This is a genomic window from Pseudonocardia nigra, assembly GCF_019396355.1.
Classification (GTDB): Bacteria; Actinomycetota; Actinomycetes; order Mycobacteriales; family Pseudonocardiaceae; genus Pseudonocardia; species Pseudonocardia nigra.
The window spans coordinates 1-55,718 of record NZ_JAHKRK010000011.1 but is presented as its reverse complement, the minus strand read 5'-3'; the positions used below and the strand labels follow the sequence as shown (position 1 = coordinate 55,718).

The following is a 55,718-nucleotide window of genomic DNA, read 5'->3' as shown; positions in this document are numbered from 1 at the left end:
AACATCCGCCATCGTGCCGTGTTCTCCGGCCGCTATTGCCGTACTTCCGGCGGTCGCGCGGGGAGATCGATCAGACCGAGCTCGGCTGCGCGCCGAGCGCCCACCACCCGTGACGAGCAGCCGAGCTTCCCGAGGAGGTTACGCACGTGCATGTCGACGGTGCGGGTGCTGAGGAACAGTTCCTGGGCGATCTGGCGGTTGGTCCGCCCGCCTGCCAGCAGGCGCAGCACCTCCCGCTCCCGGCGGGTGAGGCCGGCGGGGTCGAGCGACCGGGCGGCGAGACGTCCCAGCCGCCGGTCGACCTGCTCGCCCATCTGTGCGAGTGCGGTCGCGCAGCTGCGCATGAGCGGCTTGGCCCCGAGGTGCCGCGCCGTCCGGTACGCGCTGGTGATGGTCTCGATCGCCGCGCTCCGGTCCCCCTGCACGGCCAACGCCGTGCCCCGGCGCAGTTGGGAGAGCCCCCGCTCGAACGGTGCAGTGATGCCGTGCAGCAGGTCCACCGCCCGGCCGAACTGGGTCGACGCCTGCGCGGGGTCGCCGTACGCCGCGCCCAGCTCGCCGCTCGCGTGGGCGAGGGCCGACAGCACCTTGGCGGTGCTGTTCTGCGTGGCCGCGCCCGCGAGCAGGCGGTGGCAGCGCGCCACGCCTTCGCGGTCGCCGCGCTCGGCGAGATACGTCGCAGCCCAGCGAAGGGCGGGCAGCGCGTAGTGCCATTCCTCCTTCGCGAGGCAGCGCTCCACCATCGTCGAAACAGCGTGCCGCGCCCCCGCCTCGTCACCGTCGAGGACGGCGGCCATCGCCATGCCCCATGTCGCGCCCACCTCGAGGCCGAAGATCTCGTTGCTGCGGCCGAACGCGGCGGCATGTCGCAGCGGCGCCCGAGCGCGCCGCCGGTCGCCGCGAAGTGCGCCTATCAACCCCGACTCCTCATGCGCGACCATCCGGTGCAGGGGCGAGGACCGATCGTCGTCGAGGACCTCGCTGCAGATCGCGAGCGCCCGGTCCCAGTCCCCCATCAGTCGCACCACCGGAGACGTGCACACGAAACACGCCTGCGCCAGCTCGGTGAAACCGTGCGTACGGCACAGCTCGACGGCCGAGCCGTACGCGTCGGCCGCCGCCGCGTAGTCGGCCGCGTACTCCAGGGCTTCGCCCAGCTCGTAGTAGGCCTCCCCGGCGACTTCGGTGAGCTGCCGTGCCAGGGCGAGCTCGAGTCCGGACCGGGCGAGTTCCACCCCACGGCGCCCGTCTCCGAGCGCGGCGCGAATGGCGCCTGCAGGGCAAGGGCGTGTGCCTGGACGTCGGTACGGCCCGCCGCCGCGGCATCGTCGGTCGCGGCCACGGCCTGTTCCAATGCCTTCGACAGGTGCGCCGCGGCTTTCAGCTGCTCGGCCAGCGTGAGGCGTTCGGCCGCTGCGTCACCGCGCAGTCCCGCCGCCGCGAACGCCTCGGCCGCCGCCTCCCGCGCCGTGACCGCTTCCGGCAGATCACCGAGCAGCTCGGCGGCATTGGCGAGTCGTCGCTGCGCCCGACCGGCACGCTCCATGTCGCCACCGGACCGGCGGATCCGGGCGACCGTGGTCCAGGTCTCCACGGCCGACTCGAGTTCCCCGCCCAGCTCGGCGCAGTCCGCGAGACACTCGAGCACCGTCGTTCGCTCGTCCGGCTCGGCGTCGTCGGGCCAGATGGCGAGCGCCCGCTGGGCCAGGACGGCGGCGTCCCGGTAGGCGTGCACGGCGCAGCAGCGTTCGGCGGCCGCGAGCAGCAGCGGTCGCGCCCGCTCGGGTTCGCGTGCGGCCAACCAGTGCTCCGCGATCACTTCGGGCGGCGCGCCGCGCGCGGTGAGGTGCTCGGCGACCAGCCGGTGATGACCGCGCCGCCGCGCCCAGGGGACGGTGCGGTACAGCGCGTCCCGGACGAGCGCGTGCCGAAACACCGCCGAGCAGGCCGTCCGTTCGCTGAGCAATCCGGCGTCGAGCAGCTCGTCGACATCCGACGGCGGGACGAGATCGGCGAGCACGGGGAGATCGACCCGCACACCCAGCACGGCGGCGAGCTCCACCGCCGAGCCGTGCCGGCGTCGAAGGGCTGCCGTGCGGACCAGCACCGCGTCCAGCACGCTGTCGGGCAGCGGCAGTACGGCGGCGTCGTCGAGGTCGAGCGTGCCGTCGCGCTCACGCAGGGCGCCCGCCTCGACCAGGGCGGCAACGAGCTCCTCGACGAAGAACGGCAGCCCCGCCGCCCTGTCGTGCACCGCCGCGACGAAGCCTGCGGAGGGAGTTCCATCGACGAGCCCGGCGAGCAGCGCACCCGTCTCCTCGGCGGTGAGCGGGGCGAGCGCGAACTCATGGAAACCGCCGTTGCGCCGCAGCTCGGTCCGCATCCGGCGGACGGGGTGCGCGCGCGGCAGCTCCTCACTGCGGTAAGTGGCCAGCAGCAGCACCGGCTCGTCCGCCAGCGAGGACGCGAGTACGGGCACCAGCTCGGCGGTGGCGGCACTGGCCCAGTGGAGGTCCTCCAGCACGACCACCGCCGGCTGCTGCCGCGCGATGTCGCGCAGGGTGCGTCGGACGGCCGCGACCAGGGCCGGGCGATCGACGCTGCTTCCCGCTGTCGCCAGCTCGGGCAGCAGCGCCCTGGCGTGGTCGGCGAGCGCGGCATCGCCGAACTGGTCGGACACGGCGCGGAGGACCTCTGCGACCGGGGCGTAGGCGCCCGCACCGGCCGAGGCGGCGCCGCGGAGGACACATCCGGCCCAGTCGGCGAGTGTCTCGGCGACGAGCCGGCTCTTGCCCACACCGGCGTCCCCGCTGACCAGGACCAGGCCACCGCAGCCGCGCCGGCAGTCCGCGAGTGCGGCTTCCAGCCCCGCCCGCTCGAGCGTCCGGCCGACCAGCGGCGACCGCGTGAGCACGGGTGAAGTCTAGGCCTGGGCGGGCCGGGCGCCACCCTGATCGACGCCTGTACTACCGCGGCAGCTCGTCGATCGCCCGCTGGATCCGCTTGATCGACACCGGGTACCGGGTGCGCATCGGGTGCGCGTACAGGCCCACCCGCAGCTCCTCGATCATCCAGCGGATCTCCTGCAGAGCGGGCGACGGTTCCACGCCCGGAGGGAGCGCGGCCAGCTCGGCCGCGTACTCGTCGGCCACCACGCCCACCTCGGCCGTCCAGGCCGCGTCGCGGGCCGGGTCGACGCGCAGCTTCTCGATCCGCCGCTCCACGGCCTCCAGGTACCGCGCCACGTCGGCCAGCCGCTTCGCACCCGCCGCCGCCGCGAACCCGGGGCCGACGAGCGCGTCCACCTGCGCGGTGATGTCGGCGACGCCCGCGCGGAACGCCGGTGCCCGCGTATCGCTGAGCAGGGCCTGCACGCGGTGCCACACGGTGAGCACACCGCGCACGGCCTGCAGCACCTGCAGCGTGGTGGACGCCAGCCGCTCGGCGAAGAGCCTGCGCAGCCGGGCGTAGGACCGCTCGTCCCAGGCCGGCCCGCCGGCCGCGGCAATCAGGGCGTCGGCCGCCGAGGTGACGCAGTCGTCGAGCAGCGCGGCCACCGAGCCGTGCGGGTTGCGCGACAGCGCCAGCTTGGCGGCGTTGTCCAGGCCGCGCTGCACCTGCTTCTGTGGGGACGGCGTGCCGAGCAGCAGGAGCCGCCGGACCCCGCGGTGGTGCGCCGGGTCGCGCTCGGTGGCCGTCGGAAACACGCGGACGTCCGCGCTCGATCCGCGGTCGATCAACCCGGGGTAGCCGGTGACGACGTGGCTGCCGCGCCGCACGTTGTGCTCGCGGGGGAGCGTGTCGATCGACCAGGTGGCGAGCCCGGTGCGTTCGATGTCGACGCCCGCGGCGGCCAGCTCCTCGCGCACCTTCGGGGCGAGCCTGCGGCGCAGCACCTCCAGGTCGGTGCCGGTGGCGACCTCGCGGCCGGCCTCGTCCACCACCCGGAACGTGACGGTGAGGTGCTCGGGCAGCCGGTCGAGCTCCCACGCCTCGCGCGGGATGTCGACGCCGCGCATCCGGCCCAGCTCGCGCTCCAGCCCGTCGAGCAGCGGCTCGTCCCCGGCCCGCATACGGGTGAGCACGGCGCGGGCGTGGTCGGGGGCGGGGGAGAACAACCGGCGCAGCTGCTTGGGCAGCGTGCGGATCAGCGCGGTGACGAGCTCCTCGCGCAGCCCCGGCACCTGCCACGTGAACGGGGTGGGGTCGATCTGGTGCAGCGCGGCGACCGGGACGTCCACCGTGACGCCGTCGGTGCGCGCGCCCGGCTCGAACGCGTACGACAGCGGCAGCGTCAGTCCGCCCGCCTCGACGTGGTCGGGGTAGGACTCCCGGCTCACCTCGGCGGCCTGCGCGGTGCGGACCATCTCCTCGGTGAAGTCGAGCAGGTCCGGGTGCTTGCGGGAGGTCTTCTTCCACCACGAGTCGAAGTGCCGCCCGGAGACGACGTCGGCCGGGATCCGTTCCTCGTAGAACGCGACCAGCGTCTCCTCGTCGACCACCAGGTCGCGGCGCCGGGCGCGGTGCTCCAGCTCCTCGACGTCCTCCAGCAGCTCGCGGTTGGCGTGGAAGAACCGGTGGCGGGTCTCCCAGTCGCCCTCGACGAGCGCGTGCCGGATGAACAGCTCACGGGAGGTCTCCGGGTCGATCCGCCCGTAGTCGACGTTGCGGCCCACGACGATCGGGATCCCGTGCAGCGTCACGCGCTCGACCGCGACGGCGGCGGCGCGCTTGCGCGACCAGTGCGGCTCGGAGTACGTCCGCTTGACCAGGTGCCCGGCCAGTGGCTCGATCCACTCCGGCTTGATCCGGGCGACGGTGCGGGCGAACAGCCGCGAGGTCTCCACCAGCTCGCCGGCCATCACCCAGCGCGGCTGCTTCTTCGCGAGCGCCGAGCCGGGGAAGATCATGAACTTCGCGCCCCGCGCGCCGAGGTACTCGCGCGTCTCGGCCTCACGCAGCCCGACCTGGGACAGCAGACCCGACAGCACCGCCTGGTGGACCCGGTCGGCTTGCGGGGGATGGAAGCCGGCGGAGCCTGCGGAGCCGGCGGGGCGGGTGGAAGGAGCATCGGAATCGTTGGGCGTCATTCCGGCGTTGCGGGCAGCCTGGCGCAGCTGGGCGTGCAGGTCCTGCCACTCGCGGATGCGCAGGTAGTGCAGGAACTCCTCGCGCAGCAGCCGGCGGAACCTGTTGCCGGTGAGCGCCTCGCGCTGCTCGCCGACGTAGCGCCATAGGTTGAGGAACGCGAGGAAGTCGGAACCGTCCTCGGCGAACCGCGCGTGCTTCTCGTCCGCGGCCTGGCGTTGCTCCGTGGGCCGCTCCCGCGGGTCCTGGACGCTCAGCGCGGCCGTGATCACGAGCACCTCGCGCAGGCAGCCGGTGCGGTCGGCCTCCACGAGCATGCGGCCCAGCCGCGGGTCGACGGGCAGCGACGCGAGCGCGCGGCCGACGGCCGTGAGCCGGTGCTTGCCCTCGAGCGCTCCCAGCTCCTGCAGCAGCGCGAGGCCGTCGCCGACGGCGCGGGCGTCCGGCCGCTCGACGAACGGGAACTCGGTGAGCTCGCCGAGGTCGAGGGAGATCATCTGCAGGATGACCGACGCCAGGTTGGTGCGCAGGATCTCGGGGTCGGTGAACTCCGGGCGCGCGTCGAAGTCGTCCTCGCTGTAGAGGCGGATGCAGATGCCGTCGGCGACGCGGCCGCACCGGCCCGCCCGCTGGTTGGCACTGGCCTGCGAGACCTTCTCGATCGGCAGCCGCTGCACCTTCAGCCGCCGCGAGTAGCGGGAGATGCGCGCGGTGCCCGGGTCGACGACGTAGCGGATGCCGGGCACGGTCAGCGACGTTTCGGCGACGTTGGTGGCCAGCACCACCCGGCGACCCGGATGTGGGGCGAACACCCGCTGCTGCTCGGCCGTGGACAGCCGCGCGTAGAGCGGCAGTACCTCCGTGCGGGGGAAATTCCGTTTGGTCAATGCGTCGGCGGTGTCGCGGATCTCGCGCTCGCCGGGGAGGAACACGAGGATGTCGCCGTCGCCCTCGCGCTGCAGCTCGGCCACGGCGTCGCCGATGGCGTCGAGCTGGTCGCGGTCGGGGTCGTGGTCCGGGTCGTCGAGATCGACAATCGGCCGGTAGCGGATCTCCACCGGGTAGCTGCGCCCGGAGACCTCGACGATCGGCACCGGGGTGCCCAGGGCGTGCGCGAAGTGGTCGGCGAACCGCTCGGGGTCGATCGTCGCCGAGGTGATGACGACCTTGAGATCGGGGCGCTTCGGCAGCAGCCGGGTGAGGTAACCAAGGATGAAGTCGATGTTGAGGCTGCGCTCGTGGGCCTCGTCGATGATCAGCGTGTCGTACTGGCGCAGCATCCGGTCGCCGGTGAGCTCGGCGAGCAGGATGCCGTCGGTCATCAGCTTGACCAGTGTGTTGTCGCCGACCTGGTCGGTGAATCGGACCTTCCAGCCCACGACGTCGCCCAGCTCCGTGCCGAGCTCGTCGGCGATGCGGGACGCCACGGTGCGGGCGGCGAGCCGCCGCGGCTGGGTGTGCCCGATGGTGCCGCGGACGCCACGGCCCAGCTCGAGGCAGATCTTGGGGATCTGCGTGGTCTTACCGGAGCCGGTCTCGCCGGCGACGATCACGACCTGGTGGTCGCGGATCGCGGCGGCGATGTCCTCGCGCCTGGCGCTGACGGGCAGCGCCTCGGGGTAGGAGATCGCGGGGACGGCGGCGCGCCGCGCGGCGACGCGCCGCTCGCCGGTGTCGGCGGCGGCGGCGATGCTCGCGAGGGCCTTGCCGCGCGCGGCGCCGTCGCGGGTGCGGCGGGCGGTGTCGAGGCGGCGGGCGAGCCGGTGCTCGTCGCGCAGCGGCAGGTGCGGAAGGCGCTGTGCCAGCTCGGCGACGTCGGCGTCGGCACCGGCGAACGACGGGAGCGGGGCCTCGTCCTCGCGGGCGCCCGGCACCTCCGCCTGGCGCGATCGCGGCCTGCGGCGCCGCGGCTTGCGGGAGCCTCGCTGTCCGCCGGGGTCGCCGCGGCCGTCCCGGGCAGGGACGGTGGACGGGTCGGCCGGCGCGGGGCGCGTGTCAGTGGCTCGGGCCGCGGGAGAGGACATCGTCCGACCAGTCTGCCTGGGAACGGCGGTCAGACCGACCGCAGGGTGGGTGTGATCTCGTCGGCGACCGCGTCGTCGGCCGCCGGGTGCTCGACGAGGGCCAGCACCCGGTTGGCGAGGAAGCGGGCCGTCCGCACGGTGCTGCCGCCACGGGTGGTCTCGCTGACCTCGACGACGCCGCGCGAGTGCGTGATGCCCACGCGCCGCCCGGCGCGGGTGGCGGTGATCTCGTAGGTGCGGGTGGTGCCGCTGCCGGCGTCGATGACGATCTCGACTCGGTCGCCCTTCATGGCTGTGGCCGTCCTCGTGCCTCGGGTGCTCTGTGGAAGTGATGGGGGTGGTGGGGGCGGCGCTGTCGGGAACAGCGCCGCCCGGGCGGCCACGTCGGACGGCGGTGGGAAGGCGCCGGACGCAGCAGGTCGGTGAGGGTATCCGAGCCGGGCGCTGGTCGCCTCGCGGCGAGTGGCACACCGCAGCTCCAGCCGAACGGTATTCCGCGGCGGCTCTTGTAATTGAGACCCGGGGACACAGGTCGCCCGGCTCGGACAGTCCTTCCAACCCCCCGGCCCCGCGGATTGTTCCCGGGACCGAGAGGCAGTTGTCCGAACCGGGCGCTGGTCGCCTCGCGGCGAGTGGCACACCGCGGTTTCAGCCGAACGATCGTCCGCGGCGGCGCTTGTCATGTGAGACCCGGGGACACAGGTCGCCCGGCTCGGACAGCCGCTTCAACGGGGGAAGCGACGGGTTCATTCCCGGGCGCGGCCCAGGGCGTGTCTGGTGGATCTGGGTCGATGGGCTCGGTGATCTGGGCGCCGAGAGCGCGATCCACGGTCCGCCAGACACGCCCTAGGGTCGAGCCGTGATCGACGACCTTGCGGAGCGGCTGCGGGCCGCCCAGACCGACGGCACCCGGCTCGACAGGACCGAGGCCGCGGAGTTCGACATCGAGACCGGGCACGGCGTCCAGGACGCCGGGCGCGCGCTGCGGATCGCCGCGGGCGACCGGCTCGCCGGTCGGAAGGTGGGGGTGACGTCGGCGGCGGCGCAGCAGGCGATCGGGGCGGAGGAGCCGGTCGCCGGCTACCTGATGGCGTCGACGGTCGTGCCGGCCGGTGCCCCGTTCGACTGCGCGGGGCTCGTGGCGCCACGGGTGGAGGTGGAGGTCGCGTTCGTGCTGGCCGCGCCGCTGCAGGGCGCAGACCTGACGCCGTCGGACGTGCTGGCGGCCACGAAGCACCTCGCCCTCGCGCTCGAGGTCGTCGACAGCAGGTGGGAGGGCGGGCCGGCGAGCGTCGGCGCGCTGGTCGCCGACGACGTGAGCGCGGCGGGCGTGATCCTCGGCGCCGAGGCCGACCCGGCCGCCCCCGACCTGCCCGGGCTGCGGGTCACCGCGCGGATCGGGGACGCGACGGTCACCGGCGACGCGGGCAACGTGCTCGGGGACCCGGCCCGGGCCGTCGCCTTGCTGTGCGCCGACCTGCACCGGCGGGGCGAGCGGCTCGAGGCGGGCGACCTGGTGCTGAGCGGCGCACTCGTCGGCCCGACACCGTTCGCCCCGGGCGACACGGTGGTCGCGGACTTCGGCGCGCTGGGCACGTTGGAGGCGCGCTTCACCGCGGGGGACACCGCCGCCAGGTGAGCCGCCGCTGTGGCCCCGGCCCGGTGCGAGCAAGGTGGCGATGCTGTCGCCCAGTGGCAGTATCGCCACCTTGCTGCCACTCCGGACCGCGCCGCATCGGGGCTACAGCGCCGCCAGTACCCCGTCGGTGAACGCCGGCCACGCCTCTATCGCCCAGGGACCGAAATCGCGGTCCGTCAGCACCACGCAGGCCGCGCCGGCGTCGGGGTCGACCCACAGGAACGTCCCGGACTGGCCGAAGTGCCCGAACGTCCGCAGTGAGCTGTGCTCGCCGGTCCAGTGCGGGGACTTGCCGTCGCGGATCTCGAACCCGAGGCCCCAATCGTTCGGCTTCTGCCGCCCGTAGCCGGGGAGGATGCCGTCGACGCCCGGGAAGGCGACCGTGGTGGCCTCGTCGAGGGTGTTCCGGTGCACGAGGGTGGGCGCCTGCAGCTCGGCGGCGAACCGGGCCAGGTCGGCGCAGGTGGAGACGGCGGCGGCGGCGGGGGAGCCCTCGAGGCGGGTGGCCTCCATCCCCAGCGGGACGAGCACGGCCTCGTGGAGGTACTGCGCGAAGGGCATGCCGGCCGCGGCGGCGACCGTCTCGCCGAGCACCTCGAACCCGACGTTGGAGTAGATCCGCTTCGCGCCGGGCTGGGCCTGCACGACCCCGTCGGAGAACGACAGGCCCGAGGTATGCGCCGCGAGGTGGCGGACGGTGGATCCCTCCGGGCCCGCCGGGGTGTCCCATTCGACGGCGCCCTCCTCCACCGCGACGAGCAGCGCGTAGGCCGCGAGCGGCTTGGTCACCGACGCCAGCCGGAACACCCGGTCCGGCTCGCCCGCGGTGGCGAGTACGGTGCCGTCGGCCGCCACGACGGCGGATGCGGCGTGCCCGACCGGCCAGTCCAGTACCGCTCCTGCGGCGGCTCGCAGGTCAAGCATCGCCGTACACCGGGATCGTCGCGCCGCTGATCGGGGCGGCGTCCGGGCCGCAGAGAAACGCGATCACCTTGGCGATCGCCGCCGGGGCGACGGCGCGGGCGGCCTGCTCCGGTGACATCCAGCTGCGGTTCGCCGGCGTGTCGATCGTGGACGGCAGCACAGCGTTGACCCGGATCCTCTCCGCGCGCAGCTCGTCGGCCAGCAGCGCGGTGAGCCGGACGACAGCGGCCTTGCTCGTGGCGTGTGCGACCGGGGCCGGGCCCGTTACCGCCGTCTTCGACCCGACGGTGACGATCGCGCCGCCGCCTGCCGCGGCCAGCCGCGGGGCGGCCGCCTGCGCCGTCCACAGGGCGGAGCCGAAGTTGGAGCGCCAGAGCGCGTCGAGCTGCTCCTCGTCGACGTCGGCGAGCTTCCCGGGCGTGAAGCCGCCGGCCAGCCCGACGAGTGCGGTCGGGGTCACCGGCAGGGCGTCGATCTCGGCGAACGCCGCGTGCACCGCAGCCCGGCGGGCGAGGTCGACGGGCACGGCGTGCACCCCGTCCTGGTCGGCGAGCGCGGAGAGCCGGTCACCGGGCAGGTCCAACGCCACCACGGGCCGGCCCGCCTCCCGGAAGTCCGCCACCACGGCGTGGCCGAGGGCGCCGGCCGCGCCCGTCACGATCACTGCGTCCACCCGGCCATCCTGCCTCTCCGGTGCGATGCTCGCGCAGTGGCACGGGCGTGGGTCGGGACATCGGGCTGGCGCTACCCGCCGTGGCGCGGCACGTTCTACCCGCCCGGGCTGGCGCAGCGGCGGGAGCTGGAACACCTGTCGCGGCAGGTCACCAGCATCGAGATCAACGGTTCCTTCTACTCGCTCCAGCGGCCGGAGAGCTACCGGGCGTGGGCCGCGGAGACGCCCGACGACTTCCTGTTCGCCGTCAAGGGCGGCCGCTTCATCACCCATCTCAAGCAGCTGCGCGACGTGGGGACACCGCTGGCCAACTTCCTCGCCTCCGGGGTCCTCGCGCTCGGGCCGAAGCTCGGTCCGCTGCTGTGGCAGCTCCCGCCGCGCCTGCGGTTCGACCCGGCGCGGATCGGGGGGTTCCTCGCGATGCTGCCGCGCAGCACCGGCGCTGCCGCCGAGCTCGCGACCGGCCACGACGAACGTCTCGACGGTCGGGCGTACACCGCCACCGACGCGGACCGCCCGCTGCGGCACGCCCTCGAGGTGCGCCACCCCAGCTTCTGCACCGCGGCGTTCGTCGAGCTGTTGCGGGAGCACGACGTGGCGCTGGTCGTCGCGGACACCGCCGGCACCTGGCCGCACCTGGAGGACGTGACCAGCGACTTCGTCTACGTCCGCCTGCACGGCGACGCCGAGCTCTACACCAGCGGCTACACGCCCGAGGGGCTCGACGCGTGGGCGGCGAAGGTGCGGGCATGGCGGGCCGAGGAGGCGCCCACCGGCGAGCACACCGTCGCCGCCGCCGCGCCGCCGCGGCCGGAGGGGCGCGACGTGTACGTCTACTTCGACAATGACGCCAAGGTGCACGCCCCGTTCGACGCGATCGGCCTCGCGCGGCGGCTGCACGGTTGATCGCCGCCCGGTCGGGGGTACAGCCCAGCGTGGACCAGGACGAGCAGACGGCCCCGCGCGACCGCCTCGCGGCGCAGGTGGCCGAGTTGGCCAGGGACCGGGGCATCACGATCGGGGCGGCGGAGTCGCTCACCGGCGGGATGGTCGCGAGTCCGCTGGCGGCCGCCGAGGCGTCGAGCGAGTGGTTCCGCGGCTCGCTCGTGGCCTACGCCAGCGAGGTCAAGCACGCGGTGCTCGGGGTGCCCGAGGGCCCGGTGGTCAGCGCCGATGCGGCGCGGGCGATGGCCGCGGGCGCGCGCAAGCTGCTGGGCGCGGACGTCGCCGTCGCCGCGACCGGCGCCGGCGGGCCGTCGTCCCAGGACGGGCAGGAACCCGGAACCGTCTTCATCGCCGTCGACGACGGCGCGGAGCAGCGCGTGCGGCACCTGCAGCTCGACGGCGACGACCCGGCCGCGATCTGCGAGGCGGCGGCGGAGGCTGCGCTGGAGATGCTGGTGACGGAGCTGCGCGGGGAGCGCGGCGACTGAGCGGGCCCCGGGGACCACCGGCCGACCCAGGGGTGTGTCCGGAGCACCCTTTCGGTCACTCGGGGCGCGGCTCAGGCGGGCGCCGAGGCCGTCCTGGCCGTCCGGTGCGCCACGAGCATCCGCCTGCCCACCACCATCAGCGCCGCCGCCGCGAGCATCGTGACGGCGCCGACCAGCCATGCCGTCGCGAACGAGCCGTGGGTGGCGACGAACCCGAACCCGACCGGCCCGACGAAACCGCCCGCGTACACGCCCATCTGCGCGATCGACGACGCCGCAGCGGGCGCCGACGGGTTCAGCCGGACCACCGCGAACTGCAGCAGCCCCGGCCACGACCACCCGAGCCCGAAGCCCAGGATCGTGCCGATCACCAGCGCCGGCGTGCCGGGCACGGCGAGCAGGGCCAGCCCGCCCGCTCCGAGCAGCAGGCTGCCGGCCACGACCGCCACGTGCCGGCCGCTGCGCCGGTCCGCGAGCCAGCCGCTGACCAGCCGCACCGTCAGCCCGACCACGCTGCCCATCGTCAGGACCAGGCCGGCGAGCCCCGGGGCGATGCCCCGTTCCACGGCCGAGACGACGAGGAAGATGCCCAGCGCGTTCGCCGCGGCCGCGCCGAGCCCGGCGGCGACCGCGATCACGGCCAGCGCCGCGGTGGCGCGTTCCCCGGGCGCCGCCGCGGCCCGGCGCCTGCCCGGTGCGTTCGGCGGGGCGACGAGCAGCGCGCACAGCGCGAGTACTGCACCGATGCCGTATGCCCAGCGCCACCCGACGGTCAGGGCGACGGCGGGCACCGCGATCCCGGCCAGCAGTGTGGCCAGCGGGATCGCGGCCTGCTTGATGCCGAACGACAGGCCGAGGCGCTCCGCCGGGACGTACCGCGCGAGCGTCAGGTTCGACGACAGCTGCCCGAGGACGTTGCACCACGCGCTGCACAGCAGGATCGCCACGAGGACGGCGGCGGAGTCGGCGAACAGCGCGATCGCGGCCATCGTGGCGGCCACCCCGACGATCGCGGCCCGGCTGGTGGGACCCGAGCCGAACCGCTCGACGAGCCGGCCGCACGGCAACGACGCGAGCGCGCTGATCCCGAAGTAGAGCGCGACCACGAGCCCGATGCCGGCCGTGTCGAAGCCCAGCTCGGCGGAGATCTGCACCGTCAGCGCGCCGGTGAGGAAGACCGGGAGCACCGCGGCCGTGGTGGTCGTGACCGCCCCGACCGCCGCCCGCACCGCACCTGCCATTTGAGCAATGCTAAGCGCCTCCGACGACGGGGAGGCGGATATCGGGCGACGCGCACAGTGGCGATGGCGACACTGCGATCATGTCCTCCCCGTTCGCCGAGGTGATCGACGCCGCTGATGTTCTCCGGTCCGTGCGCCCCGTGTCGGCCGGTGCCCCTCGTCGACGGGGGGCATGGGCGGAGTAGGGGCGCGTCGACGCGGGTGGGTGCGTGCGCGCGCTGGTCCAGCGCCACGTGCCGGCTCGCCGCGATGGCGCGTCGGGTCAGTCCTCCAGCCGGATCGCCGCACGGGGGCAGCCCCGCACGGCCTCCTCCAGCTTCGGGCGCATCGACTCCGGCGGGTTCTCGTCGAGGATGTAGAGGAAGTCGTCCTCCCGCACCTCGAAGACCTCCGGCGCGATGCCCATGCAAACGGCGTTGGACTCACACAAATCGAAGTCGACCACGACCTTCATGCCCCCATCGTGCACCCCGACGCGCGCCGGCGGCAGTCAGGACGCCCTTACTCCCGAGGTGCTCAGGCGGCGACCAGGCGTGCGTAGGCCACGACGTTGTCCGCGTACTGCCCCGTGCCGCGGTCGAACGCGCCGCCGCAGGTGATCAGCCGCAGTTCGGGGCCGTCGGTGTCGCCGTACACCCGCTCGGTCGGGAAGTCGGCCTTGGCGTAGCGGTCCACCCGGTAGGTGGCGAAGACCGCCTCGGTGCCGTCGGCGCGGCGCACCCGCACCTCGTCGCCGGGGGCGAGCTCGTGGAGCCGGGAGAACACGCCCGGCACGCCCGCGTAGTCGACGTGTGCCGCGATCACGGCCGGGCCCGTCGCCCCGGGGGTCGGGCCGAGCGTGAACCAGCCGGCCGTCAGTGCGTCCGGCGGCACCTCGAGGGCGCCCTCCGGGTCGATGCCGAGGGCGAGCAGCGGGCCGGTGTCCACCCCGATGGCGGACACGGCGAGGTTCACGGGCTCCGCCGGGGCGAGCGCCGCCACCGGGGCGGCGGCCTGCTCCGAGGGCGCGGGCGTGTGGGCGACGGGGGCGGCGGGAGCCGCGGCCGGGGCGACTGCGGGTGCCTGCTGCGGGGAACCGCAGCCCGCGAGCACCGCCGTCACCGCCGCCAGCAGGAGACCCTGCCGGATGCGGGCGTGCGTCACCGGACGGGCGTCCCTCCGGTCGCCACACCGCCCAGCGGGAACACCGCGACCTGGCGGTCCTCGGTGCCGAAGTGCTGCTCGCAGGCGACGCCGTCGTCGTCGGCGTCCAGCCGCTCGGGGTCGCCGATCCGGCTCGTGAGGGCGGCCTGCGCGTCGGCCTGGGTGGCGAAGTCGGCGCAGTCCCGGTCGACGTCGTCGTCGGCAGGGGCCGCCGCGGTGGTGGGGGTGGCTGTCGTCGTGGGTGCCGCGGGCGGGGTCGTCGTCGGCGTCTCGGGGGTGCTCTCCGACTCGGGTTCGGCGGTGGGTGTCACCGTGGTGGCCGGCGTGCCGCGGCGGGGCAGGGACTCGCAGGGGACGCCGTCGTCGTTGTCGTCGAGCTCGTGCGGGTCACCCGGCAGGTTGTCGAAGAAGGCCTGGGCGTCCTCCTGGAACTCGAAAGCACTGCAGTTGACGTCCTGCGCGGCGGCGGTGGCGGTGAGCCCCGCGCACAGTGCGGTGGTCAGCGCGGCGACGAGCGCCGCCACGCGGGCGCGACGGGAGACGAGCATGGGGGAGCGTCCTTCCGGGGTGGTTCCGGGGAGCGGGCCGTCGTGGGGAGCGCCGGCCTGCACCCCGTCCTTTCTCCCCGGTCGCACGGTGCGTTACCGCCCGAGCACAAGTTGCTCCGTCCGGCCGCATCCCGGACCGACGAACGGCGCGTCCGTCGGGAGGGATCCGACGGCCGCGCCGTTCGTACGGGTTCGGTCAGCTCCGGCGCAGCACCGGGCGCAGCGCGTCGAGCACCGCCGGATCGTCGATCGTGGAGGGCACCGGCTCGTCCGCCCCGTCGGCGATCCCACGCATCGTCTTGCGCAGGATCTTCCCGGAGCGGGTCTTCGGCAGCCCCGCGACGACCGCCACGTCCTTGAGGCTCGCGACGGCCCCGACCTGGTCGCGCACCAACTGCACGAGCTCGGCCCGCAGCTCGTCCTCGTCGCGCTGCACCCCGGCCTTGAGCACGACGAACCCGCGCGGGACCTGCCCCTTCAGCACGTCGGCCACCCCGATCACCGCGCATTCGGCGACGTCCGCGTGGGAAGCGAGCACCTCCTCCATGCCGCCGGTGGAGAGCCGGTGCCCGGCCACATTGATCACGTCGTCGGTGCGGCCCATGACGAACACGTAGCCGTCCTCGTCGAGCCGGCCGCCGTCGCCGGTGAGGTAGTAGCCCTCGAACGCGGACATGTACGACTGCACGAACCGCTCGTCGTCGTTCCACAGCGTCGGCAGCGACCCCGGTGGCATCGGCAGCTTCACGACGATCGCGCCGTCGGTGCCCGGCTCGACCGGCGTCCCCGACGTGTCGAGCACCTGCACGTCCCACCCCGGCAGCGGCCGGGTCGGTGAACCGGGCTTGATCGGAAGCAGCTCGATGCCTGCGGGGTTGGCGACGATCGGCCAGCCCGTCTCGGTCTGCCACCAGTGGTCGATCACCGGGATGCCGAGCAGGTCGGCGGCCCAGCGGTAGGTCTCCGGGTCGAGCCGCTCCCCGGCGAGGAACAGGTAGTGCAGCCCGGAGATGTCGTACTTGCGCGTGAACTCGCCGTCCGGGTCCTCCTTCTTGATCGCCCGGAACGCGGTGGGCGCGGTGAACAGGCTCTTGACGCCGTGTTCGGCGACCACCCGCCAGAACTGCCCGGCGTCCGGCGTGCCGACCGGCTTGCCCTCGTAGAGCACGGTCGTGGCGCCGGTGAGCAGCGGCGCGTAGACGATGTAGGAGTGCCCGACGACCCAGCCGACGTCGGACGCGGTGAAGATCGTCTCCCCGGGGCCGACGTCGTAGACGTTCGGCATGGACCAGCGCAGCGCCACGGCGTGCCCGCCGCCGTCGCGCACCACGCCCTTCGGCTTCCCCGTGGTCCCGGAGGTGTAGAGGATGTACAGCGGGTCGGTGGCCTTGACCGGCACGCACTCGGCGGGCTCGGCCGCCGCCGTCGCCTCCGCCCAGTCGACGTCGTCGGGGCCCAGCGTCGCCTCGGCCTGCGGCCGCTGCAGGATCACGCGCTTGGCGGGCGCGTGCGCCGCGAGCTCGATCGCCTGATCGAGCAGGGGCTTGTACTCGATGACGCGCTTGCCCTCGATGCCGCACGACGCGGAGACGACCACGCGCGGCGCGGCGTCGTCGATCCGCACGGCGAGCTCCTTCGGCGCGAACCCGCCGAAGACCACCGAGTGCACGGCCCCGATCCGCGCGCACGCCAGCATGGCGATCGCGGCCTCCGGCACCATCGGCATGTAGATCACGACCCGGTCGCCCCGGCCCACGCCGAGGCCGGCGAGGACACCGGCGAACCGCGCCACCTCGTCCCGCAGGTGTGCGTAGGTGTAGGTCCGCTGCGTATCCGTGACGGGGGAGTCGTAGATCAGGGCGGCCTGCTCGCCGCGGCCGGCGTCGACGTGCCGGTCCAGCGCGTTGTGGCAGACGTTCAGCTCCCCGTCGGGGAACCAGCGGTAGAACGGCGGCCGGGAGACGTCGAGCGCGCGCGTCGGGGCCACGTGCCAGTCGATCGCCTGCGCCGCATCGAGCCAGAACGCCTCCGGGTCCTCGGTGCTGGCCCGGAAGACGTCCTCGTACGCACCCACCGATGGCCTCCTCGCCCTCGTTCCTGCCCGGCCGGGGCCGGGACGTCCCGTGGTGACAGTAGGCCGTGGCTGGGAGGGAGGGCAGCCCGCCGACGCGAGTGATCGATCTCCCTCGGCCCGGTGACCCCTGAGCGAGTGATCGCACAGCGTGAAAATCTACGCAACGTAGCGTAATCACCCGTTCGGCCGGACGTCCTGGACGGCTCGCGCCTCGTTCCACTTTCCGTGACCGTTCGCCTACTACCGGTTCATGCGAGGCGTGTTGTGCGCGGTGACCGGGCCGGGGCGCCGAAGATCGCGCCGATTCGCGAGGGGGCGCGGGTGGGCGGATCGGGTGGACCCTGGCCCCTTCCGGGCCGGGCAGCCGCGCTCACGGTGGTCACCGCGGTGTTGTGCGCCCTCGGCCTCGCCGTCGGGACGGCCGGCGCCGGGGGAGCCGGCGCCCGGGCCGACGTCCCCGCCCCGGACCCGTGCGGCCCCGCCTGGGTCACGGCCTGGCAGGCGGCCGCGCAGCCCGCTCCCGCCGACCCAGCGCTGGATGGCGCCACGCTGCGCATGGTCGTGCGGCCGCAGGCCACCGGCTCGCAGGTCCGGGTGCGGCTCTCCAACGCCTACGGCTCGGGGCCGCTGGCCGTCGGCGCGGTCTCGGCGGCCCGTTCGGACGGCGGCTCCGGGCTGCTGCGCGGGACGGCGCGGCCGGTGACGTTCGGCGGCCGGGCGGCCGTGGTCGTCCCGGCCGGTGCCGATGCGGTGAGCGACCCGGTCCCCCTGGTGGCGGAGGCCGGCCGGCCACTCGCCGTGAGCATCTTCCTCCCGGTCGCACCGGAGGTCGTCACGCAGCACCCGGTCGCCCTGCAGACCTCCTACCTGTCCCGGCCGGGCGATTTCACGCTCACCGACCCCGGTCGGGCCTTCGAGACGACCCTGCACTCCTGGCTCGTGCTCACCGGCGTCGACGTGATGGCGCCGCGCCCGGTGAACGCCGTCGTCGCGGTGGGCGACTCGATCACCGACGGCGTGGGCGGCGGCGTCGACGCCGACGAGCGGTGGTCCGACGCGCTCGCCGAGCGGCTCACCGCTGCGGGCGGGGCCACCGCGATGGCCGTGCTCAACGCGGGCATCTCGGGCAACCGGCTGCTCGGGACGAACCCGCCCGTCACCGGCCCGCCGCCGCTGCGCAGGTTCGACCGGGACGTCCTGGACGCGCACGGCGCCACGGACGTCGTGCTGCACATCGGCACGAACGACATCGCGAGGGGCCGGGGCGCCGAGGAGATCGTCGCGGGGCTGCGGCGGTTCGCCGAGCACGCGCGCGGGGCGGGCGCGCGGGTGTTCCTCACGACGATCACGCCGTCGACGACCGGCGCGCACGGCACACCCGCCGCGGTGGCCGCGCGCGAGGCGGTGAACGCCTGGGTGCGTGCGCACGGGCACGAGCACGCCGACGGGGTGTTCGACTTCGCCGCCGCCGTGGCCGACCCGGCCGATCCCGGCCGCCTCGCGCCGGCCTACGACTCGGGCGACGGGCTGCACCTGTCCGCGGCAGGGTACCGGGCGCTGGCGGACGCGGTCGACCCGGCGCTGCTCACGGGGAGCCCGTGCCTCGCCGACACCTCGCCGGCGCGGATCGTGGTGGCGAACCGCTAGCGGAGGTCGGCCCGGGACCGATGGGTTCGCGGCCGTCCCGTACCTGCTCGTGAGGGCCTGTCCGCCGGGGGCGCGGCCCGGCGAGGAGATGGACGATGAGCAGGCCGTCGCCGTCGCCGTCGCGCTCGGGGCGGTGGGGCTCGCCGGGCCGGCCAGGCGCGACATCAGCGCGGGCTGAGGCCCCCGCTACCGGCGACCGAGCTTGCGCAGCCCACGACGGATGGGGTTCTCGTCGTCCTCGACCACGGGCAGGGGCCCGGTGGGGGCGTCCTCGCGGTCCAGCCGTTCGACGACCCAGTCCACCGCCAGGGCGCCCGGCGAGACGCCGCGCTCGGCGGCGATCCGGCGCAGCTGCTCGATCCGGAGCGCGGGCAGCCGCAGCTGGAACACCTGGGCGGACCCGAACCGGCCCGTCAGCTCGGTGGCGGCCCCGTCGTCGCGCGACAGCGCGGCCAGGTAGGAGTCGAGGTCGCGGTCGACGTCGGCGGGATCGTCCGGCGCGCCCTGCGCCGAGGCGGGCGCGCGGTGGCGCGAGCGGCTGCGGTCACGGGACGGGGCCATGGCGTCAGCCTACGGAGCGGGGCCCGAGCGGGCCCCACCCTCCTCAGCCGGCGAGGTCGTAGCCGGCCGGGCCGATGGCGGCGGCGATCTCGGCGGGCTGCACGGCCCGGTCGGCGAGCACCGCGACGGCACCGGTGGCGAGCTCGATCTCGACCGCGCTGACCCCGGAGATCTCCCGGATCTCCTCGGTCACCGACCGCGCGCAGTGCTCGCAGCTCATCCCGCTGACGGTGACCTCGGTGCGGAACGGTGCCTCGACGGACATGTGTCCTCCCAGTCCTGGAGCCGGTGCCGGCAGCGGCACCGTACGGGCAGCAACCGCCTCGTCACGCGCGGGGTCGCACCGCTCCGTGTTCGCTCCGTCACCGAAAGGCAGGACCCTCACCCGCTAAGAGGGGTGCGGTCGGAGGGCTTCGCTAGGTAACGTCACGGTCACGGCCACGGGGGTGGCTGCGGGGCGTTCCGGTTCGGGGTGGGGTAGCCGACTCGGGTGAACGCCGCCGGTTCTCGCGGGGCGACGCCGCCCGCGGGCGGCGCCCCCGCTCGGTCGGGACGTGGTGGCGGCCGAACGGGGAGGCGTCGGTGAGTGGAATCGGTAGCGCGCGGCGGGAGCTCGGCGAGGAACGGATGGCGTCGAGCGGCGCGATCCCCAACCAGCGCACGGCGGCCGACGCGTATCGCGTGTCGGACGACCAGTTGCACCGGGCGCGACTCGTCGTCGCCCGCAACTCGGCCGACTCGGAGGACCTCCGGCAGCTCCTCGACATGCTCGGGCTGATCTCGGCCAACCCGGACCAGCCCCCCCCGGTCACCCGCTAGCGGAGTCTGCGGGTCCTCCGCCCCGGCCGTGACCTGCGGCTGGGGCGGGCGTACGGCGAAGGGACCCCCGTGCGTGGGGCGTCGGAGCGATGTCATATGCTTCTCTCGCTCCCAACGGAAAGCCGTTGCGGGCGGGGATCGCCGAGGTGGTCCAAGCCCCCATCGTCTAGCGGCCTAGGACACCGCCCTTTCAAGGCGGCAGCGCGGGTTCGAATCCCGTTGGGGGTACGCTCCACCAGCACGACCGCAGTACAACAGCAAGGCCCAGTGGCGCAGTTGGTTAGCGCGTCGCCCTGTCACGGCGAAGGTCGCGGGTTCGAGTCCCGTCTGGGTCGCTTCACCACCCGGCATTGCGCCGGTTGGGCCAGGTAGCTCAGTTGGTACGAGCGACCGCCTGAAAAGCGGTAGGTCGGCGGTTCGACCCCGCCCCTGGCCACCATCCTTCCTCCTGGTCGGCCCGCACGTTCTGCGGAGCGGGCCGACGCTCTTCCTTCTCCTGGTGATCAGGATAACGTGACGCCGGTCGTCGCGATCCCTCGACCGGGCGCTTCTCGCGGTCCGTCCCTCCCGGCGCTGATCACGGGCTCGGGGGTTGCGACGGATCCTTCGGAAGAGACCTCCCGCCCGTGATCCGCGACGGCGGACGGACCAGATGCGCTATGACTGGCATCACACAGGGCTGGAGGCCAATGCCCGCGGGCATAGGCTCCTGATCGACAACGTTTGTCGTCCTGCGCCGACTCGGAGTGGTGCCCCAGCCCGCTGTCCTGTCCGGTTGCCCGCCTCCCGGCGGGGTTCCGGTGACCGTTCGCCGCTGACGTTCGGTCGCCGCCCGGCTACGATCCGCCCGGATGGGGGACACACGCGACGGTCACAGTGACCCGGCTGAAAGGTTCCAGGGGGATGCAACTGCCGCGGCATAGTCCGACCGGGACCAGCCGTTGGGCCATCTGGGCGCTTCCCCGGCCCGTCCTGGTGGTCATCCTCGCGGTCGAACTGGCGGCGATGGTCGCGCTCGTGCTCGACGTGCGCAACGGCATCGGTGTGCTGCCGCAGGAGTGGCTGACGATCGCGGCCGTGCTGGCGGGCGCCGGCGTCCTGAGCACCGAGGCGTCGTTGGGTGTGGAACGGATACGGCACCGGTCCGAGGGCAACCCGCACATCGACCTGAGCTCGGTGTGGACCTTCGCGGCCGCGGCGCTGCTCCCCGGCCCGGTGGCCACCGCCGTGGTCGTGGCCATCTACGCGCATCTCCAGGCCCGGATCGGGCGGCGCTCCGGGGTGCCGGTGCACCGCGCCGCGTTCACCACGGCCACCGTCGTGCTCGCCGTGCAGGCCGTCGCCGGAGTCACCGGGCTGGTCGACCAGGGCGAGCTGTTCTCCACCATCCCCGGGCTCGGCGTCGTGCTGCTCGGGGTGCTCACCTACGCCGCGATCAACATGGTGCTGGTCGTCACCGTCATCGTGCTCAGCGGACCGAACCCCGACCTCGCCACCTTCGTGCAGGTGCTCCGCCGCGGCGACGAGGCCGCCCTGGAGTTCGCCACGCTCTCGATGGGCGCACTCGCCGCCGGGGCCGTCGCGTCGTTCGGCTCCGCGTACGCGGTGCTCGTGCTCCCGCCGCTGATCGTCCTGCACCGCACCGTCCTCGTGCGGCAGCTGGAGGAGGCGGCCAGTACCGACAGCAAGACAGGACTGCTCAACGCGGCGGCGTGGCACCTGCGCGCCGGCCGTGCCCTGCGGCGCTCCGAACGCGTCGAAGGGCACGCAACCGTGCTCGTGCTGGACCTCGATCACTTCAAGGCCATCAACGACCGGTACGGGCACCTCGTGGGCGACCACGTGCTCGCGGCGGTGGCGTCCGCGGTCCGCGCGGAGGTGCGTGACGACGATGTGGTCGGCCGCTTCGGTGGCGAGGAGTTCGTCGTCCTGCTCTCCGGGCTCGAGGGCGAGGACGGCAGGACGGCGGCCGCCGCGGTCGCCGAGCGGATCCGCCGTCGCATCGCCGCGCTGCGCGTGGACATCGTCGGACCCGACGGACCCGAGGTGATCCACCACCTCACCGCCTCGATCGGCGGGGCGACGCATCCCGCCGACGGGAGCGACCTCATCCAGCTCCTCGAGGTCGCCGACACCGCGATGTACGCCGCCAAGCGCGCCGGGCGCAACACGGTGCGGATGGGCCTGCACCCGGTGCCGGCAGGCGGCCGCAGGCCGCACCGCCCGTACCGCCGCGCCTGATCGACCCACTCGTCTGTCGGTGGCCGCCGCTACCGGCCGGCTAGCTGAGCGCGCCGGCTCGACGGTGACGCGCCGTCATCCCGGCGTCCGTACGGGCGAAGCGGACCGGCCGGTCTCCGGCCGATCCGTCCGTTCCGCCGCGCAATTCCGACTACCCGTCAATTCCCCGAACCGGTCGCCGTGGAAAGGCACGGATCGGCGAGCGCCCCCGGTTCCGCCGTGTGAGCGGTGGGTGCGGCGACCCGACCCGCCGCGACGACATCCGGATCCTCGAGTGGAGCGCCCGCGTCCGTGCATGCGGCCGGTTCCGGCGCCACGACCACGGGCGCGGCATCGGCGTCGGCAGGACCCGCGGCGGCACCTGCCGGGTCGGGAGCCGTCGCTGCCGGGTCGGGCACGGTCGCTGCGGGCTCGGGAACGGTGGCCGCCGGGCCGGGAACGGTTGCCGCGGGCGCGGCCGGGCCGGGCACGGTGGCCACCGGCTCCGGAACCGCGGCACCGGGTGCAACGGGGGGCGGCTGCGGCACGGCGGCGCCGGGGTCGGGCGCGGCGACGCCGGGATCCGGCGCGGGCAGCGCGGGCTCGGGTGCGGGCAGCGCGGGCTCGGGCACGCCCACGCCCGGTGCGGGCGGCACCGCGCCGGGGGCGGGAACCGTCACCCCGGGGTCCGGTGGGGCGGGCGCGGGGAGCGGCTCGGGCGCCGGGAGCTGCCCCACCCCGTCGCCGGTGGCGGGCAGCGTGGCCGCGCCCGGCGCCGCCGGGGCCGCGGGTTCCACGAGGTCGCCGAGCAGTGAGGGCAGCAGCGTGTGCAGGCTGATGATCAGGTCGCGCAGCAGCTGGTCCAACGGGCTCTGGGGCAGGGCGGGGGCCTGCGCGGCGCCCACGCCGGTCTCCGGAGGCGGTTGCGCCGCGTGCGCGGCAGTGGTGCCGAGACCGGTCAGCAACACCCCGGTGGTCACCGCGCCGATTGAAAGAGCGACTTTCCGACTCCGCATCCGAGCCTCCCGGAAATGGATGGGCAGGGTCGCGGAAATGATGCGTGCCGTCTGATCAGCCCGCCACGTCGCCGATATCCGGGGAATGCGCGTCGACCGCTGCGGAAACGACCGAGCGTGACGATTCCGTGGATGCGCCACCGGAGCGGGCGACGCCCGACCGGCGTGCTGCGACCGGGCCTCACCCGGGCGCGCCGTGGACCACGCCGACGGGTCATCAAACTTTCGACGGTACGGTCACCCAGGGGCGTAGGAGTTCACCATCGTGGCGTTCCCGCTCGTGCAGGTCACCGAGCGTGTGCCGGATCTGCCCTAACGGTCACGGCGGGTGTCGGCACGGCTGCTCAGCCGCTCCAGGCGGCGCGGCGCGGGCCAGCGCACCGCGTGGGCCCACCCCAGCTTCTCGAACAGGCGGATGACTGCCGCGGAGATGTCCACCTGCCCGCGCTTGACCCCATGTCGCGCGCACGTCGGGTCGGCGTGGTGCAGGTTGTGCCACGACTCGCCGAACGACAGCACCGCCAGCCACCAGACGTTGGCCGAGCGGTCGCGGGCGGCGAAGGGACGGTCGCCGACCATGTGGCAGATCGAGTTGATCGACCACGTCACGTGGTGCAACAGGGCTACGCGCACCAGGCCCGCCCAGAGGAGCGCGGTCAGCGCGCCCCACAGCGACCAGGAGACGAGACCGCCGATCAGCGCGGGCAGCCCGAGGCTCGCGACCGTGAGCACGAGGAACAGGCGGTCGACGGTCGCCACGTCGCGGTCGGCGAGCAGGTCCGGGGCGAAACGCCGGGCGTTGGTGCGGTCCCGCTCCAGCAGCCACCCAATGTGGGAGTGCCAGAAGCCGCGGGCGATCGTTACCGGCCCGGTACCGAAGAGCCACGGTGAGTGCGGGTCGCCCTCCTTGTCGGAGAACGCGTGGTGGCGCCGGTGGTCGGCCACCCAGCTGACCACGCTCCCCTGGAGGGCGAGGCTGCCCGCCACGGCGAGTGCGATCCGCAGCGGCCGGTTGGCCTTGAACGAGCCGTGCGTGAAGTGCCGGTGGAGGCCGACCGTGACGCCGAGCCCGCTCACGACGTAGATGGCCGCGGCGAGGCCCACGTCGAGCGAGGACAGGCCCCACCCCCACGCGAGGGGTACCGCGGCGGCGAGCGCGAGCAGCGGGACGATCATGAACGTGACGACCAGGGCCTGCTCGACAGCCGACTTGCGGCCGTCGGTGAGCGCGGCGACGGGTGGGCGATCCTGCACGACAGCGGCCATGGACACCTTCTTCGACTACAGGGGCGGCCGCGGACACGCCCGAGGCGGGCGGGCGAACTGCCCCGGCTCGCAGCTGAAGGTCACGATACGGCAACGCCACTGTGGTCACCGGGCTCGGATCCGGGGCCGCGTCGGGCCGTTGTGGAGCGGTCGCGCGTGGTAGGTTCTGCACCGGTTGCAGTCGTGTCTTCCTCGATCGTTGTGAAGCGTCCGTGGAGAGTGACGGTGGGCTTCACAGGCGTGCGAGGAGATCGTCCGCGTTCGTCGGTGTTCCCGTGCAGCCCCCGGTCGGCACAGTGCCGTCAGGGTCCGCTTCACGTATGGAGAACAGGTATGCCGCAGGGCACCGTCAAGTGGTTCAACGCCGAGAAGGGCTTCGGCTTCATCGCCACCGACGACAACGGTCCGGACGTCTTCGTCCACTACTCGGCCATCCAGTCGGACGGCTTCCGCACCCTCGAGGAGAACCAGCGCGTCACCTTCGAGGCGAGCCAGGGCGCCAAGGGTCCGCAGGCCGACACGGTGCGCCCGCTCTGATCGAGCCCCGCACACAGCACGTCCCGGTGCCGGCGTCCCCTCTCGGGGGCGCCGGCACCGGCGTTTTTCAGCGTTGAGGTGGGCGCGGGCGGCGCCCCCCGGACGTTCCAGGCCCGGGTGATGCAATCTCGCGGCGATCATGGCGGCCGTGCCCGGGCGAGATGTCGTTCTTGCACCGTCCAGCGCGCGGATGCGCATCTCACGCCGGTCGTGCGGCGACCATGGCGGCGGCGGATCGGCCCGAGCGACGAGTGGGCTTCCCCGGTGGCCCCTGGCCTTGGTGACCAGCAGCCTCGCCCATCGTTTCAGCCGTTGGTCGACGACGGCCGGGCGGTGGCGCACGGGGGATCGGGCGCGAGGAGCCGCCGGTCCCCGGTCACGAGCCGGTCACCCGCCGTTCACCGGCGACGACCGGACCGCCCACCGGCGCACGGCCCGCTTGTCTCGGCGTCCCGCTCGGTCGTCGCTGGAGGCTCCCCGACCCGTTCCCGACCCGTCATGCTCAGTGTTGAGCCTCACACAGACACGCCGAGCAGCGGCGGCTGGAGAGCAGTTATCGGAGGTCGGAGATGCCGGGCTGGAACAGCTACCGCGCGGTGTACGGCGCGGAGCTGCGCGCAGCGGCGCGGGAGTTCGACGATCACGGGTGGCCCGTGGTCGCGTCGTCCACCACATCACTTCTGCTGGTCACCGGCACCGCGCTCGACGTACTCGAGGTGCCGGCGGCGTGCGGCAGGCAGGTGTGCGCGCAGCTGCGGGACGCGGGGTCCGTCGTCCCGGTGGCCGCCACTCCCACGGGCGAGTGGTGGTTCCCGATCACGCCCGGTGCGCAGCTGCCCGCCGAGCTGCGGGAGACCGACGGTGTGGTGCTGCACACCGACGGCGCCGCGGTGCTCGCGCCGCCGTCGGAGCTGCCGGACGGGTGGGTGCACTGGCGGGTCAACCCGGCGCTCGTCGGCTACCGGGTGCCCGAGGCGGACCTGATCGTCCACACCGCCGCCGACGCCGTTCGGTGGCAGGCCGACCGCGAGCTGCACCCGGGCGCCCAGCGGCCCGCCGGTGCCGTCGCCGTCGGCATGCGGTTCTAGCCGGACCGCGAGCCGGCCCCCTCGGCTCGCCCCGTTGCCGCGGCTCGTCGCGCCGCGCCGGGGTCCCGGGGGAGCGCCGGTGGTGCGGCGCCCGGGGGAGGTTCCTCCCTCGCTGCGCGGCCGCACCACGAACGTGGCCGGGGTCGGTGGAAAACCATCGGCCCCGGCCAGTCCCATGCCCGGCGCCGCGGGGGCCGAGTGCCTCCGTGGCGTGGGGGCAGCACACCCCGGAAGCACTGCTCCCGACCGGAGCGGCCCTCGGGCCACCGGCAATCGGGCGCCGGGGTCCGGACCCGTTCGCGCCGAACCCGCCGTGGGGCGACGGCGGACGCGGCGGACGGACGATCCGGACACCGGGGATACGCATCAGCGGGCACTATGGGTTCGTGCAGATCTCGCAATCCCCCCGAACGGACGCGTCCGCCCCGGGTGGTGGAACGACCACCGGTACCGGACGGACGCGTACCCGGCCGGTGGTGGAGGTCGGCCTCGGGTTCGGCCGGATCGACGCCGCCACGCGGCAGCGCGATCTGCGTCGGATGAAGACGCTGGCCACGGGTCTGCTGGTGGCCGCCACCGTCGTGTTCCTGCTGGCGCGCTGGTGGGAGGTCAACGACGGGCCGACGTGGGTCGGCTACGTGCGCGCGATGGCCGAGGCGGGGATGGTCGGCGCCCTCGCCGACTGGTTCGCCGTCACGGCGCTGTTCCGGCGGCCGCTCGGGCTGCCCATCCCGCACACCGCGATCATCCCGACGAAGAAGGACGTGCTGGGCGACAGCCTCGGCGACTTCGTCGGCGAGAACTTCCTGGCCGAGGACGTGGTGCGCGACAAGCTCGCGCGCGTCGAGGTGTCGTCCCGCGTCGGTGCCTGGATCGGGCAGGAGGCCAACGCCGACCGCGTCACCGCCGAGCTCGCCACGGCCGCCCGCGGCATCGTCACCGTCCTGCGCGACGACGACGTGCAGGAGGTGATCGAGCAGGTCCTCGTCCGCAAGCTGATGGAGCGGCCGATCGGCCCGCCCCTGGGCACGGTCCTGCAGGGCGTGCTGGCCGACGGGTCGCACCACCGGCTCGTCGACCTCGTCTGCGACCGCGCCTACGACTGGGTCACCGCCAACCACGACACGGTGCTGCGGATCGTGCACGACCGGGCGCCCACCTGGTCGCCGCGGTTCGTCGACGACCTCATCGCCGACCGGGTGTTCCTCGAGGTGCAGAACTTCGCGTGGGCGGTCAAGACCGACCCCGAGCACCCGCTGCGCAAGGCCGTCGACACGTTCCTCGTCGAGTTCGCCGCGGACCTGCAGAACGACCCGGACACCATCGAGCGCGCCGAGCGGATCAAGCACCAGATCGTGGCGCACCCCGACGTGCAGCGGTTCATCGGCCAGGCCTGGGGCACGGTCAAGGGTCTGATCCTCGACGCCGCCGCCGACCCGTCGAGCGCGCTGCGCACCCGGGTCCGCGACGGGCTGGTGGCGTTCGGGAACCGGCTGAACACCGACGCCGAGCTGCGCGGCAAGATCGAGGGCTGGCTCGCCGACGCCGCAGGCTACGTCGTGCGGCACTACCGCCACGAGATCACGACGCTGATCACCGACACCGTGGAGCGGTGGGACGCGGAGGAGACGTCGCGGAAGATCGAGTTGCAGGTGGGGCGCGACCTGCAGTTCATCCGGATCAACGGCACGGTGGTCGGTGCGCTGGCCGGGTTCGTCATCTACGCGGTGGGGCAGTTCGCCTTCGGCGCCTGATCCCGGCCCTGCCTCGCCCGCAGCAGCTCGATCGCCCACGCGCACCACTGCGCGGTCTCGGTCTCGAGCCGGATCCCGGCGCGACAGGTGAGGTACGGGCCGAGGTGACGGGTGGTGCGCACGAACTCCTCCTCGGTGCGCCCGCTCAGGATCGAGCGTTCCACGTCGCGGAAGTGTGCGAGCTTCCGCCGGGCGCGCTCGGCCTGCCGGTCCAGGGCCTCGACCAGGACGTCCGGGTCCACCACGTCGGCGGCCTGGACCGCGACCATCAGCTCGTCCCGCAGCGCGGTGGGCTGCTTCGGCGCCGCGGCGAACGCGACCAGCTCGGCGACCCCGGCGTCGGTGAGCGCGAACACCCGTTTCGTGGGGCGGTTGCGCTGCGGCACCTCGGTGGCCCGCACGAGCTCCGACTCGTGCAGCCGCGTCAGCTCGGCGTAGATCTGCTGAGGACGCGCGTGCCAGAAGTTCGCCACGCCGGCGTCGAACCGCTTGGCCAGCTCGTAGCCGGTGGCCTCTCCGTGCACGAGCGCGGCCAGTACCGCGTACCGCAACGACATGCGGCGACCATAGCCATCAGCAGGAGTAGTCCGATACGTTACTAGTCATGAATCTGACTAGTGCCCGGTTGGTCGCGGTCGGGGACAGCGTCAGCGAGGGCGTCGGGGATCCGCGGGGTGGCCGGCTGCATGGGTGGGTCCCGTACCTGGCCGCGGACGCAGGATTCGTGCTGGTCGCGAACCTCGCCCGCACCGGCGCCACCGTCGCCGCGGTGCGCCGCGACCAGCTCGAGGCCGCCGTGGCGCTCGCCCCCGACGTCGTCACGTGCGTGGTCGGGGTCAACGACGTCCTGTGCGGCCGGTTCGACGCGGCGGCCTTCGAGGTGCACTACGACCACGTGGTCGGCACGCTCTCCGCCGCCGCGAGCCGCGGAGTGCTGACGATGACGCTGCACGACATCACCGCGGGTCTCCCGCTCCCGCGTCCGGCCCGCGCAGCGGTCCGCAGCCGAACGGGGCGGGCGAACGCCGTCATCGAGCGGGTGGCACGGCGGCACGGGGCCTGGGTGCTGGACGGCACGGCCGCGCCGGCCCTACGTGCCGCCGGGATGCTCAGCATCGACCGGCTGCACCCGAACGCCCGCGGTCACCGCTTCATCGCCGCCTCCGCGCTCGACGTCCTGCGCGCGCACGGGCTCGTGCCTGCAGGGCCCGCCGCCGTCGCGCCGCCCGTCGACTCGCTGCCCGCCCGGCTCGCGGCCGGCGCCCGGCACGCGCTGTGGCTGGGCCGCCGGGCGGTGGCGCTGCCGGGCCGGAGGGCGCGCCACTGAAACCCCACGAGAACGTCGGTGGGCGCCCCTACGCTCGGCCGCGTGTTCCGCTTCGTGGTGCCGGCGGTGGTCGGCGCCGTCACCTCCCGGCCACCGTCCCGGCCCCCGGGCCCGGCGCGGCCGCTCCCGGGCAGGCCGGTGTGGAGCCGCCGGCGCTGACCGCTCCGCGCTGACGCGATGCGCCGGTCGGGTGTGGGCGGAGCCACGCCACCTGCGCAAGCATGGTGCTTGCAACAGCTAGCACCCGCGCGTACCGTCGAAGTCGACAGGGCGGAGGTGAGTGGATGTCGAAGCCGGACGGGGTGAAGCCGCCGAAGAGCGATGGCCCCGGAGAGCGGGTCGGACACGCGGTCGAACAGGTCGGCCAGGTGGTCGAGCACGCCGGGCACGCCGTCGGCCAGGCCGTCGACGACATCGGCGGCTACATCCGCAGCCAGCGGGAGAGCGCGCAGGTCTCGCTGCGCCAGCTGGCCCGCTCGGCCGGCGTCAGCAACCCCTACCTCAGCCAGATCGAGCGGGGCCTGCGCAAGCCGTCGGCCGAGATCCTCCAGCAGATCGCCAAGGGGCTGCGGATCTCTGCCGAGGCCCTGTACGTGAAGGCCGGGATCCTCGACGAGAAGCCGGCGGGTGCCGTCACCGACGCCGTGCTCGCCGACCCGGCCCTGACCGAGCGCCAGAAGCAGGTGCTCCTCGACATCTACGAATCCTTCCGCCGGGAGAGCGACGCCGTCGCCCCCCGCCCCACCCCAGAACAGGAGTGATCACCATGGCTGTGTCGCTGCCCACCGCCGCGGACGTCCGCAAGCTCCGCGAGCAGGCCGCCAAGAACGCCGCCGAGCGGGCCGAGGCCGCGCGCACCCCGCTGCTGGCCGTGCTGGGTGCCGGCGACCTCGCCGTCGCCGCCGTCGCGAACGCCGTCACCGCCACCCGGGCGCGCGTCAACGCCCAGGCCGAGGACGTGCAGGACCGCGTCGCCACGCTGCCGCAGCGGCTCAACGCTGACGAGCTCCGCAAGGCCGTCGCCGACCTGCGGGACCAGGCCGAGCAGGCCTACACGGGTTTCGCCGACCACGGCGCGAAGACCTGGGGCCGGATCCGTAAGCAGCCGCAGTTCAAGCAGACCCTGCGCACGATCGAGTCCTACACCGACAAGCTCGACGCCCGCGTCGACGACCTGGTGGACGACGCCCACGACGCCGCGGAGAAGGCGCTCGGCACGGTGAGCCGGCAGACCCGATCCACCGGCGAGCGGTTCGCGCGCGCCACGCAGCGCTTCACCGGGCAGGCCGCCGAGACCGTCACCGAGGTGAGCAAGGACGCCTCGAAGACCGTCGCCAAGGCCGGTGCCGACACCGCGGCGACGATCGACGAGGCCGGCACCGAGGTCGCCCGCGACACCCGCAGCGCCACGCGGAAGGCCGCCAACCGCACGGCGCCGAAGCCCGAGCCCAAGAGCGAGCCCAAGTCCGCGGCGAAGCCCGCGCCGAAGGCCACGCCGAAGACGGCCGCGCGCAAGCCGGCCACCCGCCGCACCGGCGCGGCGAGCGACGCCAAGTCCGGCAGCTGAGCGCGCCGCGGCGCCGCCGCCGCGTTCGCTGCACCTTGCGGTGCCGTCCGTTCGCTCCAAGCTCCGCTCAGTGCCCCCGAGGTCTCCCGCGCCTCGGGGGCACTGTCGTGCTCCCAGCCGGTCGAGTTCGCCACTGGGCATGTGCGCGCAGGGGGCGCCCCCGCGTAGTCTGCGTGATGTGAGCCTGCTGTACGACCTCGACGCCTGGGTCCTGTGGGCGGTGTGGCTGCTGGCCATCCCCGTCGGTGGCTATGCCTTCGTCCATGCACTCCTGCAGCGCGCCGACGCGTTCACCGCGGTCGACAAGCTCACCAAGCCCGCCTGGCTCGGCATCACCGGGGCGAGCGTGCTGGTGCTCGTCGTCTTCCAGGGCGGCCCCGGGAGCAGCGGAGCACTGTTCTGGCTGGCCGCGCTCGTCGCCGTGCTCGTCTACATCGTCGACGTCAAGCCGGCCGTGGTCCGCGTGCAGGGCGGTGGCCAGCGCTGGTGACCGACTGGTCCGTCCTCGGCACGCTGCGGGCCGTCCCCGCGCTCGACCGCCCCGACCTGCTCGGCGAGCCCGTCGCCCAGGCCCTCAAGGCGCTCGATCCCGCCGACGCGGCGCTCGTCGGCGTCGCCGAGATCGATCCCGCCCTGGCCGACACCGCGGAGTTCTGCGCCGCGTACTCCTCCCCGCTCGACGGCTCCGCGAACTGCGTCGTCGTCGCAGGCCGCCGCGGCGAGGACACCCGCTATGCCGCCAGCCTGGTGCTCGCCACCACCCGCGCCGACGTCAACGGCCTCGTCCGCAAGCGGCTGAACGCCCGCAAGGCGTCGTTCGCGCCGATGGACGACGCCGTCGCGCGCAGCGGCATGGAGTACGGCGGGGTCACGCCGGTCGGGCTGCCCGAGGACTGGCCGGTGCTCGTCGACGCCGCCGTGGCGGCCGCGCCCGCCGTCGTGATCGGCAGCGGGATCCGCGGGTCGAAGCTGGCCCTGCCCGGTGAGCTGGCCGCGCGCCTGCCCCGCGCCGAGGTGATCGAGGGCCTCGCCCGCTGACGGTCCTCCCGGCGTCGCCCGGGTCGAGCCGCACCGCACACACCCACTGGGGACGGCACACGCCGCCGGCGGCATGTGCCGTCCCGACTCGCTGTGTGCCGTCGAGATGAGTCGATCCGGCGCAATGTTCCTGCGTTCGCTCCTGGCGGACTTACTTGAACGCTGGAATGCCTTCAACGCTGTAAGCGTTGGGCAGGGCATGACAGAGACGCTGAAGCTGCCGGTGCTTCCGCTCGCCGACTCGGTGGTGCTGCCCGGCATGGTGGTTCCCGTCCGGCTGGACCAGCCGGACATCCAGGCAGCGGTCGACGCGGCGAACAGCGTCGATCGCAAGGTCCTCATCGTGCCCCGCCTCGACGGCCGCTACGCCGCCGTGGGCACGATCGCCGTCCTCGAGCAGGTCGGCAGGCTCCCCAGCGGGGAGAAGGCGGCCGTGGTGCGCGGTGAGGGCCGCGCGCAGATCGGCTCCGGCGTCACCGGGCCGGGCGCGGCGCTGTGGGTGGAGGCCACCCCGGTGCCCGAGCAGCCCGTCACCGGCCGGATGACGGAGCTCGCCAAGGAGTACAAGGCACTTGTCATCGGGATCCTGCAGCAGCGCGGGGCCTGGCAGGTCGTCGACTCGGTGCAGCAGATCACCGACCCCGGCCAACTCGCCGACACCGCGGGATGGGCGTCCTACCTCGACCTGGAGCACAAGGCGCAGCTGCTCGCGGAGACCGACGTCGTCAAGCGGCTGGAACTGCTGATCGAGTGGACGAAGGAACACGTCGCCGAGCAGGAGGTCTCCGAGAAGATCGCCAGCGACGTCCGCGAGGGCATGGAGAAGACCCAGCGCGAGTTCCTGCTGCGCCAGCAGCTGGCCGCGATCCGCAAGGAGCTCGGAGAGGACGAGCCGGACGGGGCCGACGACTACCGCACGCGCGTCGAGAACGCCGACCTGCCCGAGCACGTCCGCAAGGCCGCGCTCACCGAGGTCGGAAAGCTGGAGCGGGCGTCGGACCAGAGCCCGGAGTCGGGCTGGATCCGCACCTGGCTCGACACCGTCCTCGACATCCCCTGGACCACGCGCACCGAGGACACCGACGACCTGCTCGCCGCCCGCGCCGTCCTCGACGCCGACCACGCGGGCCTCGACGACGTCAAGGAGCGGCTGGTCGAGTTCCTCGCCGTCCGCGCCCGCCGGGACCGCAAGGGCATGGAGAAGGTCGGCGGCCGCGGCTCGGGTGCCGTGCTGTCGCTGGTCGGTCCGCCCGGCGTCGGCAAGACGTCGCTGGGGGAGTCGGTCGCGCGGGCGTTGGGGCGCAAGTTCGTGCGCGTCGCCCTGGGCGGCGTGCGGGACGAGGCCGAGATCCGCGGCCACCGGCGCACCTACGTGGGCGCGCTGCCCGGCCGGATCGTCCGCGCGATCCGCGAGGCCGGCTCGATGAACCCCGTCGTGCTGCTCGACGAGATCGACAAGGTCGGCAGCGACTTCCGCGGCGACCCGACGGCGGCGCTGCTCGAGGTGCTCGACCCGGCGCAGAACCACACGTTCCGCGACCACTACCTCGAGGTCGACCTCGACCTGTCCGACGTGCTGTTCCTCGCCACGGCCAACGTCTTCGAGGCGATCCCCGGCCCGCTCGCGGACCGCATGGAGATCGTGACGCTCGACGGCTACACCGAGGCGGAGAAGGTCGCGATCGCCCGCGACCACCTGCTGCCGCGGCAGATCGAGAAGGCCGGGCTGGAGCCGTCCGACGTCGAGTTCTCCGACGTGGCCCTGTCGATGATCGCCGCCGAGTACACCCGCGAGGCCGGCGTGCGGCAGCTGGAGCGGGGCCTGGCCAAGGTTCTGCGCAAGGTGGCCGTGAAGCTGGACAGCGCCGATGCGCGCTCCGCTGACGCTCCGCGCGGTGACGCCGAAGCCCCCGTGCACGTCGACGCCGACGCCCTGGTGGGCTACCTCGGGCGGCCGAAGTTCACCCCGGAGTCGGCGGAGCGCACCTCCGTGCCGGGGGTCGCAACCGGGCTGGCCGTCACCGGGACCGGCGGGGACGTGCTGTTCATCGAGGCCACCGCGATGGAGGGCGACCCGGGCTTGACGCTGACCGGACAACTCGGCGACGTGATGAAGGAATCGGTGTCGATCGCCCTGAGCTACCTGCGGTCGAAGGGCCTCGCCGGTGACCTCGCCCAGCGCAAGCTGCACGTCCACGTGCCGGCGGGCGCCGTGCCGAAGGACGGTCCCAGCGCCGGGATCACGATGACCACGGCGCTGGCGTCGCTCGCGAGCGGGCGGCCGGTGAGGTCGTCGGTCGGAATGACCGGTGAGGTCACGCTGCAGGGCAAGGTGCTGCCGATCGGGGGCGTCAAGCAGAAGCTGCTGGCCGCCCACCGGGCCGGGCTCACCGACGTGATCATCCCGAAGCGCAACGAACCCGATCTCGACGACCTGCCGGAGTCGGTGCGCGGGGAGCTCCGGGTGCACCCGGTGGCCGACGTGGCGGAGGTGCTGGAGCTGGCCCTGGAGCCGGCACCGCTGACGGCCGCGGCCTGACCCATTGCGCGAACGGCACTTTCGTTCAACAGGTTTGAGCGAAAGTGCCGTTCGCGCTCTCGTCAGCGGCCCTCCTCGCCGAGGAACTCGCCCGGCCGGTGGTGGACGAACTCGGCCGCGCCGAGGCCGCTCTCGGCGCCCGCCCGGCGCAGCGCACGGTGGTGGCCGACCCGCCCCAACGGCCGGTCTCCACCCGGGCCACGACTGCCTCGACGGCCGCGACGACCTCCGCCGGCGTGAACGTGCAGTGCCCGGTGCGGTCGACGAACGCGGTGCGCAGGTCGGCCTTCTCGCCCGCCGTGCGCACGCGGTCGGCGTAGTCGTCCTCGAACTGCACCGGCACGAGCGCATCGGCGACGGTGTGGACCGTCAGGACCGGCACGTCGAGCTCGCCGGTGATCGTCGAGGTGCGGGTGAGCCACTCCCGGGCCGCGGGGTCGGCCGAGGTCGCCGCCGTCGCGGTGAGTCGGTCGAGATCGGTGTGCAGGTCGAGGCCCGCCTCCCGGTACAGCGTGCCCACCAGGTCCTTCGTCGCCGAGGGCTGCAGCAGCGCGCGGTAGTCGACGCCCACGTTGGTGGAGGCGTTGCCGCCCGCCCGCGACTCGATGTCGAGGCGGGCCGGGAGGATGAACGGCAGCGTCTCGATCATCCCCAGCACCTGCGCCTCCGCGCGGCCCGCCGGGTCCTCGGGTGGCGCCCCGTCGCCGTGCCAGGTGGGCAGGTGGAACAGCGCGGCGGCGAGCGCGACCCGCGCCCGCCCCTGCGGCGTGTGCCGTGCCGACTCGATCGCCTCCAGCAGCCGCGCGGTCACCTGGTGGACCTGCGCCGCGTCGGCGAAGCCCGCCAGTGGCACCTCCTCGCCCGGCAGGAGCAGCTGCGCCAGCGCGTGCGCACCGTCGAGCTGGAAGTCCAGGAGCCCGACGCCGCCCGCAACCAGCCCGCAGAGGGCCAGCGCCGCGTCCACGCCCGAATCGTCGCGCTCGGCGATCTGCGCGGTCACGAGCCCGCCCATGGACTGGCCGACGGCGATGGTCCGGCGGGGTTCGCCCAGCTCAGCGGTGACGGCGGCGAGCGTGGCGAGCTGGTCGTCGGCCGCGGTGTCCAGGGTCCAGCCCGCGGTGGCGTAGGACGACCCGGCCAGCGCGTAGCCGCGGTCGAGCAAGGCGGCGGCAGTGTCCGGGTCGGGCGCGTTCTGCGCCGGGTTGTCGCCGCCGGGCGGCCGGTAGCCGTGGCCGAACAGCAGGAGCACCCCGTTCCAGTCCGCCGGGACGTCGGCGATCCAGCTCGCCCCGGAGTCGAGCGAGCCGCTCAGCCGCCGGTACGGGGTGTCGGTCGGCGACGCCGTGGCCGTGCCCGCGAGCACGACGGTGGCGAGGACGGCGCCCGCGAGCGCGCGTGTGACGTTCAGCACGAGCTGACGTTAGGCATTCCGAGCGACGCCGGTCAAGAAGATGCCCAAGAACCACGTGGAGGGAAGATCCCCGCGCCCGCCGTGCTTGTGGGGTGCATCCGATCGACGAGGAGACCGTCATGTCCGTCCTGCCCGATCCCACCACCGAGTTCGGGGCCCGCGTGGCCCGGCGACTGCGGGAGGAGCTCGTCGCCTGGTTGACGTTGGTCGACGGCACCGGCACGCCCCAGCCCGCCCCGATCTGGTTCCTGTGGGACGGGGAGTCGGCGCTGGTCTACAGCGACCACAAGGCGAAGCGGCTCGCCCACCTGCGCGCGAACCCGCGCGTGGCCCTGCACCTCGACGGCGACATCGTGGTGCTCACCGGAGAGGTCGAGGAGCACCCGGACGAGCCACCCGTGCACGAGAACCCGGCCTACCTGGACAAGTACGGCGACCGGATCGAGGACGGGTGGGGAACCGCGGAGAAGTTCGCGGAGACCTACGCCGTGGCGCTGCGGTTCCGTCCACGCCGGGTGCGCGGGCATTGAGCAGCGGCCGCGCCGGTCCCGTGATGGCAGGAAAGACACGTTCCTGGCGTTGAATGGCAGGAACGTGGCTTTCCTGACACTTCGGTGCAGGGTCAGCGGAAGACGACCGTCTTGTTGCCGTGTACGAGCACCCGGTCCTCCAGGTGCCAGCGCAGGCCGCGGGCGAGCACGAGGCGTTCGATGTCGCGGCCGCGGCGGACCATGTCGGCGGTGGTGTCGCCGTGGTCCACCCGGATCACGTCCTGCTCGACGATCGGCCCGGCGTCGAGGTCGGGCGTCACGTAGTGGCAGGTCGCCCCGACCAGCTTGACGCCCCGGGCGTGCGCCTGGTGATAGGGCCGGGCGCCCACGAACGAGGGCAGGAAGCTGTGGTGGATGTTCAGCGCCCGGCCCGCCCACGCCCGGCACAGCTCGGGCGGGAGGATCTGCATGAACCGGGCGAGCACGATCGCGTCCGGGTCGTGCTGGTCGACCAGGGCGCGCAGTTCCTCGAACGCCGCGGCCTTGGGTGCGTCGCTGCCCGGCGGCGGGAACGCGACGTGGTGGAACGGCACCCCGTGGGCCCGCACGAGGTCGCCGAGCTCGGCGCGGTTGCCGATCACGGCGTCGAGCTGCACGGGGAGCTCGCCCGCGGCGACCCGTCCGAGCAGGTCGTGCAGGCAGTGCGGCTCCTTGGTCACCAGCACCACCGCCCGCTTGGGCACCGCTGTGTCGGTGACGGTCCAGTCGGCCTCGCCGCCCAGCTCGGCCGCCACCTCGGCGAAGCGGGCGCGCAGCTCGTCGGCGTCGAACGGCAGCGAGTCGGCGCGCACCACCTGGCGGGTGAAGAACCAGCCCGTGTCGGGGTCGGAGTGGTAGCCGGCCTCGACGATCCAGCCGCCCGCGTCGGCGAGGAAGCCGGCGATGCGGGCGACGATGCCGATGGTGTCGGGGCAGCTCAGGGTGATGACGTAGCGCTGCTCGGCGGGGCGGTCCACGCGCTGAATGCTCTCAGGGGCTCAGCTGCGCTCGGCGAGCCACTCCAGCGTGAACCCTGTCTCGGCGGCGAGCAGGCTCTCCACCTGCTCCGCCACGATCCCCTCGATCTTCCCACCGATCAGCGGCACCTTCACCGTGACCTCGGCGTGCACGAGCAGCTCGCTGTCCCCGCCGTCGGCGTCGTGCAGCCGCATCCCGCCCACCGCCGACGCGGGGGTGCCGTGGATCGTCACCTGCACCTCGCCCGCGTAGCGGCCGGACTCCTCCCGCACCCAGCTCTCGGCGCGCTCGATCGTGAGGTCGCCCGGCAGCATGCTGCGGACCGTCGACGGCATGTCCTTCGCGTCCAGGCCGTGCTGCAGCCGGTAGCGGGCGCCGTCGGCGTACGCGCTGTGCTCGAGCAGCTCGGCGCGGGGTCCGCCGAGCCGGGCGAGCCGGGCGCGCAGGTACTCGGGGTCCACCATCGTCGCGTAGACGTCGTCGGCGCGGTACTGCGAGGTGGACCGGTAGTCGATCGGGCGCGGCATGGTCGGAGGCTACCGTTGGCCCCCGTGCCGGTATCTGACACAGCCGCGCGGCTCGCCCCGCTGACCACCCTGCGGATCGGTGGACGCGCGGCCACGCTGGTCGAGGCGACCTCCGCCGACGCGGTCGTCGACGCCGTCCGGGCGGCCGACGCCGCAGGCGAGCCGCTGCTGCTGCTCGGCGGCGGCTCGAACGTCGTGGTCGCCGACGAGGGCTGGCCCGGCACCGTCGTGCACGTCGCGAACACCGGGCGCACGGTGCAGCGCCGCGCCGACGGGTCGGTGCTGCTCACCGTGGGGGCCGGCGAGGACTGGGATGACGTCGTCGCCGCCTGCGTCGCCGACGGGCTGGGCGGGCTGGAGTGCCTTTCCGGCATCCCCGGCCGCACCGGCGCCACGCCGGTGCAGAACGTCGGGGCGTACGCCGTCGAGGTCGCCGAGCTGCTCGTCGACGTCGACCTGTACGACCGGCGCGCCGGCGTGGTCCGCGAGCACGTCCCCGCTGCGGAGCTCGGGCTGGCCTACCGCACCAGCGTCCTCAAGGGCCGTGACGACGCGGCGGTGCTGCGCGTCCGGTTCGCCCTGCCCGGTGACGGCGCGAGCGCCCCCGTCCGCTACCCGGAGCTCGCCAGGGCGCTCGGCGTCGAGCCAGGGGCCCGCGTGCCCACCGCGGCCGCAAGGGAGGCCGTGCTCGGGCTGCGGCGCGGCAAGGGCATGGTGCTCGACGCCGCCGACCTCGACACCTGGAGCGCCGGGTCGTTCTTCACCAATCCCGTGCTCGCCGCCGACCGCGCCCCGGCCGGCGCACCACGCTTCCCGGCGGGCGACGGCATGGTGAAGGTCCCGGCGGCCTGGCTGATCGAGCACGCGGGCTTCCGCCGTGGTCACCCCGGCCCCGGCGGGCGGGTGGCCCTCTCGGACAAGCACGTGCTGGCGCTCACCAACCGCGGCGACGGCACCGCGGCCGACCTGGTCGCGCTCGCGCGCGAGGTGCGCGACGGGGTGCGCAACCGTTACGGGATCGAGCTGGTCCCCGAGCCGGTGCTCGTCGGTTGCACTCTGTGAGCGACGCGTAGCCTCGTTCGGGGGACCGCGGTGAGGCAACCTGGAACGGCGTTCGGACGTCTCTCATCGTGGGGAAAGTGCTTTGGGGGGACGACGATGCGAAGGATCCTGCTGATCCTGGCCGTGATGGTGGTCGGCTCGCTGGGGGTGGTCACGGCCGCCACCGCGTCGAACGAGGCGGCGCCGCGCACGACACCATCGATACTGGCCCCGTCGGCCACGGTCGCGTACGCACCGGCCGCCGGCGCCACGGAGGTCGACCCGCGGTCGCCCGTCACCGTCACGGTGCAGGACGGCACGTTCGACACCGTCACGCTCACCAACGCCGACGGCGAGCCCGTGGCCGGTGCCCTGAACGCCGACCGTACGAGCTGGAGCACCAGCGAGCCGCTCGGGTACGGCAGCTCCTACACCTGGAGCGGCACCGCCACCGGCGGCGACGGCGCCGCCGTGCCACTGGAGGGCTCGTTCACCACGGTGGCGCCCACCGACACGGTGCGCGGCATCCTCAACATCGACGGCCGCACCGTGGGCATCGCGGCGCCCATCGAGATCCAGTTCGACGCACACGTCGAGGACCGCGCCGCCGTGGAGCGGAACCTCTCGGTCACCACGTCGGTGCCGGTCGAGGGCGCCTGGGGCTGGCTGCCCGACGAGAACGGCGGGTCGCGCGTGCACTGGCGGCCGAAGGAGTACTGGCCCGCCTACACCACGGTGACGGTGCAGGCGAACCTCTACGGGGTGCCCTACGGCGGCGGTGCCTACGGGGTCGCGGACCTGTCCACCACGTTCGAGATCGGCCGCGCACAGATCGTGAAGGCCGACGTCACCACGCACCGCATGATCGTGATGCGCGACGGGCAGCAGGTGGCCGACTACCCGGCCAGCTACGGCCTCGCGACCGACCCGAACCGCAACACGCGCTCCGGCATCCACGTCGTCACCGAGAAGTTCACCGACAAGCGGATGGTGAGCGAGCGGTACGACTACGACGTGGTGTCGAAGTGGTCGGTCCGGATCAGCAACAACGGCGAGTTCATCCACGCCAACCCGGCGTCGGTCGACGCGCAGGGCAACTCCAACGTCACCCACGGCTGCATCAACCTCTCCACCGAGAACGCCAAGGCCTACTACGACACGGCGCTCTACGGCGACCCGGTGGAGGTCACCGGCACCCCGATCGCGCTGTCCGCGCAGGACGGCGACATCTGGGACTGGACGCTGTCCTGGGAGCAGTGGCAGACCCTGTCGGCGCTGTAGGACCACGCATGGCCGAACTGGACCACCTCGTGCTCGCCGTGCCCGACCTCGACGCCGCGCTGCCGGGGCTCGCGGCGCGGCTCGGCGCACCGGCCGTGCCCGGTGGAGCGCATCCGGGCTGGGGCACGCGCAACGCGCTCGTCGGCCTCGGGCCCGGGGCGTACCTCGAGATCATCGGGCCGGATCCCGCGCAGGACGTGGAGCGCCGCGCGTTCGGCGTGGACGCCGTGCCCGGGCCCACGCTGGTGGCCTGGGCCGTCCGGCCGGGCGTCGGGGAGACGTTCGAGGCGCTGGTCGCCGGGGCGGGCGCCGCGGTGGGCCCGGTCCGCGCGATGTCTCGGCGCCGCACCGACGGCCGAGAGCTGCACTGGCGCCTGACCGAGCCGCGGGTCGGGCCCATGCCCTTCCTCATCGACTGGGGCGCCACGCCGCACCCGGCCGCCGAGCTGCCCGCCGCGGCCGAGCTCCGGTCGTTGGCGCTGTCCGACCCGGTCCCCGACGCCTTGAGCGGCACCCTGCGTTGGATGGGCCTCGCCGAGTCCGTCTCGGCGGGCGACCCCCGGATCACCGCCGTCCTGCGGCGGGTGTCCGGTGCACTCGTGGAGCTCGACGGATAGCGGTCGCCCCATCGGGGTACGCGGCGGCATGCGTCCCGACGAGCTCAGCGAGCAGACCGCCACCCGAGCCGAGCCGCTGCCCGAGGAACGGCGGGCCGAGCACGGCGGGGAGGACCGGCGGACCGAGGCCACGGAGATCCTGCGCGACTCCGAGGACCGGGTGGCCGGCGCCGCCGAGGGCAACCGGCCCGCCGACGGCGCCGACGAGCACCGCCGGTCGGAGGACACGGCGGGCCCGTAGCGTCAGGTCCGGGCTGCCACCGCGTCCCGCACCGTGGTGCGGATGCGGTAGAGGCTGGAGGTGGCCGTGATGTAGAGCGTGCGGCCGTCGTCGCCGCCGAAACATACGTTCGCGATCTTCTCCGGCACCGGGATCCGCTCCACGAGTTCGCCCGTGGGCGCGAACACCTGCACCGCGTCCAGGCTCGACGTCCAGATGCGACCGGCCTCGTCCACCCGGAACCCGTCCGGCAGGCCGGGGCCCACCTCGGCGAACTCACGGCCGTTCTTGCAGAGACGCCCGTCGAAGACGTCGTAGCAGTGGATCGAGTGCCCGCCGGGCCGGGCGGGGTCGCGCCGGCCGTCCGGTGGTGAGATCGCCGAGTCCGCGACGTAGAGCAGCGACTCGTCCGGGGAGAACGCCAGACCGTTGGGCGTCTCCACATCGATGACGACCGGGGTCAGGGAGCCGTCACGGGGGTCGAGGCGGAACACGTAGTGGTCGCCGTACTCCAGCTCACCGGGGTGACCCTCGCCCGGCTTCTTGATGCCGTACGACGGGTCGGTGAACCAGATGGTGCCGTCGCTCTTGACGACGACGTCGTTGGGCGAGTTGAGCCGCTTCCCTGCCCACGAGTCCACGAGGACCTCGATGACGCCGTCGCGGTCGCGTTCCACCGCGCGCCTGCCGTGCGAGCACTGGATCACGGAGCCGTCCAGGTCGAGCGTGCGCCCGTTGGTGAACTCCGCGTCGTCACGGTAGACGGCGAGTTCGCCGGAGTCCTCGGAGTACTCCAGGATGCGGTTGTTGGGGATGTCGCTGAACCGGACCGCCCTGCGCGCCGGCAGCCACACCGGCCCCTCGGCCCAGACGGCCCCGGAGGCCACATTCTCCAGGGTGGCGCCGGGTGCGATCAGATCGGTCATGCGTCCTCCTGCTTCCGCCCACCGACGGGCACGGTCTCGGTCATCCTGGCGAGCGGGACCAGGCCGAGCAGACAGATCGCGGCGAGCACGACGTAGTGCACGGTGAACCCGGCCTCATCGATGATCCAGCCGGACACCGCGGCAGCGAGCACCCCCGACACGCCGAGGGCCAGGCCGATCATGATGCCCATCGCCGTGCCCGCCGATCTCGGCACCGAGTCGATGAGCAGCGCGTAGACCACCGGGAACGGGGCGTTGCGGAACAGCCCCCACACCAGCAGGACGATCCACGCGCTCGCCGGGCTCACGATGAAGATCATCCCGAGCAGAGCGACGGACCAGCCGATCACCAGGAAGCGGATCGCGAACTTGCGGCCGGCGTGGTCGGACCAGGCGCCCCAGACGACTTGCCCGATCCAGCCGGTGAGCCCTGAGACGCCGGACAGCAGCGCCGCTTCCGCGAGGCTCATCCCCTGGTCGACCATCTGCTTGGTCAGGAAGGTGACAGCGCCCGCTTCCGCCCACAGGAACAGGAAGATCAGGACCACGGACCAGCGCACGTTCGCGCTGCTCAGTGCCTCCTTGACGGACTCGAGTGCGCTCCCCGACACGCGGGTGGACAACTCCGGCAGCGGACGGGTGAGGCCGCGGGCGTCGATCCAGTCGTAGACCTTCGCCTGGTTGCGCCGCGTGCCCAGGAAGGTCTGCGCGACGATGATCGGGATGCCGAGCAGCGGGATGATGAGGAACGCCTCGCGCCAGCCCGCCACGCCGAGCACCGCCGCGATGAGCGCCCCGGTGAGGAACTGTCCCAGCGGGAAGCCGGTGTGGTGGACGCCGACGGGCGAAGCTGCCCGCCAGCCCGAACGTCAGCGCGCCGCCGAGGATGCCGAGCGCCATCGCGACGTTCCACGTCCACGTGCGCCGGTAGCCGGTGCCGATCCGATCGGAGATCCACCCGAACAGCAGCGCACCGACGATGAGGCCGCCGAAGAACACGGAGTTGACCAGTCCCGCCTGCGCGGAGCTCAGCTGGAACTCCTCCTGGATGGCCGGCAGGACGGCGGGCAGGATCCCGCCGTCCACCGCGGTCATCAGTATCGCGCCCGTGGTGACGGCCAGCGTCGCCCACGACAGAGGATGGGCGCGCGGAACCCACGCCTTCCGCGCCGGGCTGGACACGTCGGGCACGTCGGACCTCACTCATCGGCGAACCGGACCAGGACGAGCGGAATGCGCTTGCCGCCCCATCTTGATCGTGAAGACGTCCGACGTCAACGACATGTCCGACATGCGGGATCGGGCCCGGGCCCGCGACTCGCGCACCCGCAGGCCCCGACTCGCGCGCTGCGACCCGTCACCGCCCGCGAGTCGGGCTGTACGGGTGTGCGAGTCGGGCTGTACGGGTGTGCGAGTCGGGCGATCCGTGCGCCGCCGTCGGCAGTGGCTCGGGCTCAGCGCTCCCGGTGCGCCCGCATCGCGTTGGCCTGGGCGCGCGGCTTCAGCACGATCTGGTCCAGGTTCACGTGCGAGGGACGGGTGGCGGCGAACGCGATCACGTCGGCCACGTCGTCGGCCATGAGCGGGGTGATTCCGTGGTAGACGCCGGCCGCCCGGTCGGCGTCGCCCGCGAACCGGACGAGCGAGAACTCGGTCTCCACCATTCCGGGCAGGATCTCGGTGAGCCGGACCGGCTGCCCCAGCAGCTCGCCGCGCAGCGTGCGGTGCAGCATCGCCTGCGCGTGCTTGGTGCCTGTGTAGCCGGCGCCGTTGTCGTAGGCCTCCAGCGCGGCGATCGAGGTGACGGTGACGATGTGCCCGTCACCGGAGGCGAGCAGTGCCGGGAGCAGCGCCTTCGTCACCCGCAGCGTGCCGATCACGTTGGTCTCGTACATCCAGCGCCAGGCGTCCTCGTCCGCCTTGGCCACGGGCTCGAGCCCCTTCGCGCCGCCCGCGTTGTTCACCAGCAGGCGGCAGTCGGGCACGGCCGCGGCGAACGCGGCCACGGACTCGGTGTCGGTGACGTCCAGACGCAGCGCGGTGCCGTCGATCTCGGCTGCGATCTCCGCGCACCGGTCGACACGACGGGCACCCAGTACCACGTGGAATCCGGCCTTGCCGAGCGCGCGGGCGGTGGCCGCCCCGATGCCCGAGCTGGCCCCGGTGACGACGGCGGTGGGTCGATCGGTCATGCGTCCGAGCCTATTCAGTGCGGGTACGGATCACTCCAGGCCCTGCTGCGCGGCCCGGGAGCCGCGCCGCGCGGCCGTGCGCTGCCAGGAGAAGATGCCCCAGCCCATGGCGCCCAGCACGGCCCCGGCCACGCACGTGGTGAACCCGATGCCCAGCGGCTGCCGGCCGGCCAGCCAGGCCACCAGCAGCGCTGCCGCGCCCAGCAGCCACAGCGCCGTGCCGACGGCGACGACGGCGCGCACGTCGCTCAACCCGCGGGGGAGCGGTGGGGGATCGGCCACGCGCCCAGCGTACGGCGGAACGCCGCAACGGGGCCGCGGCCGGTGGGTCACGAACGCGGTCCATGTGCCCGGATGGCCACTGGCTGTGTTGTGCCAGGTACGACGGGTCCTACCCCTTCCGCATCGCGAATCCCATCGGCGCTGATCAACTGGACACGGCTTAGTGTCTGCGGCGTGATCGAGCTTGCGAGATCACCGACAAGCACAGCATCGACGATCGTGGTGCCGACGAGCGCCAGCGAGGAGGTGTCATGATCGAGCGTCTCTTCCGCGTGTCCGAGCGCGGCTCCACGGTCGGCCGCGAGATGCGCGGCGGGCTCGTCACGTTCGTGACGATGTCGTACATCATCGTGCTCAACCCGCTGATCCTCGGCAGCTTCGTCCCCGAGGGACCGGGTGCGAAGACCGACGTCGTGGGCAACATCCTGACCGTCCCGCAGGTCGCGGCCGTCACCGCGCTGGTCGCCGGCGTGATGACGCTGCTGTTCGGGCTCGTCGCCAACTACCCGTTCGCGATCGCGACGGGCCTCGGGATCAACACGCTCGTGGCGGTCACGCTCGCGCCGCTGATGACCTGGCCCGAGGCGATGGGCCTCGTCGTGATCGACGGCCTGATCATCGTGCTGCTGGCCGTGACGGGTTTCCGCACCGCGGTGTTCAATGCCGTCCCGGCGGACCTGAAGGCGGCGATCGCCGTCGGCATCGGGCTGTTCATCGCGTTCATCGGTCTGGTCGATGCCGGGTTCGTGCGCCGGATCGCCGACGAGGCCGGCACCACGGTGCCGGTGGGCCTGGGCATCGGCAACTCGATCGCGTCCTGGCCCACGTTCGTGTTCGTCGTGGGGCTGCTGATCACCGGCCTGCTGGTGGCCCGCGGGGTCCGGGCCGGGATCCTGCTCGGCGTCGTGGTCACCACGATCATCGCGATCGTCGTCGAGGCGATCGCCCAGGTCGGCCCGTCGGCGGGCACCAACCCCAAGGGCTGGTCGCTGGCGGTGCCGACGCTGCCCGACAGCATCGTCGGGCTGCCCGACCTCTCCCTGGTCGGGGCCGTGTCCCTCGGCGCGTTCGCCCGGCTGGACCTGATCACCGTCGCGCTGCTCGTGTTCACCCTCGTGCTCGCCAACTTCTTCGACGCGATGGGCACGATGACCGGGCTGGGCAAGCAGGCCGGGCTCGTGGACCAGAACGGGCAGCTGCCGGGCGTCGGGAAGGCGCTCATCGTCGAGGGCGCGGGCGCCGTGGCGGGCGGTGTGGGGTCGGCCTCGTCCAACACCGTCTACATCGAGTCGGCGTCCGGCATCGCCGAGGGGGCGCGCACCGGCCTTGCGAACGTGCTCACCGGTGTGCTGTTCCTGCTCGCGATGTTCTTCACTCCGCTGTACTCGATCGTGCCGATCGAGGCGGCGGCCCCGGCGCTCGTGATCGTCGGCGCGCTGATGATGCGCCAGATCACCGGCATTGACTTCACCGAGTTCCGGGTGGCGCTGCCCGCCTTCCTGACGATCGTCGTCATGCCGTTCACATACTCGATCGCCAACGGGATCGGCGCCGGGTTCGTCGCCTACGTGGTGCTCGCGGCGGCGACGGGCCGGGCACGGATCATCCATCCGCTGATGTGGGTGGTGGCGGTCGCGTTCGTCGGCTACTTCGCGGTCGGGCCGCTCCAGGCGCTCTTCGCGGGATAGTTGTGTAACCTAACGGAAAGTGAGCGCGCCGCCGGAGACCACGTCGACCGGCGGCGGGATGTTCGCCTCGCTGCGGGTGCCGAACTACCGGCGCTACGCCTCCGGTCAGGTCGTCTCGCTGGTCGGCACCTGGATGCAGCGCGTGGCGCAGGACTGGCTCGTGCTGGACCTGTCCGGTGGCAACGCCGCCGCGCTGGGGCTGGCGGCCGCGCCCCAGTTCTCCCCGACACTGCTGCTCTCGCTCTGGGGCGGGGTGCTCGCCGATCGCGTCGACAAGCGCCGGATGCTCATCGCGCTCCAGGTCGCGCTCGGGGTGTGCGCCCTCGCGCTGGGCCTGGCCGACGTCACCGGCGTGGTGGCGCTGTGGCACGTCTACCTGCTGTGCCTGCTGGTCGGCTGCTTCTCGGCGTTGGACGTGCCGGTCCGCCAGGCGTTCGTGCCCGAGCTCGTGGGCGTCGGTCAGGTCGGCAATGCCGTGGCGCTGAACGCGGTGACGTTCAACCTCGCGCGGATCGTCGGGCCGTCGGTGGCCGGGCTGCTCATCGTGGCCGTCGGCACCGGGTGGGTCTTCCTGATCAACGCGGTGAGCTTCGCCGGCGTGGTGATCGCCCTCGCCCGGATGGATCCGGTGCGGCTGCAAGCGCATCGTCCCGGTGCCCCGGGCGCCGGGCCAGCTGCGGGCCGGGCTGCGCTACGTCCGCGGGCGGCCCGACCTCGTGGCCGCGCTGGCGCTGGTGTTCTTCGTGTCGACGTTCGCCCTCACCAACCTCCAGCTGGCCCTGCCGGTGCTGGCCCGCAACGTCTTCGAGCTCGGCGCGGAGGCGTACGGCCTGCTCACCACGCTGCTGGCCGTCGGCTCGGTGCTGGGCGCGGCACTCGCGGCGCGGCGCCGGGGACGCCCCCGGCTGCGGCTGGTCGCCGGGTCGGCGCTGGCGCTCGCGATCCTCGAGACCGCGACCGGGCTGATGCCGACGTTCGCCCTGACCGGCGCGGTCCTGGTGCCGGTGGGGCTCGCGGCGCTGACGTTCACCACCGCGGCGAACGCGACCGTGCAGATGTCGGTGGAGCCCAGCATGCGCGGGCGGGTGATGGGCCTGTACATGCTGCTGTTCCTGGGCGGGACGCCGGTGGGAGCCCCGCTCCTCGGTCTCCTGGCCGAGCGGCTGGGCGGCCGCGCGCCGCTGGTGCTGGGCGGGTGCGTGACCGTGGTTGCGGTGCTGGTGGTGGGCCTGGTGCTGGCGCGCCGCAACCGGCGGGTGAGCCAGGACTTGCCGAGGAAGTAGAGGTTAGGCTAACCTCAGCGATGTCGCTTCGTGGTGGGAGCGGCGCGTCAGAGGAATGCATCCGAGGGTTCGCCCTCGGGTGCATGACGTGGCAGTTCGGGAACGCCATCGGGGCCCCGGCCGACCGGCCTGGGCCCCGATGCGTGTGCGCAACCGCGGCTCAGCCCCAGGAGAACGTCCGGCGCACGGCCTCGCGGATCGGGTTCACGGAGCCCTCCCGCTCGTCATCCTCCCGGTCGCCCTCGTTGCGGCTCTCGCCGTCGGCGCCGTCGCGTCCCTCGGCGGTCGCGCTCGCGTCCTCGCCGTCAGTGCCGTCCTCGCCCTTGGCGCCGTTCTCGCCGTCAGTGCCGTCGCGGCCCTCGTTCCGGTCGGTGTCGTCCCGGTCGTCGTCCCGGTCGGCGCCGTCCCCGTTGCCGGCGTCGGCCGCCCCGTCCTCGAGGGAGTACTGCTTCACCCAGTCGACATGCATCACCGACTCCTCCGGAGGGCCGCCCTCCGGGAACCAGTCGAGCTGGATGCACAGGTGCATCGGCCCCGGCGGGAAGATGCTCGTGTCGGTGGTGCGGTACCACTCCTCGCCGTCGACGTAGGCCGTGATCGCCTCGGGCGTCCACTCCACCGCCCAGTTGTGCCACTCGGTGCCGTCAATCTCGACCTGGCCGTTCACCTGCGAGTTGTCGGCGCCGTAGTGGATGAAGATGTCCGTGGTCTGGCGCGTGTGGTCGAGCATCTCCATGAAGTCGATCTCGCCGCCGACGGGGAAGTCCTCGGCGTCCGCCCAGAGCAGCAGCAGGGCGTTGTAGGACGGGTCCGAGGCGGGCGCCTTGACCCGCCCCTCCCAGCGGCCGTACTTCTGCCCCGGGTTCCAGGCCATCCCGGCCGTGGTGCCCGACGAGTCACCGGTGATCGTGAGTATCCCGCCCTCGATCGAGACGGCGTCGGGCGAGCGGATGCCCTTGCCGGCATGCCCGGGCCCGTCGTAGATGTCCCACTGCTCGCTGCCGCCGGAGAAGTCGTCGACCCGGTTGGGCGTGCCCCAGCCGTACCGCTCGGCGGCGGTCGCACCCTCGCCGCTGCCGTCCTCGCCGCTGCCGTCCTCAGTGTCGGCGGTGCCCGTGCGGTTGCTGCGGGTGGAGGCGTCGGGCTCGTCCGTGTCGCGATCGGCGTCGCCTCCGGAGCGGTCGGTGGCCCCCGGCTCGTGCTCGTCCGGTCCGTCGGCGGTGTCGCGGTCGGCCGCGGTCTCACGGTCACCGGTGTCCCGCGCGTCGCCCGGTCCGTCGTCGTCCCCGCGGTCCTCACCGGTCGGCCCGCCGCGCTCGGCACCGTCGTCCCGGTCGGCGGGCTCGGGGTCGGCGGGTTCGGGATCGCGGGCCTCGCGTTCCCCCGGTTCCGGGTCGGCCGGTTCCGGATCCGCCGGTGCGCGATCCCGGGGCTCGCGGTCGGCGGGTTCGGCGGGTTCCGGATCGGTGGGTTCCGGGTCGGCCGGTCCGGGGTCCGCGGCGCGGTCGCGGTCCCGCTCCGGCCGGTCGGGGTCGGTCCCGGCCGCACCGGTGCGCCCGGTGGGATCCGGTTCCTCCGGCGTGCGGCCGCCCGGCTCGATCACCTCGACCGACGGCTCCGTCCGCGCTCCGGGCTCGCCGTCCTCGGCACCGGTGCCGGGCCCCGCCAGGATGATCACCACGGCGATGCCCGTCGACAGGTACTTCCGGAGCAGCTCCTCGAGGTCCTCGAAGATCATGGCGGGCACTCCTGTCGCATCAGTCCTCCCCGGCGGGGAGATCGGCGGTTGCGGGTGAGTCGGCGGCGACGAGCCACCGGCCGTCGGGCATGCGGGCCAGCACCACGTCGCGACCGACGAGGGTGACCTCGGCGGCGGCGCCGGGCGGGCCGGTCGCGGTGCCGAGCTCGGCCCGGTAGCCGCGCCGCCGGTCGCCCGCCTCGGCGGCCACCAGCTCGAGCGCCGTGACCGTCGCGGTGCGCAGCGACCCGGCGGGCGGCGGGTCCAGCACGACCACCCCGACGGTGGCGGGCGGGCTCCCCGGCACCGCGTAGCCCGCGGCGCGCAGGTGCGTGCGGCCCGCGTCCTCGACGCCGACCGAGTGCGCCACGGCGAGGTAGGCCCGTGCGACGGCCTCCGGGTCGGTGAGGTCGACCCCGGGGTCCACAGGGGCGGGCGGCGCGCCGCGCTCCACGGGAACGGCGTCCAGCGCCCGCCGGTCCTCGTCGGTGAGCGCGGCCCCTGGCGGCGGTTCGCCCGACGGCGGTATGACGCCGGTCGCGCCGCCGACCAGCACGAGCGCGAGCACTGTGATGGCCGCTGCCGCGGCGGCGGCGATGACGGGGACGACGGGTCTCGAGCGGTTCACGGCCTCACTCCCGGAAGCTCACGTGCACGTGGTCGAAGTGGCCGCCGGTGGCGTCGCGGACGTCGTAGACCCCGCCGCCCGTGTACCGCCGGCCCCATCCGCCCTGGTCCTCGACGCCCGGGTCCCAGTAGCGGCCCTGCCAGATGAGGTACTTGACCTGCAACGGTTCGGCGTTGCTGCGGAACCATTCGGCCACGCGCCACCCGGAGTCCAGGTCGGCGCCCTCCGCGAAGGTGCCCGGGGCCGTGGGGAACAGGTCGCACGCCTTGCCGCGGGAGTGGTCGCTGCGGGGGTTCCAGGCGTGTTCGTCCCAGCACCCGGCCGACCGGATCGTCGGGCCGTCGGTCCATCCCCCGAACGCGGCCCCGGCCGCTTCCAGCCCGTGGTGCGTGGCCCCGGTGAGGCAGCCGTCCCCGGTGGGATCGGGCAGCTCGCAGCCGGTGGCACCCCCGGTCCAGGCCGCGGGGGCGGCCAGGGCGGGCGGAGTGGCCGCGGCCGGTTCGGGCACGGGCGCCGCGAACCGCTCCAGGTTGGAGTGCACCGCCGCCACGTAGCGTCGGACCACCTCCGCGCAGCGCTCGCCGCAGCTCGCCTCGCCGGCCACCGGGATCCCGGTGGCGCTGCCCGTCACGCGGCCGCACCCGGCGATGTGGCAGACGAGCATGGCGTCGAGCGGCGTCGTGGGCTTGCCCGTGGCCTGCAGGTGCGCCGTGACGGCGCGCAGGTTCGCGCAGACCCACGGCACGGCGACGCGCAGGTGCGCCTCCGCGGACAGGACGTCGGCGTCGCCGGACGGGGGGTCCGACGTCCAGGTCTGCCCGCCCGCGGCCACCCAGTTGCGCTGCCCGAACTGGTAGAGCCCCGCGGGCCCGCCCTCCCGCCGCGAGGCGAGGGCCGGGTCCCACCCGGACTCCGCCTGCACCTGGGCCACCACCCACAGCGGCGGCAGTTCGGGGCAGTGGGTCGCGGTGAGCTCGCTGATCAGGGGCAGGGAGTCGCGCGCAGGCGCGGGCAGCTCTGCGGTGTCGACGCCCGAGACGGTGTCCGGCACCGGAGCAGGGGCGGCACCGAGCAGCAGCAGACCGGTGAGTGCGGCCAGCGCGATCGCGAGCGGGCTGCGCAGCAGGGTCGGGCCGGGCATGCGTCACCCCGCTCGTCCCGCCGCGGCCGTCGAGCGCAGGTGATCGGCCTCGAGCGTGTCGTCGTCGGGTTCGGGTGCTGCGGGCAGCAGCGGTTCCGCCCGGACCGGTGCCGGCCCGAGCAACCGGGCGGGCCGGACGGGAGCCGCCCGCCGGATGACGCGCGGGGCGTGGGCCGGCGCCGTGGGGCGCGGCCGGATCAGGGTGGGCGGGGCGCTGCGGGCCGGCAGGCCGGACCCGACGACGGCCGCCACGACCAGCCGGAGGGCGGCCGCGTAGGCCCGAAGGGGCCGCGTGACGTGGTGGGCCGGCAGTGCGAGCACGGCGGCGGCCTCCTCGGAGGGGGTAGGGGCACCGTGCCAGCGGCCGACGTGCGGGAGTGTGACGACGGCTCCGAAGCGCGGCTGCAGGGCGCTCAGCCGGGTCGCCACGCCGTCGGTGGGCAGGCCGGGCTCGAGGAGGACCGCGAGCACGGGGTGCGGGCCGGTCGGCGCACCCGCGAGGACGGCCGCCTGCCGCAGCGCGGCATCGGTGCCCCGGCAGGCGATGACGTCGGCGGCTCCGTCGAGCGGCCCGGCGTCGCGGGCGTGCAGCGCCGCGGCGAGCGTGCTGGTGCCGGCGTCACCGCTCAGCCCGGCGATCACGGGGGTGCGTGGGCGGCTCACCATGCGGTCCCGGAGCGCGGCTCGGCGAGCGGGTCGTCGTCGGCCAGCGTGTGGTCGTCGGGCGCCGGTGGGCCGGCGGGGGGCGGCTCGGGGACCTCACCGAGTGTCTCCTCCCACGCGTCGACCACCAGCCGCCCGTTCTCCAGCACCACGGGCACACTGAGCCGGATCCAGTACGACGCAAGGCTGCGCCACCCCCGTCCGGTGGGGGCGGGCGCAGCGGCCGGGATCCCCGCGATGCCGGGCTCGGGTTCGGTGGCGGCTGCGGGCTCGGGTCCGTGGTCGCCGACGGCCCGGTACGGCGTGACCCGCACACGGACGTCGACGAGCACGCGGCCCTCGCCGTCGGGTCGCACCCGCCCGGGCAGCGCGAACTCGGCGCGTTGACGGCCCCGCCCGGACCAGCCCAGCCGGTCGGGGTCGCGCCCCGGAGCCGGCAGGTAGTCGAGCAGCACGCGCCCGCGGCGGCCCGGATCGTCCTCGTCCCACGACAGGTAGTCGACGGCGAACGCCCCCGCGAGCGCTGCGGCCTCGGCCGGCTCGGGAGCGGGGGCCGGCGGCCGGGGCCACGGAGGGGTGGGCGCGGCGCTGCGGGGCCCGGGAATCGGGGGGAAGCCGTGGGGGTCGGTGGGCGGGTCGGCCGTGGGGACCGGGCGGGGGACGGCCGGGCGGGCGGCACGTGTGGCGGGGCCTGCCGCAGGCCATCCCGGCGGCGCTGTCGTCGGGGCACCCGCGCCCACCGGCGGCGGCCCCCAACCCGGCGGGGGGCCGTACGGCGGCCCGTAGGCCGGCGGGGTCGGCGGGGAAGGTGGGTCCGGTGCGGGGGCGCGGCCGAAGAGCCGGAAGCGGGCCACGGCCGTCACCTGGCGCGGGGGGTGGTCCGCGGCGTGCGGACGCCGGACGGGGTGGACTGGGTGGGTCGCTCGGGCATGCGTCCCCCGTTTGCGGGCGCGCGGGATCGCGCCCGCAGCCCGTGCTGCAGGCGCTCGACGGTCGGGAGCGCCGACCGGCGATCACCTGCCGTGACCACCGGCGGAACGGGACCGACTGTAGGAGTGCGCCCACCGGTTCCGGGGCGGAACGGGACGAGGGTTTGCGATGGTGAACGCGGAGGCCCGCGCGGCCCGGGCCCGTCCGGATTGCAGCAAAGCCACTTTCACGCAATGCCGTGGCGGGAAAGTGGCTTTACTGCAACGGGTGGGAGGTGGGTGCGGCGGCGATCTGCCGTGGCAGCGGCGGACCTCAGCCGGGGACGGGCCAGTCGTGCACCGGCTCGTTCGCCGCGGACGACTCCAGGTACCGCGCGAGCATGCCGCGCAGCGCGGTGGGTCGGTCGGCGCCGCGGGCCTCGAGCGCGCCCACGGTGTCGAGCTGCCACGCGGCACCGGTGCGGCGGGTGACGCAGCGCTGCTCGATGATCGGCAGGTAGCGGTCGGTGACCTCGCTCGCCACGCCCCACCGGGCCAGGCCCTCGGCGGCCTGCGGCAGCAGCTTGCGCAGCACGAGCTCGTCGGGACGGATCCAGCCGGTACCGGGCCAGTACAGCGGGCCCTCCATGCCGTGCCGGGCCGCGGTGGTGAAGTTCTCCTCGGCGGCCTCGAACGACATCGAGCTCCACAGCGGCCGCTCGGCCTCGACGAGCACACGCAGCAGCCCGTAGAAGAACAGCGCGTTGGCGACCATGTCCACGGGGGTCGGTCCCGCCGGGAGCACCCGGTTCTCCACGCGCACGTGCGGCACGCCGTCGGCCACGTCGTACACCGGGCGGTTCCAGCGCCAGATCGTGCCGTTGTGCAGCCGCATCTCGTCGAGCCCCGGCACCTCGCCCGCCTCGAGCTCGGCCATCGGGTCGGTGTCCTCGGTGACCGGCATCAGCGCGGGGAAGTAGCGCCCGTTCTCCGAGAACAGGTCGAGGATCGAGGTGATCCAGCGTTCGCCGAACCACACCCGCGGCCGGACGCCCTGGTTGCGCAGCTCGGGCGTGCGGACGTCGCAGGACTGCTCGAACAGCGGGATGCGCGTCTCGGCCCACAGCCGTGACCCAAGCAGGAACGGGGAGTTCGCGCCGACGGCGAGCTGCACCCCGGCCAGGCACTGCGCGGCGTTCCAGTAGCCGGCGAACGCGTCCGGGTGCACCTGCAGGTGCAGCTGCATCGACGTGCACGCCGCCTCGGGCGCGATCGAGTCGAAGTCGGCCGTGAGGTGCTCGGGTCCGACGCCGTGGCGGCCCGACGGGTCGTCGCCTGCGATGTCGAGGCGGATGGGCTCCCCGCGGGCGCTGAGCATCTGCTCGTTGAGCATGGAGTAGCGGCGATCGGGGGACAGGGCGTCGACGACGAGGTGGCGCTGCTCCAGCGTCGGCAGGATGCCGATGACGGCGAGCTGGGAGCCGCAGTCGAGGGCCTTGGACCGGACGACCGTGAGCTCGTCGAGCAGCTGGAGCTCCAGGTGCCGCCACTGGTCACCCGGCAGCGGCCGCGGCGGGAGGTTCAGCTCGAGGTTCCAGCGACCGAGCTCGGACTGGAACTCGGTGCCGTTGATGGCGTCGAGGACGTCGGCGCCGGACAGCGCGGGCGCGAGGTCGTGGTCGACGAGGTTGAGCTCGACCTCGATGCCGGTCATCGGCTCGTCGCGGGCGAACGGGTGCTCGCGCAGCATCACCGCGAGGGCGTCGAGGCACCGTTGCACTTTCGCGCGGTAGAGCTGCCGATCACGCCGACTGAACGTGGTCCGGCCGACGTCCTGGCCCATACCTGCGCTGCCTCCCTGCCCCCCGGGCACGCCCGGGAACCCGGGCGGTTGTCCACCGTGACACAACAGTGACCTCGCCGCTACGGCCGACCGGATGACCGATGCGATCACGGCGAGGTGGCCTGCGACGATGCCGAACCGTGGCCACCATCACGCCGATCACGGAACCGGCCGACCCGCGCGCCGACGACTACCGCGACCTCACCACCGCCGACCGGCGCCCGGACCGACCCGGAGGGCGCGGGCTGGTGATCGCCGAGGGGGTCGTCGTGGTGCGCCGGTTGCTCGACTCGCCGTACCCGGTGCGGTCGCTGCTGGGCGTGCCGCGGCGGCTGGACGAGCTCGCACCCGACCTGGCCGGGCTGGACGTTCCGGCCTACGCGACGGACGCCGCGACGATGGCGGAGGTCGTCGGGTTCCACCTGAACCGGGGCGTGCTGGCCGTGGCGGACCGCGCGGCGCCGCCGGACCCTGCCGAGCTGGTGCGCGACGCGCGCGTCGTCGCGGTGCTGGAGGGGGTGAACGACCACGAGAACCTCGGGGCGCTGTTCCGCAACGCCGCCGCGCTCGGTGTGGACGCCGTGCTGCTCGGTCCGCGCTGCTCCGACCCGCTCTACCGCCGCAGCGTGCGGGTGTCGATGGGCCACGTCCTGCGGGTGCCGTTCGCCGAGCTCCCCGGCCCGTGGCCGGCGTCGCTGGACGTCCTGCGCGCCGCCGGGCTGCGGGTGGCCGCGCTGACGCCGGCGGCGGACGCTGCGCCACTGGCGTCGTCGGGCCTGGCGGGGGAGCGGGTGGCGCTGCTGCTGGGCGCGGAGGGGCCCGGGCTCACGGACGCGGCGCTGGCCGCCGCCGACGTGCGCGTCCGGATCCCGATGGCGTCCGGGGTCGACTCGCTGAACGTCGCCACGGCGGCAGCCGTGGCCTTCCATGCGGTCGGAGTCGCTCTAGGCTGACCCGGATGGAGGTCGCTGGGGGACGAGTCGTGGTGGGCGAGCGCCGGCCCGGGGATCCGCCGCTGCCCGGGGACCTGCAGGACGCGCTGAGCGAGTGGGGGGCGTTCGCGGCGACCGTGACGCGGGCCGGCGGCCCGGAGGAGCAGGCGTTGCTGCAGCGGCGGGGCCGTCAGCTCGCCGCTCGGGTGGCGGACGTGCTCGGCAGGCCCGTGGACCTCACCGACCCCGTGACGGGGACGACGGAGTCGATCAGCGTCGGCGTCACGGGACCGATCCCGCGGCTCGCGCCGAACCCGCCGGGCCCCACGCCGTGGGCCACCGGGCTCACCGTCGCGGCGTTCTTCGCGGTGCTCGTGGCGATGGGTGACATCGTGCTGTGCCACGCGTTCGCCGAGGCGTTCGGACTGCTCTGGGTGCCGGCGAACCTGCTCATCGGGTGCGGGCTGGCGCCGTCGCTCTACCTCATGCGGCGCATGCCGTTCTGGCGCTGGCTCGCGCTGGGCGCGGCCGCCGGGCTGGCGGCCGCATGGGTGGTGCTCCTCCTGGGCCTGCTGGGCTGAGACCCGCCTGGGGACGTTGCAGCAAAGTCCCCCATGGCCTTCGGCCGCCACGAGGTATGAGAATCGGGTCGGGTCCGGCTGAGCTCGGTTGGCATTGGTGCGTCTAGCCCGAAGCAAAGTCTGAGGCCTGGGGGCCTTCCCG

General features: G+C 73.9%; 52 protein-coding genes, 3 tRNA genes and 3 pseudogenes. 28 read left to right on the top strand and 30 right to left on the bottom strand.

Annotated features, from left to right (window positions below; genetic code table 11):
* Positions 1-32: 32 nt before the first annotated feature.
* The 4 genes from KME75_RS42620 to KME75_RS05070 form a co-directional block, all read right to left on the bottom strand.
* Entirely contained in the window at positions 33-1,016 is a 984-nt protein-coding gene (locus KME75_RS42620; protein WP_246631481.1) for a helix-turn-helix transcriptional regulator, read from the bottom strand.
* Positions 1,016-2,914: an ATP-binding protein gene (locus tag KME75_RS05080; RefSeq protein ID WP_219413350.1), complete on the bottom strand. Its 1,899-nt coding sequence runs from the start codon at positions 2,912-2,914 to the stop codon at positions 1,016-1,018. The genes KME75_RS42620 and KME75_RS05080 overlap by 1 nt, the downstream gene beginning before the upstream one ends.
* A 52-nt stretch (positions 2,915-2,966) precedes the next feature.
* A complete protein-coding gene (hrpA, locus tag KME75_RS05075; protein WP_372452562.1) occupies positions 2,967-6,962 on the bottom strand; it encodes an ATP-dependent RNA helicase HrpA in 3,996 nt (1,331 codons plus the stop codon).
* 179 nt (positions 6,963-7,141) lie between these two features.
* Positions 7,142-7,402, bottom strand: a complete 261-nt coding sequence (locus tag KME75_RS05070) for a DUF8836 family protein (RefSeq protein ID WP_219413348.1) — start codon at positions 7,400-7,402, stop codon at positions 7,142-7,144.
* A 569-nt stretch (positions 7,403-7,971) separates the two neighbouring features.
* On the opposite strand from KME75_RS05070, the gene KME75_RS05065 reads away from it, so the two are divergent.
* Positions 7,972-8,751: a 2-keto-4-pentenoate hydratase gene (locus KME75_RS05065; RefSeq protein WP_219413347.1), complete on the top strand. Its 780-nt coding sequence runs from the start codon at positions 7,972-7,974 to the stop codon at positions 8,749-8,751.
* Positions 8,752-8,853: 102 nt separating this feature from the next.
* Here KME75_RS05065 and KME75_RS05060 read toward each other — a convergent pair whose 3' ends face one another.
* Complete coding sequence (locus KME75_RS05060) at positions 8,854-9,675, bottom strand: serine hydrolase domain-containing protein (protein WP_219413346.1); 822 nt, start codon at positions 9,673-9,675, stop codon at positions 8,854-8,856.
* Positions 9,668-10,348, bottom strand: coding sequence for an SDR family NAD(P)-dependent oxidoreductase (locus KME75_RS05055; protein ID WP_219413345.1), 681 nt, complete (start codon positions 10,346-10,348; stop codon positions 9,668-9,670). Before KME75_RS05055 ends, KME75_RS05060 begins: the two co-directional genes overlap by 8 nt.
* A 36-nt stretch (positions 10,349-10,384) precedes the next feature.
* Here KME75_RS05055 and KME75_RS05050 point away from each other — a divergent pair, with 36 nt between their 5' ends.
* The gene (locus tag KME75_RS05050) at positions 10,385-11,254 is read left to right on the top strand and encodes a DUF72 domain-containing protein (protein WP_308282561.1); all 870 of its coding nucleotides are present in this window, start codon (positions 10,385-10,387) and stop codon (positions 11,252-11,254) included.
* 29 nt (positions 11,255-11,283) lie between these two features.
* Positions 11,284-11,781 carry a CinA family protein gene (locus KME75_RS05045; RefSeq protein ID WP_219413344.1) on the top strand — a complete coding sequence of 166 codons (498 nt, stop codon included), beginning with the start codon at positions 11,284-11,286 and terminating at the stop codon, positions 11,779-11,781.
* Positions 11,782-11,852: 71 nt separating this feature from the next.
* On the opposite strand, the gene KME75_RS05040 is transcribed toward KME75_RS05045, so the two are convergent.
* The 5 genes from KME75_RS05040 to KME75_RS05020 form a co-directional block, all read right to left on the bottom strand.
* Complete coding sequence (locus KME75_RS05040) at positions 11,853-13,022, bottom strand: MFS transporter (protein ID WP_219413343.1); 1,170 nt, start codon at positions 13,020-13,022, stop codon at positions 11,853-11,855.
* 262 nt (positions 13,023-13,284) lie between these two features.
* Positions 13,285-13,476, bottom strand: coding sequence for a ferredoxin (locus KME75_RS05035; protein WP_219413342.1), 192 nt, complete (start codon positions 13,474-13,476; stop codon positions 13,285-13,287).
* A gap of 62 nt (positions 13,477-13,538) precedes the next feature.
* Positions 13,539-14,165 carry a class F sortase gene (locus KME75_RS05030; protein WP_219413341.1) on the bottom strand — a complete coding sequence of 209 codons (627 nt, stop codon included), beginning with the start codon at positions 14,163-14,165 and terminating at the stop codon, positions 13,539-13,541.
* Positions 14,162-14,713, bottom strand: coding sequence for an excalibur calcium-binding domain-containing protein (locus tag KME75_RS05025; RefSeq protein WP_219413340.1), 552 nt, complete (start codon positions 14,711-14,713; stop codon positions 14,162-14,164). Before KME75_RS05025 ends, KME75_RS05030 begins: the two co-directional genes overlap by 4 nt.
* Positions 14,714-14,909: 196 nt before the next feature.
* Positions 14,910-16,787, bottom strand: coding sequence for a propionyl-CoA synthetase (locus KME75_RS05020; RefSeq protein WP_219413339.1), 1,878 nt, complete (start codon positions 16,785-16,787; stop codon positions 14,910-14,912).
* A gap of 321 nt (positions 16,788-17,108) precedes the next feature.
* On the opposite strand from KME75_RS05020, the gene KME75_RS45625 reads away from it, so the two are divergent.
* The gene (locus tag KME75_RS45625) at positions 17,109-18,434 is read left to right on the top strand and encodes a GDSL-type esterase/lipase family protein (RefSeq protein WP_219413338.1); all 1,326 of its coding nucleotides are present in this window, start codon (positions 17,109-17,111) and stop codon (positions 18,432-18,434) included.
* A gap of 186 nt (positions 18,435-18,620) precedes the next feature.
* Here the strand turns inward: KME75_RS45625 and KME75_RS05010 are convergent, their stop codons facing one another.
* Both KME75_RS05010 and KME75_RS05005 read right to left on the bottom strand, forming a co-directional pair.
* Positions 18,621-18,995, bottom strand: coding sequence for a hypothetical protein (locus KME75_RS05010; protein ID WP_219413337.1), 375 nt, complete (start codon positions 18,993-18,995; stop codon positions 18,621-18,623).
* A gap of 43 nt (positions 18,996-19,038) precedes the next feature.
* Positions 19,039-19,260, bottom strand: coding sequence for a heavy-metal-associated domain-containing protein (locus tag KME75_RS05005; protein WP_219413336.1), 222 nt, complete (start codon positions 19,258-19,260; stop codon positions 19,039-19,041).
* A gap of 317 nt (positions 19,261-19,577) precedes the next feature.
* Between KME75_RS05005 and KME75_RS05000 the strand changes: the two genes are divergently transcribed.
* From KME75_RS05000 to KME75_RS45620, 5 genes are all read left to right on the top strand, one after another.
* The gene (locus KME75_RS05000) at positions 19,578-19,814 is read left to right on the top strand and encodes a hypothetical protein (RefSeq protein ID WP_308282560.1); all 237 of its coding nucleotides are present in this window, start codon (positions 19,578-19,580) and stop codon (positions 19,812-19,814) included.
* Between the two features lie 155 nt (positions 19,815-19,969).
* Positions 19,970-20,042, top strand: a tRNA-Glu gene (locus KME75_RS04995).
* 33 nt (positions 20,043-20,075) lie between these two features.
* Positions 20,076-20,149 (top strand) — tRNA-Asp (locus KME75_RS04990).
* A 27-nt stretch (positions 20,150-20,176) separates the two neighbouring features.
* Positions 20,177-20,253 (top strand) — tRNA-Phe (locus tag KME75_RS04985).
* Positions 20,254-20,789: 536 nt separating this feature from the next.
* On the top strand, positions 20,790-22,055 hold the full coding sequence (locus tag KME75_RS45620; protein ID WP_219413335.1) for a GGDEF domain-containing protein: 1,266 nt from the start codon (positions 20,790-20,792) through the stop codon (positions 22,053-22,055).
* Between the two features lie 158 nt (positions 22,056-22,213).
* Here KME75_RS45620 and KME75_RS04975 read toward each other — a convergent pair whose 3' ends face one another.
* Together KME75_RS04975 and KME75_RS04970 are read right to left on the bottom strand one after the other, a co-directional pair.
* On the bottom strand, positions 22,214-23,014 hold the full coding sequence (locus KME75_RS04975) for a hypothetical protein (protein ID WP_219413334.1): 801 nt from the start codon (positions 23,012-23,014) through the stop codon (positions 22,214-22,216).
* A 348-nt stretch (positions 23,015-23,362) separates the two neighbouring features.
* Positions 23,363-24,316, bottom strand: a complete 954-nt coding sequence (locus KME75_RS04970) for an acyl-CoA desaturase (RefSeq protein WP_219413333.1) — start codon at positions 24,314-24,316, stop codon at positions 23,363-23,365.
* 333 nt (positions 24,317-24,649) lie between these two features.
* Between KME75_RS04970 and KME75_RS04965 the strand changes: the two genes are divergently transcribed.
* The 3 genes from KME75_RS04965 (at position 24,650) to KME75_RS04955 (ending at position 27,695) form a co-directional block, all read left to right on the top strand.
* Positions 24,650-24,853: a cold-shock protein gene (locus KME75_RS04965; RefSeq protein WP_219413332.1), complete on the top strand. Its 204-nt coding sequence runs from the start codon at positions 24,650-24,652 to the stop codon at positions 24,851-24,853.
* Between the two features lie 569 nt (positions 24,854-25,422).
* Complete coding sequence (locus tag KME75_RS04960; protein ID WP_219413331.1) at positions 25,423-25,941, top strand: bifunctional DNA primase/polymerase; 519 nt, start codon at positions 25,423-25,425, stop codon at positions 25,939-25,941.
* A 539-nt stretch (positions 25,942-26,480) separates the two neighbouring features.
* On the top strand, positions 26,481-27,695 hold the full coding sequence (locus KME75_RS04955; RefSeq protein ID WP_219413368.1) for a DUF445 domain-containing protein: 1,215 nt from the start codon (positions 26,481-26,483) through the stop codon (positions 27,693-27,695).
* On the opposite strand, the gene KME75_RS04950 is transcribed toward KME75_RS04955, so the two are convergent.
* Complete coding sequence (locus KME75_RS04950; protein WP_219413330.1) at positions 27,662-28,252, bottom strand: PadR family transcriptional regulator; 591 nt, start codon at positions 28,250-28,252, stop codon at positions 27,662-27,664. The two genes, KME75_RS04955 and KME75_RS04950, sit on opposite strands and share 34 nt — an antisense overlap.
* A 47-nt stretch (positions 28,253-28,299) precedes the next feature.
* Here KME75_RS04950 and KME75_RS04945 point away from each other — a divergent pair, with 47 nt between their 5' ends.
* The 6 genes from KME75_RS04945 to lon all read left to right on the top strand — a co-directional run bounded on the left by KME75_RS04945 (position 28,300) and on the right by lon (position 34,166).
* Positions 28,300-29,022 (top strand): SGNH/GDSL hydrolase family protein, encoded by a 723-nt coding sequence (locus KME75_RS04945; protein ID WP_219413329.1) that lies wholly within the window; start codon positions 28,300-28,302, stop codon positions 29,020-29,022.
* Positions 29,023-29,306: 284 nt separating this feature from the next.
* Positions 29,307-29,783 (top strand): helix-turn-helix domain-containing protein, encoded by a 477-nt coding sequence (locus KME75_RS04940; protein ID WP_219413328.1) that lies wholly within the window; start codon positions 29,307-29,309, stop codon positions 29,781-29,783.
* Positions 29,784-29,788: 5 nt separating this feature from the next.
* A complete protein-coding gene (locus KME75_RS04935) occupies positions 29,789-30,589 on the top strand; it encodes a hypothetical protein (protein WP_219413327.1) in 801 nt (266 codons plus the stop codon).
* 178 nt (positions 30,590-30,767) lie between these two features.
* A complete protein-coding gene (locus KME75_RS04930; protein ID WP_372452561.1) occupies positions 30,768-31,079 on the top strand; it encodes a DUF2516 family protein in 312 nt (103 codons plus the stop codon).
* Positions 31,076-31,627, top strand: coding sequence for a YbaK/EbsC family protein (locus KME75_RS04925; RefSeq protein WP_219413325.1), 552 nt, complete (start codon positions 31,076-31,078; stop codon positions 31,625-31,627). Before KME75_RS04930 ends, KME75_RS04925 begins: the two co-directional genes overlap by 4 nt.
* 199 nt (positions 31,628-31,826) lie before the next feature.
* Positions 31,827-34,166 (top strand): endopeptidase La, encoded by a 2,340-nt coding sequence (gene lon / locus KME75_RS04920; protein ID WP_219413324.1) that lies wholly within the window; start codon positions 31,827-31,829, stop codon positions 34,164-34,166.
* 25 nt (positions 34,167-34,191) lie between these two features.
* Here the strand turns inward: lon and KME75_RS04915 are convergent, their stop codons facing one another.
* Positions 34,192-35,577 carry an alpha/beta fold hydrolase gene (locus KME75_RS04915; protein ID WP_219413323.1) on the bottom strand — a complete coding sequence of 462 codons (1,386 nt, stop codon included), beginning with the start codon at positions 35,575-35,577 and terminating at the stop codon, positions 34,192-34,194.
* A gap of 119 nt (positions 35,578-35,696) precedes the next feature.
* Between KME75_RS04915 and KME75_RS04910 the strand changes: the two genes are divergently transcribed.
* Positions 35,697-36,107 (top strand): TIGR03667 family PPOX class F420-dependent oxidoreductase, encoded by a 411-nt coding sequence (locus tag KME75_RS04910; RefSeq protein WP_219413322.1) that lies wholly within the window; start codon positions 35,697-35,699, stop codon positions 36,105-36,107.
* Between the two features lie 92 nt (positions 36,108-36,199).
* On the opposite strand, the gene purU is transcribed toward KME75_RS04910, so the two are convergent.
* Both purU and KME75_RS04900 read right to left on the bottom strand, forming a co-directional pair.
* Entirely contained in the window at positions 36,200-37,084 is an 885-nt protein-coding gene (purU, locus tag KME75_RS04905; RefSeq protein WP_219413321.1) for a formyltetrahydrofolate deformylase, read from the bottom strand.
* Positions 37,085-37,105: 21 nt separating this feature from the next.
* A complete protein-coding gene (locus KME75_RS04900) occupies positions 37,106-37,612 on the bottom strand; it encodes a DUF2505 domain-containing protein (RefSeq protein WP_219413320.1) in 507 nt (168 codons plus the stop codon).
* 24 nt (positions 37,613-37,636) lie between these two features.
* Here KME75_RS04900 and KME75_RS04895 point away from each other — a divergent pair, with 24 nt between their 5' ends.
* The 4 genes from KME75_RS04895 to KME75_RS04880 all read left to right on the top strand — a co-directional run bounded on the left by KME75_RS04895 (position 37,637) and on the right by KME75_RS04880 (position 40,792).
* Positions 37,637-38,674: a UDP-N-acetylmuramate dehydrogenase gene (locus tag KME75_RS04895; RefSeq protein ID WP_308282559.1), complete on the top strand. Its 1,038-nt coding sequence runs from the start codon at positions 37,637-37,639 to the stop codon at positions 38,672-38,674.
* Between the two features lie 96 nt (positions 38,675-38,770).
* Positions 38,771-39,934 (top strand): L,D-transpeptidase, encoded by a 1,164-nt coding sequence (locus KME75_RS04890; RefSeq protein WP_219413318.1) that lies wholly within the window; start codon positions 38,771-38,773, stop codon positions 39,932-39,934.
* An 8-nt stretch (positions 39,935-39,942) separates the two neighbouring features.
* Positions 39,943-40,551 (top strand): VOC family protein, encoded by a 609-nt coding sequence (locus KME75_RS04885; protein WP_219413317.1) that lies wholly within the window; start codon positions 39,943-39,945, stop codon positions 40,549-40,551.
* Positions 40,552-40,579: 28 nt separating this feature from the next.
* Positions 40,580-40,792, top strand: a complete 213-nt coding sequence (locus tag KME75_RS04880; protein WP_219413316.1) for a hypothetical protein — start codon at positions 40,580-40,582, stop codon at positions 40,790-40,792.
* A gap of 2 nt (positions 40,793-40,794) precedes the next feature.
* On the opposite strand, the gene KME75_RS04875 is transcribed toward KME75_RS04880, so the two are convergent.
* The 5 genes and pseudogenes from KME75_RS04875 to KME75_RS04855 all read right to left on the bottom strand — a co-directional run bounded on the left by KME75_RS04875 (position 40,795) and on the right by KME75_RS04855 (position 44,171).
* Positions 40,795-41,697 carry an SMP-30/gluconolactonase/LRE family protein gene (locus KME75_RS04875; RefSeq protein WP_219413315.1) on the bottom strand — a complete coding sequence of 301 codons (903 nt, stop codon included), beginning with the start codon at positions 41,695-41,697 and terminating at the stop codon, positions 40,795-40,797.
* Positions 41,694-42,527: pseudogene (locus KME75_RS04870) on the bottom strand (MFS transporter); the annotation flags it as partial. The gene KME75_RS04875 and the pseudogene KME75_RS04870, both read right to left, overlap by 4 nt.
* A 37-nt stretch (positions 42,528-42,564) precedes the next feature.
* Positions 42,565-42,792: pseudogene (locus KME75_RS46590) on the bottom strand (MFS transporter); the annotation flags it as partial.
* Between the two features lie 359 nt (positions 42,793-43,151).
* The gene (locus KME75_RS04860; protein WP_219413314.1) at positions 43,152-43,889 is read right to left on the bottom strand and encodes an SDR family NAD(P)-dependent oxidoreductase; all 738 of its coding nucleotides are present in this window, start codon (positions 43,887-43,889) and stop codon (positions 43,152-43,154) included.
* 30 nt (positions 43,890-43,919) lie between these two features.
* A complete protein-coding gene (locus KME75_RS04855) occupies positions 43,920-44,171 on the bottom strand; it encodes a DUF2530 domain-containing protein (protein ID WP_219413313.1) in 252 nt (83 codons plus the stop codon).
* A 251-nt stretch (positions 44,172-44,422) separates the two neighbouring features.
* Here KME75_RS04855 and KME75_RS04850 point away from each other — a divergent pair, with 251 nt between their 5' ends.
* The 3 genes and pseudogenes from KME75_RS04850 (at position 44,423) to KME75_RS45610 (ending at position 47,142) form a co-directional block, all read left to right on the top strand.
* On the top strand, positions 44,423-45,859 hold the full coding sequence (locus KME75_RS04850) for an NCS2 family permease (RefSeq protein ID WP_219413312.1): 1,437 nt from the start codon (positions 44,423-44,425) through the stop codon (positions 45,857-45,859).
* 58 nt (positions 45,860-45,917) lie between these two features.
* Positions 45,918-46,463, top strand: a pseudogene (locus KME75_RS45615) (MFS transporter); the annotation flags it as partial.
* Positions 46,464-46,512: 49 nt separating this feature from the next.
* Entirely contained in the window at positions 46,513-47,142 is a 630-nt protein-coding gene (locus KME75_RS45610; RefSeq protein ID WP_308282558.1) for an MFS transporter, read from the top strand.
* 160 nt (positions 47,143-47,302) lie between these two features.
* Here KME75_RS45610 and KME75_RS04840 read toward each other — a convergent pair whose 3' ends face one another.
* The 6 genes from KME75_RS04840 to KME75_RS04815 form a co-directional block, all read right to left on the bottom strand.
* Positions 47,303-48,880 (bottom strand): family 16 glycosylhydrolase, encoded by a 1,578-nt coding sequence (locus KME75_RS04840; protein ID WP_219413311.1) that lies wholly within the window; start codon positions 48,878-48,880, stop codon positions 47,303-47,305.
* A 19-nt stretch (positions 48,881-48,899) separates the two neighbouring features.
* Positions 48,900-49,508: a hypothetical protein gene (locus tag KME75_RS04835; RefSeq protein WP_219413310.1), complete on the bottom strand. Its 609-nt coding sequence runs from the start codon at positions 49,506-49,508 to the stop codon at positions 48,900-48,902.
* Between the two features lie 4 nt (positions 49,509-49,512).
* Positions 49,513-50,649, bottom strand: a complete 1,137-nt coding sequence (locus tag KME75_RS04830; protein ID WP_219413309.1) for a VldE C-terminal domain-containing protein — start codon at positions 50,647-50,649, stop codon at positions 49,513-49,515.
* Positions 50,650-50,652: 3 nt separating this feature from the next.
* Positions 50,653-51,315, bottom strand: coding sequence for a hypothetical protein (locus KME75_RS04825; RefSeq protein ID WP_219413308.1), 663 nt, complete (start codon positions 51,313-51,315; stop codon positions 50,653-50,655).
* Positions 51,309-52,166 carry a hypothetical protein gene (locus KME75_RS04820; RefSeq protein WP_219413307.1) on the bottom strand — a complete coding sequence of 286 codons (858 nt, stop codon included), beginning with the start codon at positions 52,164-52,166 and terminating at the stop codon, positions 51,309-51,311. The genes KME75_RS04825 and KME75_RS04820 overlap by 7 nt, the downstream gene beginning before the upstream one ends.
* A gap of 388 nt (positions 52,167-52,554) precedes the next feature.
* Positions 52,555-54,063 carry a glutamate-cysteine ligase family protein gene (locus KME75_RS04815; protein WP_219413306.1) on the bottom strand — a complete coding sequence of 503 codons (1,509 nt, stop codon included), beginning with the start codon at positions 54,061-54,063 and terminating at the stop codon, positions 52,555-52,557.
* Positions 54,064-54,164: 101 nt separating this feature from the next.
* Here KME75_RS04815 and KME75_RS04810 point away from each other — a divergent pair, with 101 nt between their 5' ends.
* Complete coding sequence (locus KME75_RS04810; protein WP_219413305.1) at positions 54,165-55,016, top strand: TrmH family RNA methyltransferase; 852 nt, start codon at positions 54,165-54,167, stop codon at positions 55,014-55,016.
* 5 nt (positions 55,017-55,021) lie between these two features.
* Positions 55,022-55,576, top strand: coding sequence for a DUF2537 domain-containing protein (locus KME75_RS04805; protein WP_219413304.1), 555 nt, complete (start codon positions 55,022-55,024; stop codon positions 55,574-55,576).
* The last annotated feature ends 142 nt before the right edge of the window (positions 55,577-55,718 follow it).

Bases quoted from the DNA above. Each gene is read 5' to 3' on its own strand.
- KME75_RS04830 (WP_219413309.1), bottom strand. From the start codon at position 50,649: ATGCCCGGCCCGACCCTGCTGCGCAGCCCGCTCGCGATCGCGCTGGCC.
- KME75_RS05040 (WP_219413343.1), bottom strand. From the start codon at position 13,022: ATGGCAGGTGCGGTGCGGGCGGCGGTCGGGGCGGTCACGACCACCACG.
- KME75_RS04880 (WP_219413316.1), top strand. From the start codon at position 40,580: ATGCGTCCCGACGAGCTCAGCGAGCAGACCGCCACCCGAGCCGAGCCG.
- KME75_RS04970 (WP_219413333.1), bottom strand. From the start codon at position 24,316: ATGGCCGCTGTCGTGCAGGATCGCCCACCCGTCGCCGCGCTCACCGAC.
- KME75_RS04935 (WP_219413327.1), top strand. From the start codon at position 29,789: ATGGCTGTGTCGCTGCCCACCGCCGCGGACGTCCGCAAGCTCCGCGAG.
- KME75_RS42620 (WP_246631481.1), bottom strand. From the start codon at position 1,016: ATGGGGGACTGGGACCGGGCGCTCGCGATCTGCAGCGAGGTCCTCGAC.
- KME75_RS04810 (WP_219413305.1), top strand. From the start codon at position 54,165: ATGCGATCACGGCGAGGTGGCCTGCGACGATGCCGAACCGTGGCCACC.
- KME75_RS05005 (WP_219413336.1), bottom strand. From the start codon at position 19,260: ATGTCCGTCGAGGCACCGTTCCGCACCGAGGTCACCGTCAGCGGGATG.
- lon (WP_219413324.1), top strand. From the start codon at position 31,827: ATGACAGAGACGCTGAAGCTGCCGGTGCTTCCGCTCGCCGACTCGGTG.
- KME75_RS05070 (WP_219413348.1), bottom strand. From the start codon at position 7,402: ATGAAGGGCGACCGAGTCGAGATCGTCATCGACGCCGGCAGCGGCACC.
- KME75_RS04900 (WP_219413320.1), bottom strand. From the start codon at position 37,612: ATGCCGCGCCCGATCGACTACCGGTCCACCTCGCAGTACCGCGCCGAC.
- KME75_RS05010 (WP_219413337.1), bottom strand. From the start codon at position 18,995: ATGGCCCCGTCCCGTGACCGCAGCCGCTCGCGCCACCGCGCGCCCGCC.
- KME75_RS04815 (WP_219413306.1), bottom strand. From the start codon at position 54,063: ATGGGCCAGGACGTCGGCCGGACCACGTTCAGTCGGCGTGATCGGCAG.
- KME75_RS04850 (WP_219413312.1), top strand. From the start codon at position 44,423: ATGATCGAGCGTCTCTTCCGCGTGTCCGAGCGCGGCTCCACGGTCGGC.
- KME75_RS04805 (WP_219413304.1), top strand. From the start codon at position 55,022: ATGGAGGTCGCTGGGGGACGAGTCGTGGTGGGCGAGCGCCGGCCCGGG.
- KME75_RS04940 (WP_219413328.1), top strand. From the start codon at position 29,307: ATGTCGAAGCCGGACGGGGTGAAGCCGCCGAAGAGCGATGGCCCCGGA.
- KME75_RS04860 (WP_219413314.1), bottom strand. From the start codon at position 43,889: ATGACCGATCGACCCACCGCCGTCGTCACCGGGGCCAGCTCGGGCATC.
- KME75_RS05035 (WP_219413342.1), bottom strand. From the start codon at position 13,476: ATGAAGGTCGTGGTCGACTTCGATTTGTGTGAGTCCAACGCCGTTTGC.
- KME75_RS04825 (WP_219413308.1), bottom strand. From the start codon at position 51,315: ATGGTGAGCCGCCCACGCACCCCCGTGATCGCCGGGCTGAGCGGTGAC.
- KME75_RS05060 (WP_219413346.1), bottom strand. From the start codon at position 9,675: ATGCTTGACCTGCGAGCCGCCGCAGGAGCGGTACTGGACTGGCCGGTC.
- KME75_RS04840 (WP_219413311.1), bottom strand. From the start codon at position 48,880: ATGATCTTCGAGGACCTCGAGGAGCTGCTCCGGAAGTACCTGTCGACG.
- KME75_RS04950 (WP_219413330.1), bottom strand. From the start codon at position 28,252: ATGTCGTTGCGGTACGCGGTACTGGCCGCGCTCGTGCACGGAGAGGCC.
- KME75_RS04890 (WP_219413318.1), top strand. From the start codon at position 38,771: ATGCGAAGGATCCTGCTGATCCTGGCCGTGATGGTGGTCGGCTCGCTG.
- KME75_RS04965 (WP_219413332.1), top strand. From the start codon at position 24,650: ATGCCGCAGGGCACCGTCAAGTGGTTCAACGCCGAGAAGGGCTTCGGC.
- KME75_RS04910 (WP_219413322.1), top strand. From the start codon at position 35,697: ATGTCCGTCCTGCCCGATCCCACCACCGAGTTCGGGGCCCGCGTGGCC.
- KME75_RS04955 (WP_219413368.1), top strand. From the start codon at position 26,481: ATGAAGACGCTGGCCACGGGTCTGCTGGTGGCCGCCACCGTCGTGTTC.
- KME75_RS04960 (WP_219413331.1), top strand. From the start codon at position 25,423: ATGCCGGGCTGGAACAGCTACCGCGCGGTGTACGGCGCGGAGCTGCGC.
- KME75_RS04885 (WP_219413317.1), top strand. From the start codon at position 39,943: ATGGCCGAACTGGACCACCTCGTGCTCGCCGTGCCCGACCTCGACGCC.
- KME75_RS04875 (WP_219413315.1), bottom strand. From the start codon at position 41,697: ATGACCGATCTGATCGCACCCGGCGCCACCCTGGAGAATGTGGCCTCC.
- KME75_RS05025 (WP_219413340.1), bottom strand. From the start codon at position 14,713: ATGCTCGTCTCCCGTCGCGCCCGCGTGGCGGCGCTCGTCGCCGCGCTG.
- KME75_RS04945 (WP_219413329.1), top strand. From the start codon at position 28,300: ATGAATCTGACTAGTGCCCGGTTGGTCGCGGTCGGGGACAGCGTCAGC.